The organism is Nocardiopsis sp. N85, from assembly GCF_028882275.1.
In the GTDB taxonomy this organism is placed as follows: domain Bacteria; phylum Actinomycetota; class Actinomycetes; order Streptosporangiales; family Streptosporangiaceae; genus Nocardiopsis; species Nocardiopsis lambiniae.
Genome location: NZ_JARBUT010000001.1, coordinates 458088 through 515553 on the forward strand (window position 1 = coordinate 458088; position 57466 = coordinate 515553).

General features: G+C 71.0%; 50 protein-coding genes and 3 tRNA genes (1 of these 53 running past the window's edge). 35 read left to right on the top strand and 18 right to left on the bottom strand.

All coding sequences use genetic code 11. The annotated features are described in order from the left end of the window. Window positions 1-474, bottom strand: the 5' end (the start) of a protein-coding gene (locus PWG71_RS01860) for a helix-turn-helix domain-containing protein (RefSeq protein WP_274807688.1). Its footprint begins 747 nt before the window's first position; the window shows 474 of its 1221 coding nt (coding positions 1-474); it begins with the start codon at window positions 472-474; the stop codon falls past the left edge of the window. A 182-nt stretch (window positions 475-656) separates the two neighbouring features. Here PWG71_RS01860 and PWG71_RS01865 point away from each other — a divergent pair, with 182 nt between their 5' ends. From PWG71_RS01865 to PWG71_RS01910, 10 genes are all read left to right on the top strand, one after another. Continuing rightward, window positions 657-1052, top strand: coding sequence for a dihydroneopterin aldolase (locus PWG71_RS01865; RefSeq protein WP_274807689.1), 396 nt, complete (start codon window positions 657-659; stop codon window positions 1050-1052). Continuing rightward, window positions 1049-1651, top strand: a complete 603-nt coding sequence (gene folE / locus PWG71_RS01870; protein WP_274807690.1) for a GTP cyclohydrolase I FolE — start codon at window positions 1049-1051, stop codon at window positions 1649-1651. Before PWG71_RS01865 ends, folE begins: the two co-directional genes overlap by 4 nt. Further along, the gene (folK, locus tag PWG71_RS01875) at window positions 1648-2145 is read left to right on the top strand and encodes a 2-amino-4-hydroxy-6-hydroxymethyldihydropteridine diphosphokinase (protein WP_274807691.1); all 498 of its coding nucleotides are present in this window, start codon (window positions 1648-1650) and stop codon (window positions 2143-2145) included. Before folE ends, folK begins: the two co-directional genes overlap by 4 nt. Beyond that, a complete protein-coding gene (locus tag PWG71_RS01880) occupies window positions 2142-3665 on the top strand; it encodes a hypothetical protein (RefSeq protein ID WP_274807692.1) in 1524 nt (507 codons plus the stop codon). Before folK ends, PWG71_RS01880 begins: the two co-directional genes overlap by 4 nt. Then, window positions 3655-4407: an SDR family oxidoreductase gene (locus PWG71_RS01885; RefSeq protein ID WP_274807693.1), complete on the top strand. Its 753-nt coding sequence runs from the start codon at window positions 3655-3657 to the stop codon at window positions 4405-4407. Before PWG71_RS01880 ends, PWG71_RS01885 begins: the two co-directional genes overlap by 11 nt. Window positions 4408-4466: 59 nt before the next feature. After that, window positions 4467-6197, top strand: coding sequence for an arginine--tRNA ligase (gene argS, locus PWG71_RS01890; protein WP_274807694.1), 1731 nt, complete (start codon window positions 4467-4469; stop codon window positions 6195-6197). 178 nt (window positions 6198-6375) lie between these two features. Next, entirely contained in the window at window positions 6376-6693 is a 318-nt protein-coding gene (locus PWG71_RS01895; protein WP_274807695.1) for an antibiotic biosynthesis monooxygenase family protein, read from the top strand. Between the two features lie 178 nt (window positions 6694-6871). After that, window positions 6872-8260, top strand: coding sequence for a glycine--tRNA ligase (locus tag PWG71_RS01900; RefSeq protein ID WP_274807696.1), 1389 nt, complete (start codon window positions 6872-6874; stop codon window positions 8258-8260). Between the two features lie 472 nt (window positions 8261-8732). Continuing rightward, complete coding sequence (locus tag PWG71_RS01905) at window positions 8733-9107, top strand: PadR family transcriptional regulator (RefSeq protein ID WP_274807697.1); 375 nt, start codon at window positions 8733-8735, stop codon at window positions 9105-9107. After that, window positions 9107-10483, top strand: coding sequence for a permease prefix domain 1-containing protein (locus PWG71_RS01910; protein ID WP_274807698.1), 1377 nt, complete (start codon window positions 9107-9109; stop codon window positions 10481-10483). Before PWG71_RS01905 ends, PWG71_RS01910 begins: the two co-directional genes overlap by 1 nt. A 116-nt stretch (window positions 10484-10599) precedes the next feature. On the opposite strand, the gene PWG71_RS01915 is transcribed toward PWG71_RS01910, so the two are convergent. The 3 genes from PWG71_RS01915 to trhA all read right to left on the bottom strand — a co-directional run bounded on the left by PWG71_RS01915 (window position 10600) and on the right by trhA (window position 12991). Further along, on the bottom strand, window positions 10600-11133 hold the full coding sequence (locus PWG71_RS01915) for a CGNR zinc finger domain-containing protein (protein ID WP_274807699.1): 534 nt from the start codon (window positions 11131-11133) through the stop codon (window positions 10600-10602). Next, on the bottom strand, window positions 11123-11896 hold the full coding sequence (locus tag PWG71_RS01920) for a DUF6196 family protein (RefSeq protein WP_274807700.1): 774 nt from the start codon (window positions 11894-11896) through the stop codon (window positions 11123-11125). The genes PWG71_RS01915 and PWG71_RS01920 overlap by 11 nt, the downstream gene beginning before the upstream one ends. Window positions 11897-12280: 384 nt before the next feature. After that, on the bottom strand, window positions 12281-12991 hold the full coding sequence (gene trhA / locus PWG71_RS01925; protein ID WP_274807701.1) for a PAQR family membrane homeostasis protein TrhA: 711 nt from the start codon (window positions 12989-12991) through the stop codon (window positions 12281-12283). Between the two features lie 516 nt (window positions 12992-13507). Between trhA and ppdK the strand changes: the two genes are divergently transcribed. The 4 genes from ppdK to PWG71_RS01945 all read left to right on the top strand — a co-directional run bounded on the left by ppdK (window position 13508) and on the right by PWG71_RS01945 (window position 19991). Beyond that, on the top strand, window positions 13508-16204 hold the full coding sequence (gene ppdK, locus PWG71_RS01930; RefSeq protein WP_274807702.1) for a pyruvate, phosphate dikinase: 2697 nt from the start codon (window positions 13508-13510) through the stop codon (window positions 16202-16204). A gap of 275 nt (window positions 16205-16479) precedes the next feature. After that, on the top strand, window positions 16480-17559 hold the full coding sequence (locus PWG71_RS01935) for a YdcF family protein (protein WP_274807703.1): 1080 nt from the start codon (window positions 16480-16482) through the stop codon (window positions 17557-17559). 51 nt (window positions 17560-17610) lie between these two features. Next, window positions 17611-18864 carry a deoxyguanosinetriphosphate triphosphohydrolase gene (locus PWG71_RS01940; protein ID WP_274807704.1) on the top strand — a complete coding sequence of 418 codons (1254 nt, stop codon included), beginning with the start codon at window positions 17611-17613 and terminating at the stop codon, window positions 18862-18864. 128 nt (window positions 18865-18992) lie between these two features. Then, window positions 18993-19991, top strand: coding sequence for a LacI family DNA-binding transcriptional regulator (locus PWG71_RS01945; protein WP_274807705.1), 999 nt, complete (start codon window positions 18993-18995; stop codon window positions 19989-19991). Here the strand turns inward: PWG71_RS01945 and PWG71_RS01950 are convergent. Then, a complete protein-coding gene (locus PWG71_RS01950) occupies window positions 19982-21535 on the bottom strand; it encodes a substrate-binding and vWA domain-containing protein (RefSeq protein WP_274808109.1) in 1554 nt (517 codons plus the stop codon). The genes PWG71_RS01945 and PWG71_RS01950 overlap by 10 nt on opposite strands. 8 nt (window positions 21536-21543) lie before the next feature. Then, window positions 21544-22719 (bottom strand): hypothetical protein, encoded by a 1176-nt coding sequence (locus PWG71_RS01955; RefSeq protein WP_274807706.1) that lies wholly within the window; start codon window positions 22717-22719, stop codon window positions 21544-21546. Window positions 22720-22883: 164 nt separating this feature from the next. Here PWG71_RS01955 and dnaG point away from each other — a divergent pair, with 164 nt between their 5' ends. The 4 genes from dnaG to PWG71_RS01975 all read left to right on the top strand — a co-directional run bounded on the left by dnaG (window position 22884) and on the right by PWG71_RS01975 (window position 30507). Next, window positions 22884-24779, top strand: coding sequence for a DNA primase (dnaG, locus tag PWG71_RS01960; protein ID WP_274807707.1), 1896 nt, complete (start codon window positions 22884-22886; stop codon window positions 24777-24779). A 104-nt stretch (window positions 24780-24883) separates the two neighbouring features. Beyond that, window positions 24884-25960 carry an RNA polymerase sigma factor RpoD gene (gene rpoD / locus PWG71_RS01965; protein WP_274808110.1) on the top strand — a complete coding sequence of 359 codons (1077 nt, stop codon included), beginning with the start codon at window positions 24884-24886 and terminating at the stop codon, window positions 25958-25960. Window positions 25961-26201: 241 nt separating this feature from the next. After that, window positions 26202-27521: a glycoside hydrolase family 18 protein gene (locus PWG71_RS01970; protein ID WP_274807708.1), complete on the top strand. Its 1320-nt coding sequence runs from the start codon at window positions 26202-26204 to the stop codon at window positions 27519-27521. Between the two features lie 58 nt (window positions 27522-27579). Further along, on the top strand, window positions 27580-30507 hold the full coding sequence (locus PWG71_RS01975; protein WP_274807709.1) for an FAD-binding and (Fe-S)-binding domain-containing protein: 2928 nt from the start codon (window positions 27580-27582) through the stop codon (window positions 30505-30507). Window position 30508: 1 nt separating this feature from the next. Here the strand turns inward: PWG71_RS01975 and PWG71_RS01980 are convergent, their stop codons facing one another. Further along, entirely contained in the window at window positions 30509-31021 is a 513-nt protein-coding gene (locus PWG71_RS01980; protein WP_274807710.1) for a hypothetical protein, read from the bottom strand. Beyond that, on the bottom strand, window positions 31018-31365 hold the full coding sequence (locus PWG71_RS01985; protein ID WP_274807711.1) for a hypothetical protein: 348 nt from the start codon (window positions 31363-31365) through the stop codon (window positions 31018-31020). The genes PWG71_RS01980 and PWG71_RS01985 overlap by 4 nt, the downstream gene beginning before the upstream one ends. A gap of 157 nt (window positions 31366-31522) precedes the next feature. On the opposite strand from PWG71_RS01985, the gene PWG71_RS01990 reads away from it, so the two are divergent. Then, window positions 31523-31598 (top strand) — tRNA-Asn (locus tag PWG71_RS01990). Between the two features lie 83 nt (window positions 31599-31681). Beyond that, window positions 31682-31754: transfer RNA gene (locus PWG71_RS01995), tRNA-Asn, on the top strand. Between the two features lie 116 nt (window positions 31755-31870). Here the strand turns inward: PWG71_RS01995 and PWG71_RS02000 are convergent. Beyond that, window positions 31871-32743, bottom strand: coding sequence for an SAM-dependent methyltransferase (locus PWG71_RS02000; RefSeq protein ID WP_274807712.1), 873 nt, complete (start codon window positions 32741-32743; stop codon window positions 31871-31873). A 522-nt stretch (window positions 32744-33265) separates the two neighbouring features. On the opposite strand from PWG71_RS02000, the gene PWG71_RS02005 reads away from it, so the two are divergent. Together PWG71_RS02005 and PWG71_RS02010 are read left to right on the top strand one after the other, a co-directional pair. Further along, the gene (locus PWG71_RS02005) at window positions 33266-33970 is read left to right on the top strand and encodes a RibD family protein (RefSeq protein ID WP_274807713.1); all 705 of its coding nucleotides are present in this window, start codon (window positions 33266-33268) and stop codon (window positions 33968-33970) included. Next, window positions 33967-34437, top strand: a complete 471-nt coding sequence (locus PWG71_RS02010; protein ID WP_274807714.1) for a dCMP deaminase — start codon at window positions 33967-33969, stop codon at window positions 34435-34437. Before PWG71_RS02005 ends, PWG71_RS02010 begins: the two co-directional genes overlap by 4 nt. A 39-nt stretch (window positions 34438-34476) precedes the next feature. On the opposite strand, the gene PWG71_RS02015 is transcribed toward PWG71_RS02010, so the two are convergent. Together PWG71_RS02015 and PWG71_RS02020 are read right to left on the bottom strand one after the other, a co-directional pair. Then, entirely contained in the window at window positions 34477-36966 is a 2490-nt protein-coding gene (locus tag PWG71_RS02015) for a DEAD/DEAH box helicase (RefSeq protein WP_274808111.1), read from the bottom strand. A gap of 103 nt (window positions 36967-37069) precedes the next feature. Continuing rightward, the gene (locus tag PWG71_RS02020) at window positions 37070-38059 is read right to left on the bottom strand and encodes a malate dehydrogenase (RefSeq protein WP_274807715.1); all 990 of its coding nucleotides are present in this window, start codon (window positions 38057-38059) and stop codon (window positions 37070-37072) included. A gap of 260 nt (window positions 38060-38319) precedes the next feature. On the opposite strand from PWG71_RS02020, the gene PWG71_RS02025 reads away from it, so the two are divergent. Next, window positions 38320-38393, top strand: a tRNA-Ile gene (locus PWG71_RS02025). Between the two features lie 383 nt (window positions 38394-38776). After that, complete coding sequence (locus tag PWG71_RS02030; protein WP_274807716.1) at window positions 38777-40726, top strand: SGNH/GDSL hydrolase family protein; 1950 nt, start codon at window positions 38777-38779, stop codon at window positions 40724-40726. On the opposite strand, the gene PWG71_RS02035 is transcribed toward PWG71_RS02030, so the two are convergent. Both PWG71_RS02035 and PWG71_RS02040 read right to left on the bottom strand, forming a co-directional pair. Continuing rightward, window positions 40695-41315 carry a TetR/AcrR family transcriptional regulator gene (locus PWG71_RS02035; RefSeq protein WP_274807717.1) on the bottom strand — a complete coding sequence of 207 codons (621 nt, stop codon included), beginning with the start codon at window positions 41313-41315 and terminating at the stop codon, window positions 40695-40697. The genes PWG71_RS02030 and PWG71_RS02035 overlap by 32 nt on opposite strands. Window positions 41316-41559: 244 nt before the next feature. Further along, complete coding sequence (locus PWG71_RS02040; RefSeq protein WP_274807718.1) at window positions 41560-42279, bottom strand: glycerophosphodiester phosphodiesterase; 720 nt, start codon at window positions 42277-42279, stop codon at window positions 41560-41562. Between the two features lie 241 nt (window positions 42280-42520). Here PWG71_RS02040 and PWG71_RS02045 point away from each other — a divergent pair, with 241 nt between their 5' ends. Continuing rightward, window positions 42521-43294, top strand: coding sequence for a DeoR/GlpR family DNA-binding transcription regulator (locus tag PWG71_RS02045; protein WP_274807719.1), 774 nt, complete (start codon window positions 42521-42523; stop codon window positions 43292-43294). A gap of 50 nt (window positions 43295-43344) precedes the next feature. On the opposite strand, the gene PWG71_RS02050 is transcribed toward PWG71_RS02045, so the two are convergent. Beyond that, complete coding sequence (locus PWG71_RS02050; protein ID WP_274807720.1) at window positions 43345-43797, bottom strand: VOC family protein; 453 nt, start codon at window positions 43795-43797, stop codon at window positions 43345-43347. Between the two features lie 65 nt (window positions 43798-43862). Further along, the gene (locus PWG71_RS02055) at window positions 43863-45152 is read right to left on the bottom strand and encodes an MFS transporter (protein ID WP_274807721.1); all 1290 of its coding nucleotides are present in this window, start codon (window positions 45150-45152) and stop codon (window positions 43863-43865) included. A 269-nt stretch (window positions 45153-45421) separates the two neighbouring features. Here PWG71_RS02055 and PWG71_RS02060 point away from each other — a divergent pair, with 269 nt between their 5' ends. The 3 genes from PWG71_RS02060 (at window position 45422) to PWG71_RS02070 (ending at window position 48604) form a co-directional block, all read left to right on the top strand. Continuing rightward, complete coding sequence (locus PWG71_RS02060; protein WP_274807722.1) at window positions 45422-47053, top strand: sensor histidine kinase; 1632 nt, start codon at window positions 45422-45424, stop codon at window positions 47051-47053. Between the two features lie 55 nt (window positions 47054-47108). Then, a complete protein-coding gene (locus PWG71_RS02065) occupies window positions 47109-47768 on the top strand; it encodes a response regulator (protein ID WP_274807723.1) in 660 nt (219 codons plus the stop codon). 173 nt (window positions 47769-47941) lie between these two features. After that, window positions 47942-48604 (top strand): HD domain-containing protein, encoded by a 663-nt coding sequence (locus tag PWG71_RS02070; protein WP_274807724.1) that lies wholly within the window; start codon window positions 47942-47944, stop codon window positions 48602-48604. Between the two features lie 9 nt (window positions 48605-48613). On the opposite strand, the gene PWG71_RS02075 is transcribed toward PWG71_RS02070, so the two are convergent. Together PWG71_RS02075 and PWG71_RS02080 are read right to left on the bottom strand one after the other, a co-directional pair. Further along, entirely contained in the window at window positions 48614-48925 is a 312-nt protein-coding gene (locus tag PWG71_RS02075) for a DUF4031 domain-containing protein (RefSeq protein ID WP_274807725.1), read from the bottom strand. After that, complete coding sequence (locus tag PWG71_RS02080) at window positions 48922-49389, bottom strand: Lrp/AsnC family transcriptional regulator (protein ID WP_274807726.1); 468 nt, start codon at window positions 49387-49389, stop codon at window positions 48922-48924. Before PWG71_RS02080 ends, PWG71_RS02075 begins: the two co-directional genes overlap by 4 nt. A 205-nt stretch (window positions 49390-49594) precedes the next feature. Here PWG71_RS02080 and PWG71_RS02085 point away from each other — a divergent pair, with 205 nt between their 5' ends. From PWG71_RS02085 to PWG71_RS02095, 3 genes are all read left to right on the top strand, one after another. Beyond that, the gene (locus tag PWG71_RS02085; RefSeq protein ID WP_274807727.1) at window positions 49595-50503 is read left to right on the top strand and encodes a tryptophan 2,3-dioxygenase; all 909 of its coding nucleotides are present in this window, start codon (window positions 49595-49597) and stop codon (window positions 50501-50503) included. A gap of 72 nt (window positions 50504-50575) precedes the next feature. Further along, window positions 50576-51814, top strand: coding sequence for a kynureninase (kynU, locus tag PWG71_RS02090; RefSeq protein WP_274807728.1), 1239 nt, complete (start codon window positions 50576-50578; stop codon window positions 51812-51814). A gap of 700 nt (window positions 51815-52514) precedes the next feature. Beyond that, complete coding sequence (locus tag PWG71_RS02095; protein WP_274807729.1) at window positions 52515-53402, top strand: hypothetical protein; 888 nt, start codon at window positions 52515-52517, stop codon at window positions 53400-53402. Between the two features lie 350 nt (window positions 53403-53752). Here the strand turns inward: PWG71_RS02095 and PWG71_RS02100 are convergent, their stop codons facing one another. Then, entirely contained in the window at window positions 53753-54751 is a 999-nt protein-coding gene (locus tag PWG71_RS02100) for a thiamine pyrophosphate-dependent enzyme (RefSeq protein WP_274807730.1), read from the bottom strand. Window positions 54752-54885: 134 nt separating this feature from the next. On the opposite strand from PWG71_RS02100, the gene PWG71_RS02105 reads away from it, so the two are divergent. From PWG71_RS02105 to PWG71_RS02120, 4 genes are all read left to right on the top strand, one after another. Beyond that, window positions 54886-55323, top strand: coding sequence for an Lrp/AsnC family transcriptional regulator (locus PWG71_RS02105; RefSeq protein ID WP_274807731.1), 438 nt, complete (start codon window positions 54886-54888; stop codon window positions 55321-55323). A 61-nt stretch (window positions 55324-55384) separates the two neighbouring features. Continuing rightward, complete coding sequence (locus tag PWG71_RS02110; protein ID WP_274807732.1) at window positions 55385-56173, top strand: PhzF family phenazine biosynthesis protein; 789 nt, start codon at window positions 55385-55387, stop codon at window positions 56171-56173. Window positions 56174-56271: 98 nt separating this feature from the next. Beyond that, complete coding sequence (locus PWG71_RS02115; protein WP_274807733.1) at window positions 56272-56700, top strand: hypothetical protein; 429 nt, start codon at window positions 56272-56274, stop codon at window positions 56698-56700. Between the two features lie 20 nt (window positions 56701-56720). Further along, complete coding sequence (locus PWG71_RS02120; RefSeq protein WP_274807734.1) at window positions 56721-57239, top strand: isochorismatase family protein; 519 nt, start codon at window positions 56721-56723, stop codon at window positions 57237-57239. The last annotated feature ends 227 nt before the right edge of the window (window positions 57240-57466 follow it).

The following is a 57466-nucleotide window of genomic DNA, read 5'->3' on the forward strand; positions in this document are numbered from 1 at the left end:
CTGGCGACCGGTGTCGGTGATCACGGCCAGGACGCCCAACACCCCGGGCAGTGCCGATCCGGGACCGTAGAGCCCGTCATCGGCCGCGGCCGCATCCAGGGCGCGGTCGCAGTACTCCAGGGTGCTTTCTCCCACGCGATGGCGCGCGTCCTGGATCACGTCCAGGATCCTGCGCAGGTCGTGGGATCCGATCACCGGGAGCGCCAGAGCGGTCGCGGCCAGGGCTCCGCCACCTGCCAGAACGGTGCGACGGTTCGGGGTGCGCAACCGCTGGTGGAGCAGCGCTTCCAGCTGATCACGGGTGATATGCAGGGCTTGGGCGAGGGCAGTGCGTTGCCCCGGGTGGGGGGTGGTGATCCCGGACTCCCAGCGGGCCACGGTGGACCGGTCCACACCCAAGACCGCGGCCAGACCTTCCTGGGAGTGCCCGGCCGCCTTGCGCTGCCGGGCCAGGGCCTCACGCCTGGACGTCATCGAATCGCTCCACCCGCCGTTGAGAGGAATGCAGTCGCCCCTATCCGACCCCGCCCGGTGTGGTCTGTGCAACACCTGTGCCACAAAAGTGCGTCACCGGTGCTCTGGGCCGGGACGGCTCGACGGGGTTGAGTGGAGTTCACCATCCCGCAGGTTCAACGACGAGCGAAGCGAGGACCCCTGTGCCCCAAGACGCGATCGAGATCCAAGGGCTGCGGTTGCGCTGCCGAATCGGATGCAGCGGCCACGAGCGCCGCGGCCTGAGCGATGTGGTGATCGACCTGTGGATCACCACCGACGCCTCCCTGGCCGGCGACAGCGACCAACTGGCGGACGCGTGGAACTACCGCACCCCCACCAAGGCCGTCATCGCCGCCGTGGAGAACAGCGAGTTCTACACCGTGGAGGCCCTGGCCACCCGCATCGCCCACATCGTGACCGCCGACCACAGCGCCCCCTCGGTGCGGGTACGCGTGACCAAGCCCGGTGCGCTGCGCTACGCCGACACCGTTGGCATCACCCTGACCCGCACCCCCGCGGACTTCACCCCCGACACCCCGGAGGCGGTGTCCCCGTGAGCACCACCGAACTTCCCCTGGGCCCTCTGCCCCTACAAGGGCCGATCACGGACCTGGAACAGGCCGCTGCGGGGGCCGAAGCGATGCTGCATTGCCTCGGGCTGGACACCACCGGGGAATCGACCTGCCGCACCCCTGAGCGCATGGCCGCGGCCTACCACGAACTGCTGCGACCGCGCGAGTTCACCCTGACGACCTTCCCCAACGACGAGGAGTACGACGAACTGCTCGTCCAGCAGGACATCGCCTTCGTCAGCCTGTGCGAACACCACGGTCTGCCCTTCACCGGCACGGCCACGGTCGGCTACCTCCCCGGTGAGCGCATCGTAGGCCTGTCGAAGCTGGCACGGGTGGTGGAAAGATTCTCCCGCCGCTTCCAGGTCCAGGAACGCCTGACCAAGCAGATCGCCATCTACCTGGATGACCACCTCGCGCCCCAGGGGGTCGGAGTCGTCATGCGCGCCGAGCACATGTGCATGACCCTGCGCGGCGTCCAGGCCGCCGGAACCACCACTATCACCTCGTCGCTGCGAGGGCTCCTGCTCAAGGACGGCCACACCCGCACCGAATTCTTCAACCTCGCCGGGGCGCGCCGATGACCCGCGAGATGGTGATCATCGGGATCGGCTCCAACATCGACCCCGAACACCACATCACCTCGGCATTGAACTATCTGCGTTCTCACGGTCTGGATCTGGAGGTATCCCCCTGGTACCGGTCACCGGCCATTGGTTTGCCCGCAGGGGCCGAAGACTTCCTCAATCTGGCCGTGCGACTACGTCGCCCTTGGCCCCGGTCTTTGGGCGACCTCAAACAGCTCTTGGGTGAGATGGAGGTCATGCACTGCCGCACCCGCACCCTGGACGGCCGGTGGACCTCGCGCACCCTGGACCTGGACCTGCTCCTAGCCGGGGACACCATCGCCCCGACTCTGCGGCTGCCTCACCCCGACCTGGTCCGGTACGCGCACGTCGCCGTCCCCGTGGCCGACCTGATCGGTGAACACACCCACCCCGAACTCGGATGCGCCTTCACCGAACTGGCCGCACGCCTGGACACGACCGCCCTGAGGAAAGTCGAGGCGCCGACATGAGATGGCAAGCCACAGCCCTGGCGATCATGTGCGTGCCCTGCCGACGCATCGGCGGCCACTTCCACCCCACCGACGAGCTGGTGCTCGCGTCCCTGGACGGCGAGCGCCCTCATCCCGTACACGAGCTGGCCGCACTACTGCGCTCCGACCGTGCGGGCCAGCTGCGTGACCACGGTGTGGAGCAAATGGTGGTCGCCGTCGACGACCTGGCCGTGGACCGCAGCTGGATGCTTCCCCCCGACGCGCCCCCGGTGGAGCGCTTGTGGCCGCGCCTGCACACGGCCCTTGGCCGGGTGCTGAACGGCTCCGGCCTGCCGTGCCGGATCGTGCGCTGGTCGGACCTGGTCCAAACGGCCGCCTACGAAAGCCGGGTGCGGGAGATCGCCCAGGCCTGCCTGCCCGACGAACCAGAACCGCAGAGCCAGGGTCTGCACCTGGCCATGGGACAGGAGATCGCCCGGCGGCTGCGGTTCGAGCGCATCACCGGCTGTGGTGACACCCCCCAGGTTCTACGCCGCCGCGCCGCCAACCAGGTTGCGAACTACGCCGCCCAAGGCGCCCAGGTGCACACCTGGCAGGTAGGCGCCTACCTGCCCTGGACCGAACAAGAGACGACCCTGATGAGCCTGGTCGAACCCGGTTTCACCAGTCGCGTGGCCGCTCCGACCTACGGCGGGCACGCCCCCGTCACCAGTTGGGACCGGTTCCCCGACGCCTTCTCCGGCCTGGTGGCCGAGCTGCGCCTGTACGACACCGACCAACCCGACACCCCCGGCGCCGTCCGCCCCGGTCTGGCCGAAGCGGTCTTGGACGCCTTGGCCGACCTGATCACCCCCGGCACCCACGAAACAGGTCTGCGCCGGTTGCGGGCCCTGAACCAGGTGCTTTCCGCCGGTGCGCGCAACAGGAACCGGGTGGAAGAGCTGCTGGCCCGGGCCGCGACTGTGGAGCGGGCCCCGAACTGGGTCGTTCAAGAGGTCGTCAAGAAGCTGTACTGCCAGCTCACCTCTCGCTATACCGACGAGGAGGACCGCGCCGAACGGGTTCGTCACCACCGCATCGTGGCCGACCTGACCCGCGCACTACCCGTTGACACCGCCGCGCACGTGGGGTTGGCACTAACCGGATCCCTGACCGTGAACCCCCACGGTGTGTGGCATCCCTTTTTCAGTGACATCGACGTGATGCCGCTGTTCGCCACCACGCTCGCACCTGATCTGGTCGCCCGGATACGCGCGGCCTACAGCACTCCCGAACGACCCGCATGGGTGCACCTCAACGAAGGGGCCAGAGCCGGAGTCGCCGGAATGACCCACGATCCGGCCACGGGCATGTTCGTCGCCGACCGCCTTCACACCCTGACCACCCTGGAACGGGCGAAGCTGGGCCGGTTGGTGTCACCGATGCGGCATGTGGGCGGTGACAGGGAGGTGTTCGATGTTTTCGTCCGCGCTCACGCCGGCCTTACCACCACGGCCCTCTCCATGGCGGCAGGGGAGGGGACGACCGGTGACGGGTGAGCGCCGGTGGGCGTTGATCACCGGCGCCGGGCACCGAATCGGCGCCCACCTGGCCCAAACTCTCGCCTGCCACGGCTACGGGCTCCACCTGCACACCCGCACCCACGACGCCGCGCCCTTGGCCGACCGGCTGGAACGCGACCACCGCACTCCGACCGTGCTGCACCGCGTCGACCTCACCGACCGGACCGCGATCCGCACCTGGGCTCGGGAATTGGCTGCTGCGGATCACCCGCCCTCGCTGATCGTCAACAACGCCTCACCCTTCCCCAGCCCGCACGCCCTAGAAGATCTGGGGGCCCTCGACGAAGGCATCGCCGTGCACCTGATCGCCCCCACTCTGCTGTACCAGGCGCTCCCCGAACCGCAGGGCGGGCACGTCGTGCATCTACTCGACGCCCGTCTGGGCCTGTGGGACGGGCTGCGGCCCGGATATGAGCTGTCCAAACACGCCCTGGCCGCCCACACCCTTGTGGCGGCCCGCCTCCTCGCCCCTCGTATTCGCGTCAACGCTCTGGCGCCAGGCCTGGTCCTGCCCCCGCCCGGCCGAGACCGCACCCACCTGGAACACCTGGCCGCTTCCCGCGCTCCCTTGCGCGCCCCCGCTCGCCTGGACGACCTGACCGCCGCCCTGCTCTTCCTCGACCACGCTCCTTCGGTGACCGGGCAGATCTTGCATGTGGACTCGGGCGAACATCTGGGACCGCCCTGTGACCACGCTCGGCCGATCCGTCTCGCGTGACAGACTGAGAACCACCGGGCACCTACCCGGAATGAACTGCGCGAACAGTAAGGAATGTTGTGACAGGGGATATCGGAGCCGATCTCGGGCAGCGCGTCGTTGCTGCCGCGGCCGCCGCATTCGAGGTGGACATCACCGTCGAGCAGGCCGTCGTGCGCCCCTCCCAGCGAGTGGGCGTCGACTACCAGATCAACGCGGCCATGGCCCTGGCCAAGCGGCTCCGACGGCCCTCCCGCGAGGTCGCCGACCAACTCCTGGCCCACCTGCACCTGGAGCCGATGGCCGCCCGTATCGAAGTGGCCGGACCTGGATTCATCAACGTCACCCTGGACGACGCCTGGTTGGGCGCCCACACCGCCTCACTGGCCGCCGACCCCCACCTGGGCTATCGGCCTCCCGCTGAGCGGCGCCGGGTGATCGTGGACTACTCCTCCCCCAACATGGCCAAGGAGATGCATGTCGGCCACCTGCGGTCCACCATCATCGGCGACGCCCTGGTGCGCCTGCACACCTTCGCCGGTGACGAGGTGGTGCGCCAGAACCACCTCGGTGACTGGGGAACCCCCTTCGGCATGCTCGTCGAGCACCTGGTCGACGAAGGCCTCGACCAGCACGACTTCTCCATCAGCGACCTCAACGACTTCTACAAGGCCGCCCGGGACAAGTTCGACGGCGACGAGGTTTTCGCCGACCGTGCCCGCGCCCGCGTGGTCGCCCTCCAAGCAGGTGACCCCGCCACCCTTGCCTTGTGGGGCCGGCTCCTGACCGAGTCCAAACATCACATCGAAGCCGTCTACGACCTGCTCGGCGTCAAGCTCACCCCCGACGACTACCACGGAGAGAGCACCTACCAGCCGGTGCTCGCAGACATCGCCGACGAACTCACCCGCCGCGGGCTGGCCCGGATCAGCGACGGTGCCCTGTGCGTGTTCCTGGACGGTTTCACCGGCCGTGATGACAAGCCGGTACCGCTCATCGTCCGCAAGAGCGACGGCGGCTATGGCTACGACGCCACCGACCTGGCCACCATCCGTTACCGCGCCCAGAAACTCAAGGGCGACCGACTCATCTACGTGGTCGGCGCACCCCAGTCCCAGCACTTCCAGCTCATCTTCGCCGCCGCCCGGACCGCCGACTGGGTCGGCCCCGCCACCGAGACCGACCACGTCGCCTTCGGCAGCGTCCTGGGAGAGGACGGCAAGATCCTGCGCACTCGCGCCGGCGCCTCCCTCAAACTCACCGACCTACTCCACGAGGGGGTTCAGCGCGCGGCCGCGATCGTGGCCGACCGCGAAGACCTCACCGACGCCGAACGGCAGGAGATCGCCCGCGCGGTCGGGATCGGCGCCGTCAAGTACGCGGACCTGTCCACCGACCGCATCAAGGACTACGTCTTCGACTGGGACCGCATGCTGGCCATGGACGGCAACACCGCCGTCTACCTCCAGTACGCCCTGGCTCGCATCCGCTCCATCCTGCGCCGCGCCGACACGGTCCCGCAGTCCGGTTCTGCGGTCATGCTGACCGAGCCGGCCGAGAGGGACCTGGCGCTGGTGCTGGCCCGGTTCGGCGACACCGTCCACACCGCCCTGGACACCCTTCAACCACACCGCATCGCCACGTACCTGTTCGAGCTGGCCACCGCCTTCAGCGCCTTCTACGAACAGTGCCCCGTTCTCAAGTCCGACGGTGACGTGCGCGCCTCACGGCTGGTGTTGGCCGCCCACACCGCCACCGTCCTGGAACGCGGCTTGGACCTGCTCGGCATCGAGGCACCCCAGCGGCTGTGACCGGTTGCGGGACGGGTGCTCGGACGCCCGTCCCGCACACCGCACCGTTCACCCGGCGTGCGGCTCGTGTAAAGGACCAGGCCCGCAACATCCGCGGGATCCATCCACCCGAGCGTGAAGCTCTGGCGGGTCGCCGGCGGCGGCCGATCCCGCTCGGCGGGTGCGCCACAATGGGCACGTGATCGTCATCACCCGCTACTCCGTGCCCGAGGCCGACACCGAGGCCTTCCGATCCGACGCCGCTGCGGCGGTGGAGGTGCTCTCCCGCCGTCCCGGTTACCGGGGGCACCGGCTCGGCCGCGCCGCCGACGAGCCCACCCTGTGGACCGTGGTCACCGAGTGGGACGGCGCCGGTTTCTATCGCCGCGCCCTGTCGGACTTCGACGTCAAGGTCAACGCGGTGCCGCTGCTCTCGCGTGCCCTGGACGAACCGACCGCGTTCGAGATCATCACGACCGACGCCGATCCGGAAGGCCCGCCTCCTCCCGCTTTCTGACAGATTCCGGCGCGGAGGAGCCGTGCGCGCGGGGCCACCGGGTGCTCTAGCCTGGGTGGATACGGGCGCTCACCGTGGCCACTCCCGGTACCGATGGGCGGCTCCCGTTTCCCTGTACACCGAACGATGTATCGCGCACCGCGATCCACCGACCGCCAGCCGGATGGAGAGTCACCCCATGGCCGCAAAGTCAGAGGCAATGGACGCCCTGGTCAACCTCGCCAAGCGACGGGGTCTGGTCTACCCCTCCAGCGAGATCTACGGTGGGCTGCGCGCCGCCTGGGACTACGGCCCGCTGGGTGTCGAGCTGAAGAACAACGTCAAGCGCCAGTGGTGGCGTTCGATGGTGCAGGAGCGCGACGACATCGTCGGCCTCGACTCCAGCGTCATCCTGGCCCGCGAGGTCTGGGAGGCCTCCGGCCACGTGAGGGAGTTCGTCGACCCGCTCACCGAGTGCCAGTCCTGCCACAAGCGCTTCCGCGCCGACCACCTCGTCGAGGCCTACGAGGAGAAGCACGGCCACGAGCCCGCCGAGGGTCTGGCCGCGATCGCCTGCCCCAACTGCGGTGCGAAGAACTCCTTCACCGAGCCGCGCATGTTCAACGGCCTGCTCCGCACCTACCTGGGCCCGGTCCAGGACGAGAAGGGCCTGGCCTACCTGCGTCCGGAGACCGCCCAGGGCATCTTCATCAACTACAAGAACGTCGAGCAGAGCGCCCGCCGCAAGATCCCCTTCGGCATCGGCCAGATCGGCAAGTCGTTCCGCAACGAGATCACCCCGGGCAACTTCATCTTCCGGACCCGCGAGTTCGAGCAGATGGAGATGGAGTTCTTCTGCAAGCCGGGTTCCGACGAGGAATGGCACCAGTACTGGATCGACACCCGCATGCGGTGGTACCTCGACCTGGGCATCGCCAAGGACGACCTGCGCGTGTACGAGCACCCGCAGGACAAGCTGTCCCACTACTCCAAGCGGACCGTGGACATCGAGTACCGGTTCAACTTCGTCGGCAGTGAGTGGGGCGAGCTGGAGGGCATCGCCAACCGCACCGACTACGACCTCAAGACGCACTCCGAGGCCTCCGGTGTGGACCTGTCCTACTTCGACCAGGAGAACAACGAGCGCTACACCCCGTTCGTCATCGAGCCGGCGGCCGGTGTCGACCGGGCGGTGCTGACGTTCATGCTCGACGCCTACAACGTCGACGAGGCGCCCAACGCCAAGGGCAAGCTGGAGAAGCGCGCCGTGATGCGCCTGGACCCGCGCCTGGCGCCGGTCAAGGCCGCGGTGCTGCCGCTGTCGCGCAACGCCGACCTGTCGCCCAAGGCCCGCGACCTGGCCGCGCGACTGCGCCGCCGCTGGAACGTGGAGTTCGACGACGCGGGCGCCATCGGCCGCCGCTACCGCCGCCAGGACGAGATCGGTACCCCGTTCTGCGTCACGGTCGACTTCGACACCCTTGAGGACGACGCGGTGACCGTGCGCGAGCGCGACACCATGTCCCAGGAGCGGGTGTCGCTGGACCGGGTCGAGACCTACCTGTTCGAGCGCCTGCCCGGCTGCTGACCGATCGCCGCCGACGACCGCCCGTCCCCGAACGAGGGGGCGGGCGGCCGTGTGTCCGGGGGGACGAAGGCCGCCCCGGCCCCGGGGCGGCACACCCGGCCGAGGACCGTGAGGTGGCGGGCGCGCGTCCGTCCCCGGAGCGACGGTTCCGCCCGAGGGGCCTCCCGGGAGATGAGGGGGCGAGACGGCCGGACCCGGGGGGATTGGTCTCCGGCCGCCTCTTCGGCTCCCCCGATCGCACACGACCGGCGGAGCCTGCCCTCAACCTAGCGGTCGGGTACGGGCGTTACGCGGTTGTTTGTTATTGCTTGTCCTACCGCGTAAGCGAATCGTGACGCCGGGATCCGCGATCGCCGACGACGCGTCCCCGGTGTCGTTCCTCGGGCCCGACCCTCCCTCCGACACCCCGTCCTTGCATACCTAGTTCTGCTAGGGTTACGACCCCTAGCAGAACTAGGTATGGGAAGTGCGCATGCACATCGACAAGGATCTGGTCGCCGCGTCGGCCACGCCGCTCGTCCTGGGCATCCTGGCCGAGGGCGAGTCCTACGGTTACGCCATCGTCAAACGCGTCAACGAGCTCTCCGGTGGGCGGATGCAGTGGACGGACGGGATGCTCTACCCCCTGTTGCACCGCCTTGAGCGCAACGGCCACGTCCGGGCGTCCTGGCGTACCTCCGACGCGGGCCGCCGTCGCAAGCACTACGCGATCACGCAGACGGGGATCGAGGCGCTGGCCGAGCGACAGAAGCAGTGGAACGTCGTCGCCGACGCGCTCAAGCAGGTATGGGAGGTCGCCTCGCACCCCCAGGTCCCGGGGATCGCCACGACAGGGGGGATCGCCTGATGGCCGACACCGCGCGCGGGGACGTCCTGGAGGCGCAGATCGATCAGTGGCGCGGCTTCGTGCGCCGCCGCCGGGCCATCTCCGCCCCGGACGTGGAGGAGATGGAGGACCACCTGCGCGAACAGATAGCCGACCTGGAGGAGGGCGGCCTCGACTGCGAGGAGGCCTTCCTCGTCGCGGTCAAGCGCATGGGCGACCTGGACGAGGTGTCGCGGGAGTTCGCGCGCGAGCACTCCCACCGGCTCTGGAAGCAGCTGGTCCTGGTCCCCGAGGCCGATGCGGGCGGCGCGGAGCGCTGGCGCGAGCTCGGGGTGATGATCGGGTTCGCGCTCGCCGCGGGCGTGGCGGTCAAGCTGCTGTTCTCCCTGGTGGACGACGAGACCACGCTGATCCGCAACCTCGCCTTCGTGGTCCTGCCGTTCCTGGCCGGGTGGTTCGCCTGGAAGCGGCGCGTCTCCTGGCGCGTGTGCGCGGTGACGGCGGCCGTCGCGGCGGTGCCGCTGCTGGCGGTCGACCTGTACCCGTTCGCGACCACCGGGGACGTGTTCCCCTCGCCCGGGATGACCGCCGTGCTCGCGTTCACGCACGCGCCGGTCCTGCTGTGGCTGCTCGCGGGCGTCCTGCACGCGGGCGGGCGCTGGCGCTCCCACGAGCGGCGCATGGACTACGTGCGGTTCACCGGCGAGTTCGTCATGTACCTGGTGCTGATCCAGCTGGGGTCCATGGTGCTGCTGGGCCTGACCGCCGCCGTGCTCTCCCTGGTGGGCGTCGACTTCGAGCCGTTCCTGGAGGACTGGCTGCTGCCGTTCGGCCTGCCCGGGGTGCTGCTGGTGGCCGCGTGGCTGGTGGAGGCCAAGAAGAGCGTGGTGGAGAACATCGCGCCGGTGCTGACCCGGGTCTTCACCCCGCTGGCGCTCGTGATGCTGGTGGCCGACCTGGTGGTGCTGCTGGTCAACGGCCCGCTGACCACCGTGGACCGAGAGCTGCTCATCCTGATGGACGCGGTCCTGGTGCTGGTCCTGTTCCTGCTGCTGTACTCGATCTCGGCCCGCGACCCGCTGGCCCCGCCCGGGGTCTTCGACTGGCTCCAGCTGGCGCTGGTCGGGGCGGCGCTCGCGGTGAACGCGGTCGCGCTGACGGCGATGCTGACCCGGATCGCCGAGTTCGGTTTCACCGCCAACAAGACGGCGGCGCTGGGCCTGAACCTGGTGCTGCTGGTGCACCTGGTGTGGTCGGCGTGGCTGCTCGCGGGCTTCGTGCGCGGGCGGCGCCCGTTCGCGCAGGTCGAGCGGTGGCAGACGGCCTACCTGCCGGTCTACGCGGCGTGGACCGCGGTGGTCGTGCTGCTGTTCCCGCCGGTGTTCGGCTTCGCCTGACGAGGGTGTTCCCCGGCTCCGGGGGAGCCCGGCCCCGTTCGGGTCGGGCTCCCCCCCGAAGCCCCCTCGCCCGTGTCGGGTGGGGCGGGTGTCACCGCCCTCCACGGTCACCGCGCCTAGGGCGCGGAGCCCGAGTGTCGCTGGTGGTGAGCGCGGACCCTCGCCCGGTTGCCGCAGACGGAGCCGTCGCACCAGCGGCGGGCCGCCCGGGTCGCCGTGAAGACCTTGAGGCACCCCTGCCCCGCACAGGCCGTGAGGGCGGGACCGGTCACCAGGAGGTCGACCGCCGCGCGCGCCAGGTGGTGCGCGACCGCCGTCGCCGCGGACCCGTTCCCGGTCACGGCGAGCTCGTAGCGGTCGTCCCGCCGGCGCAGGGTGAGGGGGGAGGCGGCGCCGGCCAGCTCCAGGGTCCGGCCGAGCGCGGTCGCGTCGGCGGGCGCGGCGAGTGCCGTGGCGCGCAGGACCGCCTGCACCTCGTCCCGGACCGCGCGAAGGTGACGCAGCCCCTCGGAGTCCACGGCCAGGCCGATGGTCCGGAGGCCGGGCCGTTCCCCGGACCAGGCGCGCCACAGGTCCAGGTGGTCGATCCGGTCGCGACCGGCGGACGAGCGGGTGTTGGCGAACGCGACGGCCACAGGCTCAGCCCGCATGGCTCCTCCCGGCGGAACGGAGCACGGTGCGTCCCGAAGCCCCGTCCGACCACGTGTGGTCCCCGGTGAGCAGCGTCCGCCCGTCGGGGCTTCGGGTGACGCTCATGACGGCCGTACCGGTCCGTACCCGGCCCTCGGTGTCGACCTGGGAGTACGCGGCGGTCAGGCGGTCGTGTTCACGTCGCCCGACGAGGAGCCCGCGAACGACGCCGCCACCGGTGTAGTCCGCCTCGACGGTGCCCCGCCGCTCGCGGAACTCGAAGCGGGTTCCGGAGGAGACCGCGCCGGGCCGCGCGGTCTCCGCCACCTCGAACACGCGCAGGTCGAGGTCGAGTCCGTCCGTGACCGGGGGGCGGCGCAGGTCGTCGATCAAGGATCGGACGGATTCGGCGGCCTCCAGGGGGTAGCCGAGGTAGTCGAAGATTCCGCCGCGGGCGGGGTTGTCGCCGCACACGACGAACACGCCGCTGCCGGTCCGCCGCTTGACGGTCGTCGACAGCCACCCGACGTAGCCGCTGTTGTCGATCCCGGGCGGGAAGGTGCTCAGGGTGAGGCCGAACGGCTCGGGGACCTCTTCCACGGCGGGGAGGAGCGCGCACCACCCGTCGGCGTCCCTGACCGTGGCGACGGCCTTCTCGGGCGGGGCTCCCGTGAAGCGCCGGAAGCACCAGACCCCGGGGAGGTGTTCGATGTCGGTGGCGCGCAGCACCGCCCGGAGGCGGGCCTCGGACTCGACCGGCGATTCATGCGAGATGGAGACCATGCGGCCATCATAGCTAATGGGTTTTCCCATTAGAAGAGAGGGCGTGAGAAAGCCCCCGGGAGTCGTCTCCCCGGGGGCGCGCGGCCGGGCCGCCTAAGGCGTGTTCCGCGGATACTCACCCTGCCGCGCGACGCCCCGGCACGGCTCTCGCCGCGTTCTCATCGGTCGACAGCCACACCGGGATGACTCCGTCTTCGACCACGCGGCGGGCCAACGCCAGGCGTCCGGCGGGTGTGAGACGGGCGTTGGCATGGGTAGTGTGGGCCACGGAGGGCCTCCTGACTTACTTCAGGTGTTGATCTAGACAATCCACACCTATGTCGGAGGCCCTCTCTTGCTGTCAAATCACTGCCGGGCTGTACTCAACCTCTGTGGTCAGTACACCTAGACCGCGGTGTAGCTCACGAACGAGACCGCGATGTAGTGGCAGACGAACGCGGCGATGGTCAACGAGTGGAAGATCTCGTGGAAGCCGAACCACTTCGGCGCCGGGTCGGGCCACTTCAAGCCGTAGACCACCGCGCCGACGCTGTAGAGCACACCGCCGACCAGGATGAGGATCCACGCCGCCGGGTGCGTGCCCTCGACGAGCTGGGGGATGAACAACACCGCCACCCAGCCGATCGCCAGGTACAGCGCCGTGGACAACCAGCGCGGCGCGTTCAGCCACAGCAGTTTGAAGGCGACGCCGGCGATCGCGCCGCCCCAGACGAGGGCGAGCATCGCGGTGCGCAGGGTCCCCTCCAGCACCAGCACGATGAACGGCGTGTAGGTGCCGGCGATGATGAGGTAGATGTTCGAGTGGTCCATGCGGCGCAGTACCTTCTGCGCCCTCGGCGACCAACGCCCCACGTGGTAGATCGCCGACGTGCTGAACAACAGGACCGAGCTGAGCGCGTAGACCGCTCCGGCGATCATGGCGGGCACGGTGGGGGAGAGGGCCACCAGGACGATCCCCGCCGCCAGCGCCAGCGGCGCGGTGCCCAGATGCAGCCAACCGCGCAGGCGGGGTTTGACCGACTGGACGAACTCCTCCGCCGCGGACGCCGCCCGTTCGGGGACCGATCGGGTGTCCTCGCCCTCGCCCTCGTCCACCTGTGCGCCTCCGGTTCCCCGCGCCCTGTCCCTGTCGCCCACCCGTCGCCCTCCGCCACCCTCAACCGAGCCTTCGGCGCTGTTCTCGCCCCGTGGGCCCGGCACGGTGTCGGGCCCTGCCCGCAGCCTAACCTACGGGACCGTAGGTTACTTGTTGGTAGTGGTGTGTCGAGTGGCACAATACCCTTTCTGTTGGGGATGTGGGGTGCGATTGGTCGATTTCCTGTCCTCTCCGGTGTTCTGATCGATCAGAACCCGCTATGGTGCCTTCCGGGTGCCGTGACCAGCGGCGTCCCTCATCCTTGTCCTTCCCCGCGCATCGTTCGAGGTCAAGGGGTACGTGTACCCTTCCTGGACCATTGGTCTAGACCTTTTTGAAGCCCATGAGCTGCGAAAATGTCCTAAAAAGGTGGTTCATGGAAGGGTGAGCGTGCAGGAAGTAGGTAGAGTCGCGCCCATCCGGGCACCAGCGTCGACCCCACAGGGGAGTCGTCGAGCGAACGAGGGAGAACCCCCGTGGCCAAGTACGTCTACAAGTTCACCGAGGGCAACAAGGGCCTGAAGGATCTCCTCGGCGGTAAGGGGGCCAACCTCGCCGAGATGACCAACCTCGGTCTCCCCGTTCCCCCGGGCTTCACCATCACCACCGAGGCCTGCCGGCACTACCTCTCCAACGGCGGCTTCCCCTCGGGCCTGGAGGCCGAGGTCGAGGAGAACCTCAAGGAACTCGAAAAGGCCATGGGTCGCCGACTCGGCCAGCCCGACGACCCGCTTCTGGTGAGCGTGCGCTCGGGCGCCAGATTCTCCATGCCCGGCATGATGGAGACCGTCCTCAACATCGGCCTCAACGACGAGTCCGTCGTCGGTCTGGCCCGCCAGGGCGGCGACGAGCGCTTCGCCTGGGACTCCTACCGTCGCCTCATCCAGATGTTCGGCAGGACCGTCCAGGACATCGACGGCGAGCTGTTCGAGGACGCCATCGACGAGGCCAAGGCGGCCAAGGGCGTCACCGACGACCTCGACCTGGACGCCGACGACTTCCGCGCCCTCGTCGACCGCTTCAAGGCCATCGTCCACGAGCGGACCGGCCGCCCCTTCCCCACCGACCCCCGCGAGCAGATGATCCTGGCGGTCAAGGCGGTCTTCGACTCCTGGAACGCCCCCCGCGCCGTCCTGTACCGCCGCCAGGAGCGCATCCCCGCCGACCTCGGTACCGCCGTCAACGTCTGCTCCATGGTCTTCGGCAACCTCGGCATGGACTCCGGCACCGGCGTGGCCTTCACCCGCGACCCGGCCTCGGGCCAACAGGGCGTCTACGGGGACTACCTCCAGAACGCCCAGGGTGAGGACGTCGTCGCCGGCATCCGCAACACCGTCCCCCTCGCCGACCTGGAGACCATCGACCCCCACAGCTACGAACGGCTCATGGGGATCATGGAGACCCTGGAGAACCACTACCGCGACCTGTGCGACATCGAGTTCACGATCGAGCGCGGCAAGCTGTGGATGCTCCAGACCCGCGTGGGCAAGCGCACCGCCGCCGCCGCGTTCCGCATCGCCGACCAGCTCATCGACCAGGGCATGATCACCCTGGACGAGGCGGTCCAGCGGGTCACCGGAGACCAGCTCGCCCAGCTGATGTTCCCCCGCTTCGACGAGACGGCCGTCGCCGCCGGCGGAGTCCACCTCCTGGGCCGGGGCATGAACGCCTCTCCGGGCGCCGCCGTCGGCAAGGCCGTGTTCGACTCCTACACCGCCGTCAAGTGGTCCCGCAGCGGCGAGCGGGTCATCCTGTGCCGTCGGGAGACCAACCCCGACGACCTTGAGGGCATGATCGCCGCCGAGGGCATCCTCACCAGCCGCGGAGGCAAGACCTCGCACGCCGCCGTGGTCGCCCGCGGCATGGGCAAGACCTGTGTGTGCGGCGCCGAGGAACTCGACGTCGACACCAAGAACCGGCGACTGACCGCGCCCGGCGGCGAGGTCATCGAAGAGGGCGACGTCATCTCCATCGACGGCACCAGCGGCAAGGTGTTCCTCGGTGAGGTGCCCGTCGTGGACTCCCCGGTGGTCCGCTACTTCGAGGGCGAGATCGACCCGGCCTCCGACGAGGCGGACGACCTGGTGCGCGCCGTCGACCGGCTCATGCACTACGTGGACGCCGCCCGACGCATGCGGGTGCGGGCCAACGCCGACACCCCCGAGGACGCCGCCCGCGCCCGCCGCATGGGCGCCCAGGGCATCGGCCTGTGCCGCACCGAGCACATGTTCCTCGGCGACCGCCGCCAGTTGGTCGAACGCCTCATCCTGGCCGACACCGAGGACGAGCAGACCGAGGCCCTGGGCGCCCTGCTGCCGCTCCAGCGCGCCGACTTCAACGGCATCCTGGAGGCCATGGACGGTCTGCCCGTCACGGTGCGCCTGCTCGACCCGCCGCTGCACGAGTTCCTGCCCGACATCACCGAGCTGTCGGTGCGCGTGGCCGTCGCCGAGGCCCGTGGCGAGAGCCACGAGAACGACCTGCGGGTCCTCCAGGCCGTCCACAAGCTGCACGAGCAGAACCCGATGCTGGGTCTGCGCGGTGTGCGCCTGGGACTGGTCGTCCCCGGCCTGTTCACCATGCAGGTCCGGGCCATCGCCCAAGCGGCCGTCGACCGGATCCGTGCCGGCGGTCGGCCCCGCCCGGAGATCATGATCCCGCTGGTGGGCACCGTCCAGGAGCTGGAGATCATCCGCGACGACGCGCTGCGGGTGCTGCGGGAGGTCGGCGAGGAGCACGGCCTGGAGCTGGACTTCCCGGTCGGGACCATGATCGAGCTGCCCCGGGCGGCCCTGACCGCCGGTCAGATCGCCGAGCACGCCGAGTTCTTCTCCTTCGGGACCAACGACCTCACCCAGACGGTGTGGGGGTTCTCCCGGGACGACGTGGAGGCCTCCTTCTTCTCCGCCTACCTGGAGAAGGGCGTGTTCGGGGTGTCGCCGTTCGAATCCCTGGACGTGGACGGCGTGGGCCGGTTGATCCGGATCGCCGTCGAGGAGGGGCGGACCGCCCGTCCCGGCATCAAGCTGGGTGTGTGCGGCGAGCACGGCGGCGACCCGGCCTCGGTGCACTTCTTCCACAAGGTCGGCCTGGACTACGTGTCCTGCTCACCGTTCCGGGTTCCGGTCGCCCGGCTGGAGGCCGGACGCGCCGCCGGCGACCAGACGGGCTGAGCCCGGCCGGTGCCGCCGCCCGACCTTCGAAGGTCGGGCGGCGGCACGCCTGCGCGCCTCTACACTCTTTCCCTGGGACGGACACCCTCACGAAAAACTTCTGTGACCTTTTCGTGATATATTCTTGATTGCCGGTATGATCCCCGTACTTCCTCTCCGCGCACGCCTCACCGGCGGTTCCAGGACTCCGTCATCGAGAACCGGCGGCGCCCGAGGGTCGTCCCACGAAGGGTGATCTACACCGGTCCGAAGAGAGCTAGTGCGGAGGTGCGCCGGTGCGAACGGTGAACGGCGGGCGTGGCGACGAGACGTGGGAGGACCCCGCGCCCGACGCCGCGTCCTCGATTCCGGCCTCGTCCGAGGACGACGCCACCCGTGTCATGTCCCGGGACGACCTCCCGACCGTGACGCGGCGCGGCGACACCGACGAGACCACCGTCCTGTCGCGCGGACCCCTTCCCGGCGGGATCGTCCCCGACGACGACCCCGCCGGCACCCGGGCGTTCGACCGGAACGATCCGGCCTTCGACGGCCTGTTCACGGACCCCGCCACCAGCGGATCCGCCACCCCCGGGCCCCCGGGCGGCCCGGACTCCACCCGCCGCTTCGTCCACGACCGGCCCCGCGCCGCCGACGCCGTCCGTCCGACCGGCCGGCCCTCCACCGACGACCCCGGCCCCCCGCGCCGTCCACGTCCTCCGCGCGGACGGCGCCCCGCGCCCCGGCCCCGCGGGCGCCGCCGTATCCGCCTGCGCTGGATCATCACCCTGATCCTGGTCACCGCCCTGGCCCTGCCCCCCGCCACCTGGGGATGGGTCTGGTACACCGCCCGACAGGACGACCGCGTCGCCACCGACGCCATCGTCGTGCTGGGCGCCAGCCAGTACAACGGCGTCCCCTCACCCGTCTTCGAGGCCCGTCTGCGCCACGCCCAGGTCCTCTACCTCGACGGGGTGGCCCCCATGATCGTCACCGTCGGCGGCAAACAGCCCGGCGACAACTTCACCGAGGCCGCCGCCGGCCGTAACTGGCTCGTCGAGGTGGGGATCCCCGCCGACCGGATCATCGCGGTGGAGGAGGGCAGCGACACCCTCCAGAGCATCCGGGCCGTCTCCCTCGTCTTCGACGACAACGGCTGGGACGACGCCACCCTCGTCTCCGACCCCTGGCACAGCCTGCGGTCCAAGGTCATGGCCTCCGACCACGGCATCGACTCGGGCACCTCGCCGTCGCGCTCGGGGCCCGCCGTCATCGAACGCCGCACCCAGCTCTGGTACATCACCAGGGAGACCGCCTCGCTCTGGTACTACTGGATTTTCAACGACAGCAGCGACATCCGCGTCAATGCGGCCTGAACAGGGCCGATGGCGCGTTCCGTCCCTGTCGGGAAGTAGGCTCGCAGACCTATGGACAGCACCGCGGGCGCCGAGAGCGCCGTCTCCGGCTACACCCTGCACGACACCGAACGATGGGCGCGGGAGAAACGCAAGAACCGGGCCCGCGGTCCCTTCGAACGCGACCGCGCCCGGGTCCTGCACAGCTCCGCCCTGCGCCGCCTCGCCGCCAAGACCCAGGTGGTCCGGCCCGGCGTCAGCGACTTCCCCCGCACCCGCCTCACCCACTCCCTGGAGTGCGCCCAGATCGGCCGCGAACTGGGCAACTCCCTGGGCTGCGACCCCGACCTCGTCGAGGCCGCCTGCCTCTCCCACGACCTGGGCCACCCGCCCTTCGGCCACAACGGGGAACGGGCCCTGGACGAGTCCGCCGCCGACTGCGGCGGCTTCGAGGGCAACGCCCAGAGCCTGCGCCTGCTCGTCCGCCTGGAGGGCAAGGTCATCGACCCCGAGGGGCGCAGCGCCGGGCTCAACCTCACCCGCGCCACCCTCGACGCCACCGTCAAGTACCCCTGGCGCCGGGGCGAGGGCGGCGACACCCACAAGTTCAACTGCTACCCCGACGACGTCGAGGTCTTCGAGTGGCTGCGCCGAGGAGCCCCCGTCGGCCACACCTGCTTCGAGGCCCAGGTGATGGACTGGGCCGACGACGTCGCCTACTCCGTCCACGACGTCGAGGACGCACTGCACGCCGGCCTCGTCGGCATGTCCGCGCTGCGCAGCCCCGTCGAACGCGATGAGGTCGTGCGCATCGCCTCCGCCCGCTACTGCGACGCCGACCCCGCCGAACTCGAACAGGTCTACACCGACCTGCTCGCCGCGCCCGTCTGGCCCGCCGAGTTCACCGGCGACCTCGCCTCCCTGGCCGCCCTCAAGAACCTCACCAGCCAACTCATCGGCCGGTTCTGCCGGGCCGCCGAACACGCCACCCGCGCCGCCCACGGCCCCGGCCGCCTCACCCGCTACGGCGCCTCCCTCATCGTGCCCCGCCGCACCCTGCTCGAATGCGCCCTGCTCAAGTCCGTCGCCGCGCACTTCGTCATGGGCCGGGAGGAGGCCCTGGCCTACCAGGCCCGCGAACGCCTGCTCATCACCGAACTCGTCGGCGCCCTCTGGAAGAACGCGCCCGAGGCCCTGGACCCCCAGTTCCGCGACGCCTTCACGATCGCCTCCGACGACGCGACCGCCCTGCGCGCCGTCATCGACCAGGTGGCCTCGCTGACCGACACCTCCGCCATCGCCCTGCACGAGCGCCTGACCACCTGAACCGGACCCGGCAAGGGCCCTTGACGCGGTCACCGGACACTGCGCACACTGCTCTGCACGGCCGATCGCGGGCACCCGTCTCCGGGGCGCCCCGACGCGACGGCGACCGGAGGAGAGTGCGCAGCCCCTTGCCCGTACGCAGCGGTACCCCCGGCATGGTCGACGTCGCGCGTCTGGCCGGGGTCTCCCACCAGACGGTCTCCCGTGTGGTCAACGGTCATCCCGGCGTCCGGCCCGAGACCGCCGCCCGGGTCCGCGCCGCCATCACCAGCCTCGGATACCGGCGCAACGCCACCGCCCGCGCCCTGGTCACCCACCGCAGCGGTCTCATCGGCGCCTTCACGACCTCCGACATCGACACCGATCGCCTCCTGTCCGGGATCGAGGCGGCCGTGCGCGCCGCCGGCCGCACCCTCCTGATCACCGTGGTCGACCCCGACGATCCCACCGGGGTCGACCGGCTCCTGGACCGGGCCGTCGACGGCCACCTGGCCGTCGCCCCGACGTCCTCCCTGCTCGCCACCCTGGGCGCCCTGCCCGCACCGCCGCCGACGGTCATCGTCGAAGGCCCCTCACACCCCCTGGGCCCCTCGGTGGGCGCCGACCACCGAGGCGCCGCCCGCGCGCTCACCCATCACCTGCTCGACCGGGGCCACCGCACCGTGCACCACGTCACCGGACCGCCCGGATCGCACACCGCCGCCGAACGCGCCGCCGGCTGGCGCGCCGCCCTGGCCGAGGCCGGGATCGACGCCCCGGAACCCGTACCGGGCGGCACCGGCCCCGACACCGGCCACGCCGCCGGCCGCGCCCTGGCCGATCGGCACGCGGCCGGGGAACCGATCACCGCCGTCCTGGCCGCCGACGACACCCTCGCCCCCGGACTGTTCCACGCCCTCGCCGACGCGGGCCTGCACGTCCCCGACCGGATCGCGGTCGCCGGGATCGGCGACCGCCCCGAATCGACGCACCTCGCCCCCGCCCTCACCACCGTCGACACCGGCCCCCGCGCCGTGGGGGAGCGGGCCGCCCGCGTCCTCCTGGACATGGTGGAGGGCCGTGAGGGGACGGACACCACCGTTCCCGCCACGGCCCCGCGGACACGCGCCAGCACCGGTCACTGGTAACCGCGGATCTCCCGGAACACCTCCTCCAGGCTCTGCTCACGGGCGTCGAACACCCGCCCGCCGGTCAGTTCCGACAACCGCGCCATCTCGCCCTCGTCGGACTCCCCGAACAGCACCGTGAACACCGGAACCCGCGCCGCCTCCGGTGACAGCGTCCCCAGGTTCTCCGTGAACGGGGTCGGGCCCATGCCGCTGGTCACCACACCGTCGGTCATCAGCACGATCGACGTCAGATGGTCGTCCTTCGGGGCCTCTTCGACCAACTCGTAGGCCGCCCACACCGCGTCGTAGGCCGCCGTGTCCCCCTGCGCCTCCAGCGCGTTCACGGACTCCGACAGCTCCCGCAGCGAGTCGTCGATCGAACCCGGCTCCACCACGAACGTCTCCGGTTCGCCCGGTTCGGTGGAGAACGGCAGCAGCGTGATCTCCTCGCGCTCCTGGAAGGCCTGCATCCGCCGCTCCAACGACCCCCCGTCGACCCCGGTCAGCGCGCTCAGCGCGAGCTGCAACTCCGACAGCCGATCGCCCTTCATCGACCCCGACACGTCCAGCACGTACACCGTGCGCGCCGGCCGGCGCAGCTCGCTGAAGTAGTCGGAGACCAGGCCGTCCACCACGTCGCGGTGCGCGGGGAAGGGCAGCTCCACCAACGACGGCGACTCCGCGACGGCCGCCTCGGCCACGACCGGACGGCGCAGCGTCCGCTCCGCGATGTCGCGTTGGACGTCCTCCGTCAACAGGTCGGCCGTCAACAGGTCGTATCCCCGCGCCGCCTGCTCCGAGGGATCGGTCAACAGGGTCAACGGGTAATCGGCGGTGATCACACCGTCCGCCGGATGGATCAGCCGCAGCCCCGCGTCGTCCCGGTTCAACGACAGCAGCACCGACTCGTAGTTGATGAGCGCGTCCACCGGCCGTTCGTCGGCGGAGCGCGCGGTGAAGGCGTCCGCCAACCACCCCGACGACCCCGCCGTCAGCTCCTGGCCCTTGAAGAACTCCGCCAACTCCGGACCGACCCGCTCCACGTCCTCGTCGGTCAGGGCGCTCCCGCTGTCGGCCAACGCCGACGCCACCCCGATCAACGCGGAGAAGCCCGAGTTCGAGGCGCCGGGGTTGGTCATCCCGTAGGTGAACTCCGCGTCCCGCACCGCGTCGGCCACGTCCGACCACGTCACCTCGGTGCCCTCGGCCCACCCCAGGTCGTCGGCGCGCGACCCGCGCACCCCGAGCACCACGGGGGAGAGCATGATCGAGGTCTCCGTGCGCACCCGCTCACGACCGTCGTCGTGCAGGTGGAGGTACCGGTTGGAGGCGAACCAGACCGCGTCGAAATCCCCGCCGTCGCCCGACGCGATCCGCGCCAGGCCGTCCAGGGTCCCGGTGTACTCCATCTCCACCGTCACCCCGGTCCGTTCCGCCGCCTCCGTCAGCAACGGCTCCATGTCGACCAGCTCGCTGCCCGCCAGCACCCGCAGGGTCGCCCGCTCCTCGGTCCCATCGCAACCGGACACCGCCAGGGCCACCGCCAACGCGGTGGCGCACATCGCCCGCCTCACTCCGAGCCACCCCCGGTCATGTCGCGCGCCGGTCGGCGCTCCTCGGCCGCCGGCGGGCGCATGCCGTTGTCGGTGTAGGCGTCCTCGATGCCGCTCAGCAGGGCCTCCAAGGCCTCATGGGTGGGGGTGTTCACCACGTCGTCGACCCGGATGCGCACCGGCAGGTCGTGCTCGGCGACCAGTTCCTCGAAGGCGCTCCCGCCCTCGGCGCGGAATCCGTGCAGGGTCGCCGACGACCGCAACCCGGGATCGTCCGCCAACAGGGCGCCGATCGCGTCGCCCCTCTCGTTCAGGGGGACCAGGGTGTGCGCCGAGTACACGGTCGGTTCGGGGTAGAGCAGGACCACGTCGTCGGGCGGCACCGGGCCGTTCACCACGGCGTGCACGTACTGCGCCTCGTAGGCCCACAGCAGTGGCGTGTGCCCGGGTCCCAGGTCCCGGAACTGCTCGAAGGGCTGTTGGGAGGACTCGGGCGGTTGCCCCTGGGCCAGGAACAGCCCGGCCAGCCGGTCGACGATCTCCTGGTCCGGCCCGCCCGGAGGGACCACCTCCTCGTCGTTGAGCAGGTAGGACAGCACGGCCGCGTACATCCCGGCCGAGTTGGACGTACGCGGGTCGGTGGTGCGCACCAGCACCTCGTTGCGGTTTCCCGAGCCCACCGAGTCCCCGGGCAGGTCCCGCCAGCGGGTGCGCTCCTCGGTCAGCTCCAGGTACGCGGCCAGATCGAACGACCAGGTGCCGTCCTCGGCCCGGCGGGCGACCCCGGCCTCGCGCAGCGCCTCCGCCAGGGGTTCGTAGGAGAGCACCACCATCGGTGTGCTGAACATCCGGTACTCGGTGGAGATCCCGTGGACCTCCTGGATGTGATCGGCGACGATGTCCGAACCGGGGGAGACGAAATCGGCCTCGTCCACGTCCTGGGCCATCAACCGCGACCCGCGCGGTCGCACGTTCACCTCGTAGCCGAGTTCGGCGAAACGGGCCACGACCCGCTCGTCCCGGAAGAAGTCGACCTTCTCGGAACCGACGACACCGTCGACCACCACGAGGCCGCCGCCCCAGCGGTCGACCAGCGCGGCCCCGATGGCGATGATCAGGGCCACCACGACCGCGCAGGCGGCGCCGAGCAACAGCCGCTGTCGTGGTCCGGGTGGGAGGGGGATGGGGCTCACCGTGAGACTCCTCCTCGGCGCGCGAAAAAGGGGGGATCTCCCACGCTTCCCCTTGAGGGCGACCCCCGCCCCAAGGGAAGGTGGACCCCCGGTGACCGCCACGGGAACCCCCGCCCCGTGGACGACGACCGGACCGTCCCCCCGGGAGAACTACCCTGAGAACCGTGGCAGGCCGGATCAAAGACGAAGACATCGCCCTGGTGCGAGAGCGCACCCCCATCGCGGACGTGATCGGCGAGTACCTCCAGCTCCGCAACGCCGGAGGCGGCTCGCTGAAGGGTCTGTGCCCCTTCCACGACGAGAAGTCCCCCTCCTTCAACGTCACCCCCGCCAAGAACCTCTACTATTGTTTCGGTTGTGGTGAGGGCGGGGACGCCATCTCCTTCGTGCAGAAGATCGAGGGGTTGGCGTTCGCCGAGGCGGTCGAGTCCCTGGCCCGCCAGCTCGGCGTGACGCTGCGCTACGAGGAGAGCGGCGGCCGCTCCACCCGACGCGACGAGGGAAAACGGCAGCGCATGCTGGACGCGCACCGGGCCGCCGCCGAGTTCTACGCCGAGCGGTTGCTCTCCCCGGGGGCGGTGGAGGCCCGCCGCTTCCTGACCGAGCGCGGGTTCACACGGGCCCACGCCGAGCACTTCGGCCTGGGCTACGCCCCCGCCGGGTGGGAGAACCTCACCTCCCACCTGCGCCGCAAGGGCTTCACCGATGCCGAGCTCATCGCCGGGGGACTGGCCAGCCAGGGACGGCGCGGAGCCTACGACCGGTTCCGCAACCGGTTGCTGTGGCCGGTGCGCGAGGTCACCGGGGAGGTGGTCGGGTTCGGCGCCCGCAAGTTGGATCCGAGCGAGGACGGCCCCAAGTACCTCAACTCCCCCGAGAGTCCCATCTTCCACAAGAGCCGCCTGTTGTACGGCTTGGACCTGGCCAAACGGGATATCTCCCAGAAGGGTCAGGCGGTCATCGTCGAGGGCTACACCGACGTCATGGCCTGCCACCTGGCCGGGGTGACCACCGCCGTGGCCACCTGCGGCACCTCGTTCGGCGAGGACCACCTCAAGATCCTGCGCCGCCTGCTGCTCGGCCGCACCAACCAGGACGGACGGGTGATCTTCACCTTCGACGGCGACGCCGCCGGACAGAAGGCCGCGGTGCGCGCCTTCGCCGAGGAGCACGGGTTCGCCTCCGAGACGTTCGTCGCGGTACAGCCCGACGGCCTGGACCCGTGCGACCTGCGCCTCCAACGGGGCGACCAGGCCGTGGTCGACCTGGTCGACCACCCGGTGCCGCTGTACGAGTTCATGGTCCGCAAGGTCATCGAGGGCTACGACCTGTCCGCCCCCGAGGGGCGCATCGCCGCCCTGGACGCCGCCGCTCCGGTGGTGGCGAGTATCCGCAACCACGGTGTGCGCAAGCTCTACGGCACCAACCTGGACCGCTGGCTGGGCATCCTCGACGAGTCGTTCGTGCTCGACCGGGTCAACCGGCACATACGGCGGGGAAGCGGCCAGGGGGGGCAGGGCGGCCGTCCGGCCCCGGTCGGACCGGGGCCCACCCCCACACCCGATGCCCGGGAGGCCCCCTACGACCTGCGCGACCCCTCGGTGCAGCGGGAGCGACAGGCGCTGAAGATCGCCGTCCAGTTCCCCGCGCTGGCCGTCGGCTTCGACGCGTTCACCGCCGACGACTTCACCGTTCCCCAGCACAGGGCGATGCTCACGCTCATCGCCGGGCTCGGCGGGGTCTCCGCCGTCCGGGACCCCGCGTCCTGGGCCGGGCACCTGCGCGACGCCGCGCCCACCGAGGCGCAGCGCGATTTCCTGACCCGTTTGGCGGTGGAACAACTGGAGTTCTATGGAGAACTCGACGGACATTCCGCCCGACAAATACTGGGCACAGTCAGAACTCATTCCATCAACCGGCGCGAGTCAAACCTGAGATCGGAGTTGTCCCGCCTGGGCGGCACCGATCAGGTCGAGGAGCAACAGCGGTTGCTGACCGAGCTCATGGCCCTCCAACAGCAGAAACGCGCCCTTCAAGAGGAGTTCGCCGGAGGCATGTAGCACGAAGGTGACAATAATGCTCCTCCCTATGGCGGCGTGTGGAAGTGCACAATGGTGGAGTGGCTCCCACGGTTGTGACCAATGAAATTCCGCCCATTCGTCAGGTGGTGCGGCTGCTCCCCGACGCCGGTCGGGGCACGGTCAGTCGCGGCGAGGTGGCCTCGGCGCTGGAGCGCCTGGACGCGCCCCCCGACCTCCTGGACGAGGCGGTCGCCCTCCTGGCCCGCGTCGGTGTGGAGGTGTCCGATCCCGAGGACGCCCCCCTGGTCCCCGACGGGGGACGGCGTTCGGGCTCGGACCTGGTCCGGCTCTACCTGCGCGAGATCGGCCGGGTCCCCCTGCTCACCGCCGAGGAGGAGGTGGAACTGGCCAAGGCGATCGAGGCGGGTCTGTACGCGCGCAGATGCGAACCGGTCGAAGGGGTGCGTTCGAGGCAGGAACTCGACACGCTCATGGAACAGGGCGAAAAGGCCAAGCGGGCACTCATAGAGGCGAACCTCCGGTTGGTGGTGTCGATCGCCAAACGCTATATGGGACGCGGTCTGCTTTTTCTCGACCTCATCCAGGAAGGCAACCTCGGACTCATTCGAGCGGTGGAGAAGTTCGATTACGCCAAGGGGTTCAAATTCTCCACCTATGCCACGTGGTGGATTCGTCAGGCGATCACCCGGGCGATCGCCGACCAGGCCCGCACGATCCGCATTCCGGTGCACATGGTCGAGACCATCAACAAACTCGTCCGGGTCCAACACCAACTGCATCAGCAACTGGGCCGCGAACCCAACATCGAGGAGATCTCCTCGGCCGCCGGTTTCGGCGGAGAACGCGTCCTGGAGATCCAGCGGATGGCCCGTGAACCCGTCTCGTTGCAGACGCCCATCGGCGAGGAGGAGTCCGACTTCGGGGACTTCATCGAGGACTCCGACGCGGTCGTTCCCGTGGAGGCGGCGGCCTTCACCCTCCTCCAGGAGCACCTGCGTCACATCCTGGGCGACCTGTCCGAGCGCGAACAGCGCATCCTGCGACTGCGCTTCGGCATGGCCGACGGGTACCCCCGCACCCTGGAGGAGGTCGGCCGCGAATTCGGGGTGACACGCGAGCGCATCCGCCAGATCGAGGCCAAGACCCTGGCCAAACTCCGCCACCCCTCGCGCGCCGGCACCCTGCGGGACTTCCTCTGAGCGGTGTCCCGACCCGCGTCCCGCTCCGGCCCCCTCGCGGCCCTGGACGGGCCGCCCGCGGCCTCGGACGTCGTTTCCGCAGGACGGCCCCTCCGTCGGCCTCCGGTGACCCCGGGGGTGCCGACCATCGCTCCAACGGATGGGGCGATACAGGGGTTCCCCGCGCCGACCGAACGGCCTGATGTGGCCGCGATGGCGCGACCGGGCGGGTTTCGTGACCCGGAGGCCCTACGGTCGAAGGGTGAACGCCACACCACCGACGAGCACCGGTGCCACCTTCTCCGGCCGACGTCCGCTGCTCGCCCTGGGCGCGGTCCTCACCGCGGGAGTACTGATCACGGGGGTCTTCGTGGCAGCGTCCGGGAACCGACCCCAGCGGATCGGCTACTTCGCCGACTGGAACGTGGCCAACCGCGACTTCACCATCAAGAACCTGGCGGACAGCGGTGCCCCCGCCCGTCTGGACCGGCTCATGTGGGCCTTCGGCGACGTCTCCTCCGAGGGTCGATGCCACGTCCCCGGCGGCCACGACCAGGCCTGGGAGCTGTACCAGCGCCGCTACGACGCGGACGAGAGCGTCAGTGGTGAGCCGGACGACTACAGGCAGGAGCTCGCCGGCAGCCTCCACCAGCTGCGGCTGCTCCAACAGGAGCACCCGGACCTGAGGGCCAGCCTGTCCCTGGGCGGATGGAACTGGTCGCGCCACTTCTCCACGGCGGCCCGCACCGAGGAGTCCCGCCGGGAGTTCGTGGCCTCCTGCGTCGACCTGTGGCTGCGCGGCGACCTGCCGGTGCGCGAGGACGAACCCCAGGGCGGGGAGGGCGCCGCCGCGGGCGTCTTCGACGGCATCGACCTGGACTGGGAGTGGCCCGGCGGCGGTGGTCGCCCCGACAACGTCGAACACCCCGACGACGCGGCCAACTTCACCCTGCTGGTCGTGGAGTTCCGCCGCCAACTGGACGCCCTGGCGGCCGAGACCGGCAGGGACTACACGCTCTCGGCGTCGCTGTCGGGCTCCCCGGACCAGGCGGCCGCCTACGAGGTGGAGATCTTCGAGCACCTCGACTTCGCCACCGTGCAGGGCTACGACTTCTCCGGACCCTGGAACACCGAGACCGCCTACCACTCCAACCTCTACCCGCCCGCACAGGACCCCGACGCCAACAGCGTCGACGCGGCCGTGTCCCGGTTCGTCGACCTGGGCGCCCCGTCCGAGAAGCTCGTCCTGGGCATCCCGGCCTTCGGGCGCGGCTGGCAGGGCGTGGACGACGTCGACCACGGCCTGGGCCGCCCCGCCCTGCCCGCGGACGACGCCTATGACGGCCCCACCATGGCCTTCTCCGACCTGGAGGCCCTGGACGGCGAACGCTTCCTGGACGAGGAGGCGGGCGCGTTCTCGGTGCGGGTCGGCGACCAGTGGTGGACCTACGACGACCCCGACGTCATCGCGATCAAGGGCGACTACGTGCTGGGCCGAGGGCTGGGCGGCCTCATGGTGTGGAACCTCGACATGGATCCCACCGGCGACCTGGTGCGCGCCATGGACGACTCCCTCGACTGAGCGGGCACGCGGCGCGGCGTGGTTGCGCGCTCGTTCGGGCGGGTCCACCCTGGGCGCCATGGCCGACCCGCATCGCACTCCGCCCGCAACCGCCGACCCGCACCGCGCCCCCGACATCGACGCCCTGCGCCGGGACCTCACGGAGGCGGTCCACGGCACCGTCGCCTTCGATCCCGGCACCCGGGCCCTGTACACCTCCGACGCCTCCAACTACCGCGTGGTCCCGCTCGCGGTGGTCCTGCCCGCCACGATCGAGGACTGCGCGGCGGCCGTCCGCGTCTGCGCCGACCACGGCGTCCCCGTCACCCCCCGCGGCGGCGGCACCTCCATCGCGGGCAACGCCATCGGCCCCGGCGTGGTCATCGACACCTCCCGCCACCTGTGCGCCATCGAGCACGTCGACCCCGTCGCCCGCACCGCCACCGTCCAACCCGGCGTCGTCCTGGACGACCTGCGGGCGGCCACCGCCGACCACGGTCTGACCTTCGCCCCCGATCCCTCCACCCACAGCCGGTGCACGATCGGCGGCATGGTCGGCAACAACGCCTGCGGATCCCACTCGGTGGCCTGGGGCACCACCGCCGACAACATCGTCTCCCTGGAGGTACTGCTCGCCGACGGCACCCGGATGACCGTCGGTTCCGCCCACACCGCCGAGGAGTGCGAGGCCCTGGGCCGCCGCCCCGGACGGGAGGGGGAGGTCCACCGCGCGTTGGCCCGCCTCGTCGACGCGCACCGCGCCGAACTGCGCACCGCCATGCCGGAGTTCCGCCGCCGGGTCTCCGGCTACTCACTGGACCGACTGCTGCCGGAGAAGGGCCGCAACGTCGCCGCCGCCCTCGTCGGCACCGAGGGCACGTGCGCGTTCGTCCTGCGCGCCACGGTCCGCCTGGTGGAGACGCCGCCGGCGCGGGCGCTGGCCGTCCTGGGTTACCCCGACGCCCCGGCCGCCGCCGACGCCGTCCCCGATCTGCTCGGACACGCCCCGCTCACCGTCGAGGGCATCAACGACCGCATGGTCGCCGCACTGGACGGTCGGCCGGGCGGGACCCGGGTGGCCCTGCCGGCGGGCGGTGCGTGGCTGCTGGTGGAGATGGCCGGGACCGACCCCGGCGAAGCGGTGTCGGCCGCCCGGCGGATGCTCGACGCCCTGCCTCCGGCCTCGCGGCCCGCCGACTCCCTCGTGGTGTCCGACCCCGCCCACCGGCGTGCCCTGTGGCGCATCCGCGAGGAGGGGGCCGGACTCACCCAGCGCACCCCGGCCGGCGAGGACGCATGGTCGGGATGGGAGGACGCCGCGGTGCCCCCGGAGAACCTCGGCGCCTACCTGCGCGACTTCGACGACCTCATGGAACGGCACGGCCGCTTCGGGGTGGTCTACGGCCACTTCGGTGACGGCTGCCTGCACGTGCGCATCGACTTCGAGCTCACCACCGAGGTCGGCCGCGTCGCCTACCGCGGGTTCCTGGAGGAGGCCGCCGATCTGGTCGTGCGGCACGGTGGCTCCCTGTCGGGGGAGCACGGCGACGGCCGGGCCCGTTCGGCGCTGCTCTCCCGCATGTACCCGCCCGGGCTGGTGCGGGCCTTCGGGGAGTTCAAGCGGATCTTCGACCCCGAGGGGCTCATGAACCCCGGGGTCATCGTCGACCCCCGCCCCGTGGACGCCGACGTCCGGTTGGCGGCCCGCCCCCTGCCCCTGCTGGACGAGGCGACCCTGGCCTATCGGGAGGACCGGGGAGACCCGGCCCGGGCGCTGCGCCGCTGTTCGGGGGTGGGCAAGTGCCGCCGCCACGACGGGCCGGGCGTCATGTGCCCCAGCTACCAGGTCACCCGCGAGGAACGGCACTCCACCCGGGGGCGGGCCCACCTGCTGTTCGAGATGGCCGCGGGCGAGGTCATCACGGACGGCTGGGACTCGGAGGAGGTGCGCGAGAGCCTGGACCTGTGCCTGTCGTGCAAGGGGTGTCTGAGCGACTGCCCGGTCAACGTGGACATGGCCGCCTACAAGGCGGAGTTCCTGCACCGGCACTACCGGGGACGGGCGCGGCCGGCGGCGCACTACTCGATGGGTTGGCTGCCGGTGTGGGCCCGCCTGGCCGCGCTGGCGCCGGCCGAGGTCGACCGGACACTGCGTCTGCCGGGCGTCTCCCGCCTGGCCAAACGGGTCGCGGGGGTGGCCGCCCGCCGCGACCTCCCCGAGTTCGCCCGCACCACGTTCACCCGTGCCTTCCGGCGGCGCGTCGCCCGGGGCCGGGCCCGATCGGACGGGCCGCGCGTGGTGCTGTGGCCCGACACCTTCGGCGAGCACATGGACCCGCGGATCCCGGCGGCGGCGGTGCGGGTGCTGGAGGACGCCGGGTTCACGGTGGTCCTGCCCCGGGGGCCGGTGTGCTGCGGGTTGACCTGGGTCTCCACCGGCCAGCTCGGGGTGGCCCGCACCGTGATGCGCCGTGCCCTGCGGGCCCTGCTCCCGCTGGTGGACGCGGGGCTGCCGGTGGTGGGGCTCGAACCGAGCTGTACCGCGGCGCTCCGCCACGACCTGGTGGAACTGGTGCCGGGACCGGAGAGCGAACGGGTCGCCGCCTCGGTGCGCACCCTGGCGGGGTTCCTGCTGGAGCGCGCCCCGAACTGGCGGCCGCCCCGGGTGCCGGCGGCGGCCCTGGCCCAGGTGCACTGCCATCAGCACGCGGTACTGGGTTTCGACGCCGACCGCGAACTCATCGCCCGGGCGGGGGTGGAGGGCGAGGTCCTGGACTCGGGGTGCTGCGGGCTGGCCGGTGACTTCGGATTCACCGAAGGGCACTACGAGGTCTCCACGGCCATCGGCGAACGCGACCTGCTGCCCCGGGTGCGCGCCGCCGACGCCGACACCCTGGTGCTCGCCGACGGCTACAGCTGCCGTACGCAGGTCCTCCAGGGCACCGGGCGTCGCCCGCTGCACCTGGCCGAACTCCTCGCCAGGGGGCTGGACGCCCGGCAGGCGTGAGTCAGACGCCCATCTGGTCGTGGAGCAGCTCCAGGGCCCGGGACACCGCGTCGGACAGGCGGGGGTCCAGTTCGTCGACGCCTTCGCCCAGGTGGATCCGCCAGGAGATCTCGGTCCCACCGGGATCTCGGCGGGCCACCAGGCGAAAGCCCGTGGTGGAATCCGGTCGGGGGAAGGGCACGAAGCGATTGACCAGAATGGTGGCGGTGACCCGTTCGGAGACGGCCTCGGCCAATCGGCGGTAGTCGACCGCCGCCGGTCCCGAACGCAACGCCACCGTCCGCTCCCCGGCGCCCTCCTCGATGAAGGTCAGCGCCTCGGTCGACCACCGGGCCCGGTCGATGTCCCGCCACGGCACGGCACGGCCGTCGGGCAGGTACAGCGCGTCGGTGGTGGCCACCAGCGCCGCCTCGTCCCCGGCCGGGGCGGCGACGGGCGCGTGCGCCAGCACGCGCTCGCCCCTCCCCAGCCGGGAACGCACGGAGGCCGGCGCACGCCGGCCCAGTGGGCTCATGGGCGACCTGTGGTGCCGTTGTGCCCGCCCGCCCCGTTGCGCCGCGCGTCGGCACCGTCGCCGTTGACGGTCTCCCACTCGACGAGGTCGATCTCCTCGTCGGTGGGCCGGGCGAGGAAGTCGCGCACGGAGCTGATGGGCATCTTGGAGACGGTCTTGTCGTACACGGTGCGGCCCGCGTTGCTCACCTGGGCCCCCACCAGGCCGGCGACCTCCTGGACGACGGGGCTGTCGGCGACCTTGCGGGCGGAGCGGGTGATCTGTTCGTAGCGGGCCCTGCCCGCCTTGGCGCCCAGGACGTAGCCGATGGCCAGTCCGGCGGCGAACGTGATCCGGTAGCGCATGGGTACCTCTTCATGCCTCGGAGACGGGTCGTGTTCCGTGTCTCGCACGTTACCCTGTCGCGGTGGTGCCCACACGGGCGACACCGGTCACGAGCACTCCGGAAGAGCGCTAGTCTATTGGTGTCGCCACAGCCCACCGGGCCCGGCGCGAACATGATCCCGCGTAGCTCAATTGGCAGAGCAGCCGGCTGTTAACCGGCAGGTTATTGGTTCGAGTCCAATCGCGGGAGCCAGGGAAAAACCGGTCGCGGTCCTCCGGGTCCGGACGCTAGGATGTTCCCGAAGCCGAGGCCCGGCGGGCCCGGCGCGAACGCGATCCCGCGTAGCTCAATTGGCAGAGCAGCCGGCTGTTAACCGGCAGGTTATTGGTTCGAGTCCAATCGCGGGAGCAGATCAGGACGAGGGTTCCTCCCCATCGGGGAGGGGCCCTTTCGTCGTGTGGGGGGTGGGGGCGTTCGAGGGCCCGCGGCTCCGGGCCGGGGGCCCGGGCGCGCGGAGGGCCGGGTCAGACCCGGGCGAGGGCGCCCACCAGCAGGCGGCGGTTGCGCTGGGGCATCTGGTAGCTGCCCGGCACCGGCGGGGCGACCGGCAGGGTCCGCCAGCGCTGCACCTCGATGAGTCCGGGACTGAGGACCTCCCAGTCGGCCAGGAGGGCGAGGATCTCCTCGCGCGAGCGCCAGTAGCCCGAGTTCAGGCGGGTGCGGAACACCCGCTGCAACTGCTCGGCGCGGTTGGCGTCCTTGGGGTAGACCGCCGACTCGGGGCGGTGGTAGTGGCTGACCACGGCGTGGCTGCCCGCGGGCAGCAGCCCGCGCAGGGCGGTCAGGTGCTCGGTCGGGTTGTCGACGGTGCCCACGTGCGAGAGGGTGCCGGCCAGGAGCAGGCCCACGGGCCGGTCCGGGTCGAGGAAGCCGCCGATGGCGGGGTCGGTGCTCAGGGCGTGGGGCCGGGTGAGGTGGCCCTCCACGGCGATGGTCCGGTCGTCGCGCACCAGGGCCCGGTGATGGGCCAGCACCATGAGGTCGTCGGTGACGTAGACGACCTTCGCCGCCGGCGCGATCTCGTGGGGGTCCCCGGGGGCGGGCAGACCCGCGCCGAGCTGGACGAACTGGTCGATTCCGAGGTCCTCGGAGAGGTGGCGCACCGCACGCTGGAGGAACGCCCGCTCGCCCATGACCAGGTCCTGGAAACCGGGGGCGACCTGTTCGGCTTCGAGGGCGAGGTCGCGGTCCACCTCGAAGTGGTCCTTGCCCTTGAGGTGGAAGGAGTGCAGCCGGGCCAGACTCGGCCGGGCCAGATCGACGACGGGTGGGGGGTTGGCGTGCTCCCGCCGGGTCCCCGCCTGCCTCAGGAAATCGGGGGAGGTGAATCGCGACATCGCCGTCCTCTTGTCTGAGGTGGGGAAGTATGGCCGACATCAGGATTCTATTCATCGTTGGCCGGGTTGTTAACCGAGTACGGGACACAGGTCGTAAAAATCGGCGGCCTCGGTGCCCTTCACGTGGTGCGCGGGGTGGGTTAAGGCCACCTTGGGGTGGCTAGGAGTTATATGTGCAATGTCCAATTATGAGAGGAATCTGATGCGCCTTCCCGGGTGCGGGAACCCCTACTGCGAAGCGTCTTTCGGCCATCGGTGTCGCTCCGTGGGACTCATGTGACGCACGGGGTGCGTCGTCGCCTCGCCCGTGTCCCCGCACTCGTGGGATGCCCTCGAACACGGGAATTGGTCCGTCCCCCATATCTCTGTCGAAGTGGAGATAAATGCGAGAGCGTGTCCGCTGCCTGCGACAATCCCGTTCCCGTCATCGATAATGGCACCGGTCGGGCAAAGGCGACGACCCCGGGAAATGCCGGAGCGACCTCGCGCCGCCCCCCGTACGATCGCCGCTAGCCTGGGGGCATGGACCGTCCCTACACCATCCTCAGTTGCGCCATGTCGGTCGACGGGCGCATCGACGACACCGGTCCCGATCGGCTGCGCCTGTCCAACGAGGCCGACTTCGCCGAGGTCGACGAGCTGCGCGCGCGGTGCGACGCCATCCTCGTCGGCGCGGGCACCCTGCGCACCGACGACCCCCGTCTGCTCGTGCGCTCCGAACGGCTGCGCGCCCGCCGACGCGAGGAGGGGCGGACCGAGAACCTGCTCAAGGCCGTGATCACCCGGGTCGGGGACATCGACCTCGGAGCGCGGTTCTTCACCACCGGGGACGCCGGGGCGGTCGTCTACACCGGAGGACCGGGGGTGGACGTGGTCCGCGACCGGATGGCGGGCCGCCCCACCGGGCCGCCGCCGGTGGACGTCGTCGACGCCGGCGACCCGCCCACCGTGAAGGCGATCCAGACCGACCTGGCCGCCCGGGGCGTGCGGCGCCTGCTGGTGGAGGGCGGCGGACACGTCCACACCATGTTCCTCACCGCGGGACGGGTCGACGAGATCCGGCTCGCCATCGCCCCGTTCTTCGTGGGCGAGGCCGACGCCCCGTCCTTCGTCCACCCGGGGGTCTTCCCCCGTACCCCGGCCTCGCCCATGCGCCTGGTGGAGACACGGACGATCGGCGACATGGCGATCCTGCGCTACCGCCTGGACGCGGACGACCCGGCATGACCACCGGTCCCGTTCCCGCCCCGGGGGAGGCCGACGCCCATTGGCTGCGGCGCGCCATCGACCTGTCCCGCCGGTGCCCGCCCTCCACCACCGCCTTCTCGGTCGGCGCGGTCGTGGTGGCCGCCGACGGCACGGTGCTCGGGGAGGGCCACTCACGTCGCGACGACCCCCACGATCACGCCGAGGAGGTCGCCCTGCGCGAGGTGGACCCCGACGACCTCCGGCTCGCCGGCGCCACCCTGTACTCGTCGCTGGAACCGTGCAGTTCCCGTGCCTCGCGGCCGCGCTCCTGCTCGGCGCTCATCCTCACCACCCCGATCCCGCGGGTGGTGCTCGCCTGGCGCGAACCCGCCGTGTTCGTGGACTGCGACGGGGCCGAACGGCTGCGCGCCGTCGGTCGCACCGTGGTGGAGCGCCCCGACCTCGCGGACGGGGTCCGCGAGGTCAACGCCCACCTGCTCGGCTGAGCCGACCCACCGGGGTCGGCCCCCACCGGGGTCGGCCCGTCAGAGCCGGTCCACGTCCACGACGCGCACCACGGCGCGGCCTTCGGCGTCGGAGGCCGCCAGGTCCACTTCGGCGGAGATGCCCCAGTCGTGATCGCCGGCCGGGTCGGCGAGGATCTGCCGCACCCGCCACAGCCCGTCCTCCTCCTCGATGAGGAGCATCTTCGGGCCGCGCGCGTCAGGGCCGATGCCCATCGTGTCGTGCTCGGCGAAGTACTCCTCCACGGCGTCCTCCCAGGCCTCGGAGTCCCACTCGCCCGCGTCCTCCAGCGCGCCCAGATCGCGGTAGCGACGGCGGGCCGCCAGCTCCACCCGACGGAACAGCTCGTTGCGCACCAGCACCCGGAAGGCACGGGCGTTGGCGGTGACCGGGCGGATCCGCTCCTCGGTCTCCTTCTCGTCCGGCGTGTCCTCCTGCGGGTTGGTGAGCCGCTCCCACTCGTCGAGAAGGCTGGAGTCGACCTGACGGACCAGCTCGCCCATCCACGCGATGATGTCGCGCAGCTCCTCGGTCTTGGAGTCGTCGGGCACCGTCTGGTCCAGGGCCTTGTAGGCGCCCGCCAGGTAGCGCAGCACCAGCCCCTCCGAGCGCGCCAGCTCGTAGAAGCCGACGTACTCGACGAAGTTCATCGCCCGCTCGTACATGTCGCGGGCCACGCTCTTGGGCCGCAACGGGTGGTCGCCCACCCAGGGGTGGCCGCGCCGGTAGGTGTCGTAGGCGTGGGAGAGCAGTTCCTCCAGCGGTCTGGGGTAGTCGACGTCCTCCAGGAGCTCCATGCGCTCCTCGTACTCGATGCCCTCTCCCTTCATCCGCTGGACGGCCTCCCCGCGCGCCTTGTTGAGCTGCGCGCCGAGGATCTGTCGGGGATCGTCCAGGGTGGACTCCACGATGCTGAGCACGTCCAGGGCGTAGGACGGCGACTCGCGGTCCAGCAGCTCCAGCGAGGCCAGCGCGAAGGTCGACAACGGCTGATTGAGCGCGAAGTCGGATTGCAGGTCCACGGTGAGCCGGGCGGTGCGGCCCTGCTCGTCGGGGTCGGGCAGGGCCTCCACGATGCCGCCGTCCAACAGGGAGCGGTAGATGGCGATCGCCTCGTGGATGTGCCTGCGCTGGGTCCTGCGGTCGTCGTGGTTCTCGGTCAACAGGTGCTTCATCGCGGTGAAGCAGTTGCCGGGGCGGGCGATGACGCTCAGGAGCATCGCGTTGCTCACCCGGAACCGGGAGGTCAGCGGCTCGGGGTCGGCCTCGATGAGCTTCTCGAACGTGGCCTTGTCCCACGACACGAAGCCCTCGGGCGCCTTCTTGCGCACGACCTTGCGCCGCTTCTTGGGGTCCTCGCCCGCCTTGGTCAGCGCCTTCTCGTTCTCGATCACGTGCTCGGGGGCCAACGCCACCACGTTGCCGACGGTGTCGAACCCGGCGCGCCCCGCCCGCCCGGCGATCTGGTGGAACTCGCGGGCCCGCAACCGGCGCACCCGCACCCCGTCGTACTTGCTCAGCGCGGTGAACATCACGGTGCGGATGGGCACGTTGACGCCCACCCCCAGGGTGTCGGTGCCGCAGATGACCTTGAGCAGGCCGCGCTGGGCCAGCCGCTCGACCAGCCGGCGGTACTTGGGCAGCATCCCGGCGTGGTGCACGCCGATGCCGTGGCGCACGTACCGGGACAGGTTGCGGCCGAACTTCGTGGTGAACCGGAAGTCGCCGATCTCCCCGGCGATCGCCGCCTTCTCCTCTTTGGTGCACATGTTGATACTGGTCAGCGATTGAGCGCGCTCGATCGCCTGCGCCTGGGTGAAGTGGACGATGTACACGGGCGCGTCGCCGCCCTGGAGCAGTTCCTCCAGGGTCTCGTGCAGCGGGGTGACCCGGTAGTCGTAGTAGAGGGGGACGGGGCGCTCGGCCGAGAAGACCACGGCGGTGGACCGTCCGGTGCGCTTCTCCAGGTCCTCCTCGAACCGGCTGACGTCGCCCAGGGTCGCCGACATGAGCAGGAACTGCGCCTGGGGCATCTCCAGGAGCGGCACCTGCCAGGCCCAGCCGCGGTCCGGTTCGGCGTAGAAGTGGAACTCGTCCATGACGACCGTGTTGATGTCGGCCTTACCACCCTCGGCCAGGGCGATCTGGGCCAGCACCTCGGCGGTGCAGCACACGATGGGCGCGTCCGCGTTGACACTGGCGTCACCGGTCATCATGCCGACGTTCTCGGTGCCGAAGATCTTGCACAGGTCGAAGAACTTCTCCGAGACCAGGGCCTTGATGGGCGCGGTGTAGAACGCGCACTCGTCGCGGGCCAGCGCGGCGAAGAGCGCGCCGGTGGCGACCATGCTCTTCCCGGAGCCGGTCGGGGTGTTGAGGATGACGTTCGACCCGGAGACGACCTCGATGAGGGCCTCCTCCTGGTGCGGGTAGAGGGTGAGACCCCGCTCCTCGGCCCAGGCGGCGAACGCCTCGAAGAGGGAATCGGGTTCGGGTTCGGCCGGAAGCACATCGATGAGACTCACGGTCTCTATACTGCCCGTTCCCGTCGCCCGCCCGGAACGGCGACGGCGGACGCGCCGAGGGCGCGCCCGCCGTGGGTGGACCCGGGTCCTAGATCAGGCCGAGCTGCTTGACGGTGTCGCGCTCCTCGACGAGCTCCTGGACGGAGGCGTCGATGCGCCCGCGGGAGAACTCGTCGATCTCCAGACCCTGGACGATCTCCCACCTGCCGTCGCGGGACACGACGGGGAAGGAGGAGATGAGGCCCTCGGGCACGCCGTAGGAGCCGTCGGACGGGATGGCGGCGGAGGTCCAGTCGCCCTCGGGGGTGCCGTTGACCCAGTCGTGGACGTGGTCGATGGCGGCGTTGGCGGCGGAGGCGGCCGAGGAGGCGCCCCGGGCCTCGATGATCGCGGCGCCGCGCTTGGCGACGGTCGGGATGAAGTCGTTCGCCAGCCACTCCTGGTCGTTCACGGCCTTGGCCGCGCTGACGCCGTCGACCTCGGCGTTGAACAGGTCGGGGTACTGGGTGGCGGAGTGGTTGCCCCAGATCGTGAGCTTCTTGATGTCGGTGATCGACACGTCGAGCTTCTTGGCGAGCTGGGTGAGCGCGCGGTTGTGGTCGAGCCGGGTCATGGCGGTGAAGCGCTCGGCCGGGACGTCCGGGGCGTGGCTCTGGGCGATGAGTGCGTTGGTGTTGGCGGGGTTGCCCACCACCAGTACGCGGATGTCGTCGGCGGCGCCGGCGTTGATGGCCTCGCCCTGGGGCTTGAAGATGCCGCCGTTGGCCTGGAGGAGGTCACCGCGCTCCATGCCCTTGCCGCGGGGGCGGGCGCCGACGAGCAGGGCCACGTTGGCGCCCTCGAAGGCCTGACGCGGGTCGTCGAAGATGTCGATGCCCTGAAGCAGCGGGAAGGCGCAGTCGTCGAGCTCCATCGCGGTGCCCTCGGCGGCCTTGACGGCCTGCGGGATCTCCAGCAGACGCAGCTTCACCGGGGTGTCGGCGCCCAGCAGCTGACCGGAGGCGATCCTGAACAGCAGGGCGTAGCCGATCTGGCCGGCGGCGCCGGTGACGGTGACGTTGACGGGTGCTTTGGACATGGCGTGAACTCTCCTGACGACGATGTGCGACCCGCGATGTTACCAACGGGTAGGGAACGGCGCCGGTGCCGGGCGCCGGGGTCGCTCCGGTCGCGCGCCGCACCACACCACCCTAGTCCGCCCCGTGCCACGCACCGTGACCCAGGTGCGGTCAAGACGGCCCGCGCCGTCACGGCGCCCGGCATCCCTTGCGCGGTAACGGATTCGCGACTCGGAAACGTCGGACACACCCTGTTAGGATGACGTTCGCCGATGACGGCGGGCCGGTAGCTCAGCTGGTTAGAGCAGGGGACTCATAATCCCTGGGTCGCGGGTTCGAGTCCTGCCCGGCCTACCCCGCCTCACCTGCGTGAACGTCGATTTCCTGTGGCCCCGCCCCGGGATTTCGACACCCGGGGCGACAACTTATGCGCGGGTTCAACGTGAAAGGCGCGGAAACCTTGAGACCGTTTCCGCGTCCTTTGTCCTTTTCCTGGTAGGGCGTCACGCTCCCGTTCGCCGCGTCGCGACACGGTCCGTCGGCGGCGCTCCGGGGGCTCGGGGATCGCGTGAAGTCACCCTGCCCGGGGACGCCGCTCGTCTAGACTCGGCCTCCGGTCCGGCTCCGGCCCCGGTCTCCTCCAGCCGTGGTGTCCCACCTCTCAGAACCACCCTGCAACCGGCATCGTCGGACGGATCGTTAGTACGGGTGTATCCGACGGACCGGAGAGGCGTGTGATGGGGGAGCGAGAGCGCGGGTCCCACCGCGCCCCGCGACGGCGCGGCCGGACCACCTGGGCGGGGGCGCTGACGCGCACCGCGGCCGCGATCCTGGTGGGGGTGGTGCTCGTGACCGTTCTGCACGCCGTGATCTCCCGGGACGTGGACGCCCGACCCGCCGACCCGGATCCGCAGACGCCCGCCGCTCCACCCGGACGCCCCTTCACGAGCCTCGTCGACCGGATCGGCGTCTCCCGGGACACCGCGCAGGCCGACGTCGACCTGGACGGCGCGGGCCACAGCCTCTCCGCCCAGGCCCTGGCCACCGCGGGGTGGACCCCCGGCCGGGAGATCACCCTCCTGGGCACCACCCTGGAACTCCCCGACTACGCCCCCGGCCGTCCCGACCACCTCGTCGCCGACGGCCAGGAGGTGCGGCTCGACGGCCGGTACGGGTCGCTGACGTTCCTGCTCACCGCCACCGGCGCGGGGGGCGCCCCGGTCACCGGGACCGGGCGGGTCGTCTACACCGACGGGACCGGGACGGCGCTCCCGCTCACGGCTCCCGACTGGGTGGCCGGCCCGGCCGGCGGGGCCTCCCTCGTCCTGCCCTACGCCAACTCGCGGGAGGAGGGCGGTCCCAGCGGCACGCTGGGCTCGGTGCGCCTGTACGCGCGGTCGGTGCCCGTCGACCCCACCCGGGAGATCTCCCACGTCGTACTGCCCCGCGTGGAGGCCGGGAACCTGCACGTCTTCTCCGTGGGCGGACGAGCCGCCGACGAGGGATGGACCGGTACCTGGACCCGGGCCACCTCCGGTTACCTGGAGGTCGGCCCCTGGCAGGACCAGACGCTCCGGCTGCCGGTGCGCACCACCACCGGCGGCCACCGCGTCCGCATCCGTCTGGACAACACCTTCGCCGCCGGGCCGGTCACCATCGGCTCCGCCTCCCTCGCCCTGCGCGACGGCGGCGGGGCGGGGACCCTCGGCTCGGCCGTCCCGCTCACCTTCGACGGCCGGCCCGACGTGTCCATCCCGGCCGGGGGACAGGTCTTCAGCGATCCCGTCGACATGCTCCTGCCCCCGCAGACCGACGTCCTGGTCGGCCTGTACCTGCCCGACCCGGTGGTCGCCGCTCCGGTGCACTACGCGGCCGGGGACACCGGTTACCTCAGCGAACCGGGCGGCGGGGACCAGACCCTCGACACCACCGGGTTCCCGTTCACCGGCCGTCTCTACCAGTGGCCCTTCCTCACCGGTGTCGAGGTCCTCGACGGCCCCGGAGCGATCGTCACCCTCGGGGACTCCATCACCGACGGGGCCCGTTCCACCCGGGACGGCCACACCCGCTGGCCGGACGTGCTCAGCGCGCGTCTGCACGCGCGGACCGACCTGCCCCACCTCGGGGTGCTCAACGCCGGCATCGCCGGCAATCACGTGGTCCGCGACGCCTACCCGGGGGAGGGGGTCTCGATCAACGCCTCCGGGGTCTCCCTGCTGCACCGGGCCCCCCGGGACGTGTTCGGGCAGAGTGGCGTGACGACGGTCGTCATCTTCGCCGGCATCAACGACCTGCGCTGGGGCACCCCGCCGGAACAGGTCATCGCGGGGCTGGAGGAACTCGCCGTCCAGAGCCGGGACCGGGGGCTGCGCGTGTTCGTGGCGACGCTCGGCCCGTGCGCCGGCGAGGCGCGCTGCACCCCCCGGGTGGACGCCGCCCGCCGAACCGTCAACGACCACCTGCTCTCCCGCGGCTCGGAGGCCTCCTCGCCGTTCGACGGAGTATGGGACTTCGACGCGGTCCTGCGCGACCCGGAGGACCCCGCCCGGCTCCTGCCCGCCTACGACTCCGGCGACCACATCCATCCCGGGGACGCGGGCCTGCGCGCCCTGGCCGAGTCGGTGGACCTGGACCTGCTGACCGGTCGGCCCCGCGTCAGCGGGGACACCCCAGATGATGGTGGATGACCAGGTCCACGTAGACGGCGCCCAGGTCGTCCAGGCTCAGCCCGCCCTCGGGCCGGTACCAGTGCAGCAGTGAGTCGAAGGTGTCGAGCACCTCGTCGGTGGCCCTGCCCGGGTCGGTCACGTGGAACACGCCTTCGAGCACGCCGTCGGCGACGATCCCCCGGATGTGCTCGCGATAGGCGCGGTTGAGCGCCACGATCTCTCGGTGCCGCGTCGGATGGACGGCGCGCAGCACCGGAAGGATCTCGTGCGCCAGCGCCGTGGCGGTGCGGTGCCGCCATCCCGTCTCCACGTGCCGTACGACCAGCGCCGACATGCGTTCGATCGCGCGGGACTCGGGATCGTCGGCGGCCAGTTGGCCTTGGACGCGCTCCCGGGTCGACCGCAGGACCACGGCGTGGATCAGGTCGAAACGGGTCGGGAAGGCGCGTCTGAGGGCGGCGGTGTCGGCCCCGGTCCGTGCCGCGATCCGTCGGGTCAGATCGGACATGGGCAGCCCTCGGGACCCGTGCTCGGCGAACAACCGCGCGGCACAGTCCAGGACGGGGGCCGTGGCGCGGAGTGCGTGAGGGGAGGTGTCGGCCGTCAAGTGCAGTGTCTCGTCGCTCGGGCGCGCGTCGCCGAGGGGACGCCGACGCGCTTCGGGATTCCTTGTGTGAATCGCTTTCGAGGATATCCGTGATCGCGCGAAGAAAGGGGGGAACGGCGGAACTCGATGGTGAATGGCGAGGTTTTGTGTCCCATGTGGACCATGCGAGGAATGTCGCGTCGACGTGCCGTCCGTGCCGCCGTCGCCGTGGGGGACGTACGGCACGGACGGCCTTCGGTGCGGCTCAGACCTGCCCGGTCGGCTGGACTCCCCCCTGGATCCGTCCGGTCGTGAGCGGGACCAGATCGTCCACCCGTTCGGTGGCGATCGCGTCCACCCCCATTCCCACCAGTCGCGCCATCTCCGAGAAATCGTTCACCGTCCACGCGGCGACCGAATATCCGAAACGGTGCATTTCCCCGATCGAATCGCGGGTGAGAAGGGTGTGGTGCGTCCCCAGGAACACCGGCCGCAGACCGCGCAGTGTCGACTCCGCGGGCGGGGTCGGCTGGTCCCAGGCGAGCATGAGGCGGGCGTCGGGGTTCTGGGCGCGCAGGGCGGCCAGGGTCTCGGTGGAACCGGTGTGGAGCACGCGCGCGGTCCCCCGGTCGCGCAACAGCGCGTCGGCGGCCAGGGCGGCCTCCGGGGAGCAGGAGTCGAGGAGGAGGGGAGGCCCCTCGTCGTCCCGGAACTCCGCGACGACCTCCATCAGGGTCGGGATGCGCCGTTCCACGTCGTCGCGGGCTCCGGCGAGTTCGGCGAGGGTCAGATCGGCCACCGGCCGCGGCGGGGACCCCGGGGTCGCCACGGTGCGTTCGTCGACCAGGACGGGGTACCCGTCCGAGGTCAGGTGGACGTCGATCTTGACCAGGTCGGCCCCGGCGCGCCAGGCTGAGCGCAGGGCCGGGAGCGTGTTCCCGGGGAAACGTGCGGTGTCTCCGCGCAGTGCGATGGACAACGTCATGGTGTCAAGGGTGGCAAAGACCACCGGCGTACGTGGGGTAAACAGGAAAAACGCCGAAACCGGTCGGGCGGGACGCCCCCGAGGAGCGGGGCGCGCCGGTGTGTCCTGCGTGTTCCCCCGCGATTGCGAGCGGACTCACGTCGCCGGACAGCCGTCCGGGGTGCCGTGAACTGGGAAACTTTGTTACATGACGTCGTGACCGCACGGCGTCCCGGCCAGGCCCCCGACTGTGAGGCGAACGATGATTCCGGACCAGCGACGAGAGCACATCCTCAAGCTCCTTCAAGAGCGTCACGTGCTGAGTATCAACGAGCTCACCTCGATGCTGTCCGTGTCCCACATGACCGTCCGGCGCGATATCCAGGCGCTGGAGAACGACGGCAAGGTCCTGTCGGTGACCGGAGGCGTCCGGCTCGCGGCGCGGCTCAAGAGCGAGCCCTCCTACCTGGCCAAGGCCCAGCTGGAGGTGCCCGCCAAGCGGTCCATCGCGCGGGCCGCGGCCGAGCTGGTGCGTGAGAACTTCACCATCTACCTCGACGCGGGCACGACCACCCTCCAGATGGTGCCGCTGCTCACCGACAAGGTCGGGCTCACCGTCATCACCAGTGACTTCAACGTCGTCGGCCACCTGATGGAGTATCCGGGGATCGAGCTCATCCACACCGGCGGAGTGGTCTCGCACTCCGACCACTCCTCGGTGGGCCGGTTCACCGCCGAGTTCCTCAAGCAGGTCAACGTGGACCTGGCGTTCATCGCCAGCAGTTCCTGGGACGTCGACCGCGGTTCGACCACCCCGTCGGAGGCCAAGGTGATCGCCAAGCAGGAACTGCTGCGCATCGCCTCCAAGAGCGTGCTCACGGTGGACAGCACCAAGTACGGGAAGTTCGGCACGTTCCGGGTGGCCAGCCTGGAGGAGTTCGACCTCATCGTCACCGACGACCGGTTGCCGCGTTCCGCCGTGGACGAGCTGGCCGAGCGCGACGTGCGCCTGAAGCTGGTGGAGTGCGAGGGCTGACGCCCGTCACGGCCCCGCCCGACGGGCGGGGCCGCCTCCGGCCCGGTTCCTCAGGCCTCCTCGTCGTCCGGTTCGGCGTGGGAGAACAGGGCCAGTTCGGTGCCGTCGGGGTCGTAGAAGAGCAGGGTGGACCCGTCCTCTCCGTGCACGATCGGCATGTGGTCCACGTCCTTCTCGGCGAACCGCTCCTCCCAGGCCTCCAGCTCGCCCAGGTTGGCGACGGCGAGGGTGAGCCGGTCCAGGCCGCAGTGCCTGCGGTCGAACCGGTTCTTGAAGTGGTCCTTGTGCTGGATCAGGGCCAGCAGCAGTCCCGACGCGGGGTGCAGGCACTCGGTCCGCAGGGTCCCGTCGTGGTCCCGACGGTGGCGGACCTTGAAACCGAGCAGGTCACGGTAGAAGGCCACGCTCTCGTCGCGGTCGCGCACCGACAGGGTGATGCGGGCGAGGCCGGTCAACTGGGGCACGTCGTCCTCTTTCGAACGGCGGGTATGGAGGGCGGTCATGAGTCCGAGCACGATGTACGAGCCTAAGGTCGGGGAGAAGCGCGTGACCGCCTCTTAACGCGTGTTTAACGCCGGATGTTCCCGGTATCACTCCAGGTCTCTCCTGTGCTCGGTGCCGTCTCGCCGACCCGCTCCTCTTCGTACCCGGGACGCCGGTCGTACCAACGGGTCCGCATGATCAGTACCGACACCGCCAGGGAGACCAGTCCGCCCACCGTGGCCAGGGCGAACGCGCCCTGATGGCCGTGCGCGTCGGCGAGGGAACCCGCGACCGCCGAACCCAGGGCCTGACCCAGGATGAGGCTGCTCAGCACGACGGCCATCGACTGTGACAGCCGACTGGGCGGGGCCGCCCGCTCCACCAGCGCGAACAGGCTGACCAGGTGCGGTCCGACCGCCGCGCCCAACACGAACACCGTCACGGCCAGGACGAGGGCGTCGTGCGCCAGGTACAACGGCAGGGAGAACGCGAACAGCGCACCCGCCGCGATCCGGGTGCGGGTGGTGAGCGCGACGCCCACCGGCAGGGACGCCATCAACAGTCCGGCGACGGCGCTGCTGGCGCCCATCACCGCGTACATCAGTCCCGACAGGTCCCCGTATCCCGAGGCGGTGGCGAACGCCGTCACCCCGGTCGACATGCCGCCGAAGAACAACCCCTGGCAGAACATGGGCACCGCCAGCACCACGAGGGCGGGCACGGCGATCCGCTCGCCTCGGCCGCGCGCCGGCGCGGCCCCGGGCGGCGCGGTGGGATGCAGGGCGAACACGGTCCCGAAGACGCCGATGAGGACGGAGGCGCTCAGCACGCTCGCGGTGGGGGAGACCAGCACGGTGAGGATCCCCACCAGAGCCGGGCCCAGGACGAAGGCGGTCTCGTCGAGGACGCCCTCCACCGACATGGCGGCGGCCAGTGAACGCTCCCGCTCCGCGCCCCGGTCGCCCCGGTCGCGGATGAGCACCACCCAGCGGGTCCGCGCCATGGGCGCGATCTGGGGCAGGCACATGCCCGCCAGGGCGGCCAGCGCGGCCAGCGCCGGAAGGTCGTATCCGGCGAGGACGGCGGCCACGAGCAGGGCGATGAGGACGGCGTCGGCCAGCGACATGACCAGGACGGGGAGGCGTTGCCCGTGCCGGTCGGCGAAGCGGGCGATGACGGGGCCGCCGACGGCCCCACCCAGCGCGAAGGCGCCGCTCACCGCGCCTGCCGCGGCCACGCTGCCGGTCGTCCCGGTGACGAGGGTGAGCAGGCCGATGAGGGACATCGAGAGTGGCAACCGGGCCAGGAACGTGGCCGAGAGCAGTGGCCATCCGGCCAGGTCGTGCATCCGGCGCAGTGTCTCCAGTGGCGACATGCGTCCGCCCCTTTCGTGGTACCCGTCCCGCGCGCTCGTCGTCGGCGCTTTCCGGGTTCCGGCACGACGCGACGAGGGGGACCACGGAAGGGGACCGCAATTCATCCCATGATAGGCCCCTCGCGGGGGGCGGGTTCCGAGAACCGGAGGAGAGGACCGGGCGGCCGGGGCGTGGAGGCGGAACGGGGCGGGATCCGTCGAGAGGCGGAGCGCCACCCTGACTTTCGTCGGTATCGGGACCCCGGTCGGGGTCGATAGCTTTCGGTTCCATGGAACCCATCCGAACCCGGGCCGTCCGCGCGCGTCGCGCCCTGGCGCGCGCGCTGCGACCGCTGCCCGGACCGCCCACCCGGAGCGCAGCCCTGGGCGACGCGGCCCTGGGCCTGTCCATGGCGCTGCTGTGCGTCGGGGAGATGGTCCTGCGCGCCCTGACCGGGGGGCTCGCCCCGGGCGAGGCCCTCGGATGGGGCGTCGGTTCCGTCGTGATGGTCGTCGTGGTGGTCGGGCTCGCCCGCCCCTACCCCCTGGTCGCCCTGGTCGTGGTCGTGATCGCCTCGTTCCAGGTCTACGGCGCGGGACCGCTGCTCCTGTGCGTCGCCTACCTCACGGGTCGGCGCATGCCCACCGTGCGTCCCGCCCTCGTCCTGGCCGGGGTGGCCCTGGTGGTGGGGGCGGTGCCCCTGATCGGGGGCGCCGTCGACCCCGGCCTGTGGTCCATGGCGCTCGCCGGCCTGGTCCTCACGGTGGCCCTGCCCTGGCTGATCGGCGTGTACCGACGCCAGCACGTGGAACTGTCCACCGCCGGGTGGGAGCACGCCCGGCAACTGCGCCGCGAGCACCGGCTCGTCGCCGACCAGACCCGGATCCGGGAGCGCTCGCGGATCGCCCAGGACATGCACGACTCCCTCGGCCACGAACTCAGTCTCATCGCGTTGCGGGCCGGTGCCCTGGAGGTCGATCCCGAACTGGGGGAGCGGCACCGGGAGGCGGTCGCCGAACTGCGCGCCACGGCGGTCACCGCCACCACGCACCTGCGGGAGATCATCGGCGTGCTGCGCACCGACGCCGAACCCGATCCCATCGCCCCCACCGGGGAGGACGTCACCGACCTGGTCCAGCGCGCCCGCGACTCCGGGATGCGGATCACCCTGGTCCGTGACGGCGACACGGCCCACCTGCCGCCCATGGTGGGCCGGGCGGTCCATCGGGTCCTCCAGGAGTCGCTCACCAACGCCACCCGCCACGCCCCGGGCGCGGAGGTGGCCGTCTCCATCGCCACCGACGGGGAACACCTGGAGGTGCGCGCCGTCAACCCCGTCCCCGGGACGGAGGGGGCGGACCCGGGTGCCGGTATCGGCGGCCGACGCGGCCTCATCGGGTTGCGCGAGCGGGTCCGTCTGGTCGGCGGGGTCTTCGCCGCCGGGCCCACCGGCGACGGCGCCTGGGAGGTGTGCGCCGTCCTGCCGGTGCGCGGCGGCGCGGCGCTCCCGGACGAGGAGGAGGGCGGGGAGGAGACCGCCATCGACCGGCTCCAGCGGGAGGCCCGACGCCGCTTCCGCGGCGGCTGGTCGGCGTTGATCGCGGCCCCCGCCGTGATGGTCGCGGTACTGGTGTTCTTCGTCTCCTGGACGATCATCACCGAGATGGAGGAGAGCACCCTCACCCCCGAGGAGTTCGACCGGTTGCGCCCGGGCACCCCGCAGAGCCGGGTCGAGAGGGCGCTGCCCCCGCTCTCGGTGCCGTTCGACGCCCGGGACCTGGCCGAGGACGCGGTTCCCGAGGGTGCCGTGTGCAACTACTACCGCAGCGGTTCCGGGCTCTTCGACGAGGAGACGGTCTTCTATCAGCTGTGCTTCACCGAGGGACGGTTGTCCAGCAAGAGAGAGGCCCCGATACGGTGAGCCCTCCCGGTTCCCACCATCCGCGACGACCACCGACGCCGAGGAGGCCACGGACGTGATCAGGGTGCTGATCGCCGACGACGAGGCGATGATCCGCGCCGGGGTGCGGGCCATCGTGCAGAGCGATCCGGGGATCGAGGTGGTCGCCGAGGCCTCCGACGGCCGTGAGGCGGTGGACCTGGCGGTCTCCCACCGACCGGACGTGGCCCTGGTCGACATCCGCATGCCCCGGATGGACGGGTTGGCCGCCGTGGCGGAGATGCGACGCTCGGCCCCGGCCACGGCGGTGGTCGTCCTCACCACCTTCGGCGAGGACGGCTACATCTCCCGGGCGCTGGCCGAGGGGGCCTCCGGGTTCCTGCTCAAGGCGGGCGATCCGCGCGAGCTGATCACCGGTGTGCGGGCGGTCGCCGACGGCGGGGCCTACCTGTCACCCCGGGTCGCCCGTCGGGTGATCGATCGGTTCGGGGGAGGCCGTCCGGCCCGTGAGGCCGCCGCGGTGGTCCGGATCGAACAGCTCACCCAGCGGGAACGGGACGTGCTGGCCCTGGTCGGTGCGGGGATGTCCAACGCCGACATCGCCGACCGCCTCTCCCTGGTCGAGGGCACGGTCAAGAGCTACGTCAGCGCCATCCTCAACCGTCTGGGACTGCGCAACCGGGTCCAGGCGGCGATCCTCGCCTACGAGGCGGGCCTGACCGCCGACGGGAGCTGACCCGGTGGGACCCCGGGCCGCCGACACCCCCACGGGAGTCGAACCGCGCGGCACGGGTAGGCAAGACCGGGAGGGGCCGCGCGCGCGTGCGCCGACCTCGTCCCCGGCCACCTCGACCGGGGACGGACGGGCCGCGTGCGCGCGTGCGAGGAGACACGGATGAAGGGGAACGGATGCTCGACGAGGAAGAGGGGGTCCTGCTCCGTGCCTCCTGGGAGCACCTGGCGGGGACCTCTCCCGAGGCCAGGGCCGTGGGCGACGAACTCCTCCTGCGGTGGGGCGAGCCCCATCGGCGCTATCACACCCTCGCCCACCTGTGGTCGACACTGCGCGCGGTCGAGGTCCTGACCGACGAGGCGGACTCGGCCGACACGGTCCGCTACGCCGTCTGGTTCCACGACGCGGTCTACGAGACCGAACCCGGGCGGGACGAGGACGAGAGCGCCGAGCTGGCCCGCGGCCTGCTCCTCATGATGGGCCTGCCGAAGGAGCGCATCGAGGAGGTGGCCCGGCTGGTGCTGCTGACCAAGACCCACGATCCCGACGACGGCGACGCCGACGGACAGGTGCTCTCCGACGCCGATCTGTCGATCCTGGCGGCCCCGCCGGACGAGTACCTGGCCTACGCCACCGCGGTCCGCGCGGAGTACCGCCGCTACCCCGACGAGGAGTTCCGGGTCGGTCGCATCCGGGTGCTGCGCACCATGCTGCACGCCCCGCACACGTTCCACACCGAGTTCGGGCGGATCCACTGGGAGGCCAGGGCGCGGGTCAACATGCTCGCCGAGCTGGACCGTCTGACCCGGGGGGAGCGGGTCGCCCCGCCACCGTTCTGACCCGGCCCGCTACACCCCTCGGACCGCTCCGTCGCCGCCGCGCCCGGCCGTCCCACGGTCACGGCGGCGTGGCCGCCGCAGACCCGAGGCCCTCAACCGGGCCACCAGCTCGCGTCCGCTCACGTGCTCCGCGCCCAGTTCCAGGGCCCGGGTGTGCAGGTGCTCGGGCACGTCGTAGTGATCGCGGTCGAAGGCCCGTTCGGGCACCCCGAGCGTCCGGGCGAAGTCGTGCAGTTCCGCGTAGGAGCTGTCGCTGACCAGGTGCGCGAACGACCATCCGCGCGGTCCGGGCCAGATCGGGCTGTCGATGAGCACGCTCATGGGGTCCTCGGGGCGTCGACCGGGCGCCAGGGCACCGGGCTGGACAGGATCATCGTGCTGGAGGGGCGACCGTGGGCGGCCAGGGTGTCGATGACCTCCTCGAAGTGCTCCATGGAGCGCACCGCGATGAGCAGGACGCAACAATCGTCCCCGGTCACCCGGTGGACCTGGAGGATCTCGGGGAGACGCAGCGACCCCGGTTCGCGCAGCAGGCAGTGCGCCCCGAAACACTGCATGCGCACCAGCGCGGTCACGGGCAGCCCGGCGGCGGCCGGGTCCACGTGCGCGTGGTAGCCGGTGATCACACCGCGGTCGGTGAGCCGACGCACCCGGTCGGCCACGGCGGGCGCCGACAGGTTGACGCGCCGGGACAGTTCGTTGAAGGACAGGCGGCCGTCCCGCTGGAGCTCGGAGAGAATCCGCTGGTCGACGCCGTCCAACGCCGTCGGCGGTCGTGAAGCCATACTTTGCGATCCCAAGGTCTGAAGGCCTGACATGTTATGAATACCAGGTCTTCGACCCCTGCGGTAGGTCACTGTCCATTCCCTTTCCGGGTGTTCTGTTCGATCATGTGTGCTCACGTACACGGTGTTGTGACGGGGGACCTCGCGAACGGCCTCGTGTGCGTGTACGACACGTTCCGCGCGGTACCACGAGGGGTTGTTTCCCATGCTCACCACGACGTCCGCCCAGCAGTGCCCGTACATCGCCGCCGATGTCGAGGGCACCGACGCCGAGGCGCGGGCCCGGCGGGCGGAGGGCAACGGAGGCGAGCCCACCCTGGCCTTCGACCGCAACACCCCCTACGTCGACTACGCCGGGATCGACACCCTGCTGCGCTTGCAGAACCCGCGCACGGACGAACCCGCCGAGACGACGTTCATCATCGCCACCCAGGTCATGGAACTGCTGTTCGTCCTGGTCCAAGAGCGCTGGGAGGCCGCCCGCGACGCCCTTGAGGCCGACGACGTGCCCGGCGCGCTGGCCTGGCTGCGTCGGTCCGCCGCCGCCCAGGACGTCCTCAACGACTCCTGGAGGCTGCTCGGGGACATGACCCCCACCGAGTTCAGCCGTTTCCGCGACTCCTTCGGCGAGGCGTCGGGGTTCCAGTCCTACGGGTACCGCAAGCTCGAATTCGTGCTGGGGAACAAGTCCGCCGCCATGATCCGCCCGCACAAGGGCATGAGCGGTGTCGCGGACGACCTCCGGGGACTCCTGGAGCGGCCGAGCCTGTACGACGCGGCGCTGCGCCTGCTGCACCGGCGCGGCCTGCCCGTTCCCGGCGAGGCCGTCGAGCGCGACTGGACCCTGGAGTACGAGCCCGACGGGCGCGTCGAGTCGGTCTGGGCGGCGGTCTACGCCGACGATCGTCCCGGCAACGACCTGTTCCTGCTGGCCGAGGCGCTGATGGACGTCGCCGAGCGCGTGACGCGCTGGCGCCACCTGCACCTCATGGCGGTCAAGCGCACCATGGGCGGCAAGCCCGGCAGCGGTGGTTCCAACGGCCTCACCTGGCTGGCCCGCAACGTGGAGAAGGACGTCTTCCCCGAGCTGTGGTCGCTGCGCGGCATCCTCTAGGCAACCCCGGGCGGCCGCGGGCCGCCGGACGCGACCGACATCGAATCACCGTGAGCAGGGAGCAGGACACCGATGACACCCACCACCCGTGAGGAGTGCGTCGCCCTCGACGCCGCCGACCCCCTCGCACCGCTGCGCGACGAGTTCGTCCTCCCCGAGGGCGTGATCTACCTGGACGGGAACTCCCTCGGCGCGCTGCCGCGCGGTACCCCGGGCCGGGTGGCCGACATGATCGAACGCGAATGGGGGCAGGACCTCATCCGCAGCTGGAACGACGCCGGTTGGTGGGACAAGCCCCGCACCCTGGGCGCCAAGGTCGCGCCCCTGGTCGGAGCCGACGCCGACGAGGTGATCGTCGGCGACGGGACCTCCGCGAACCTGTTCAAGTGCGTCATCGCGGCGCTGGGTCTGTCCGACCGCTCCGTCGTGCTCGGCGAGACGGGCAACTTCCCCACGGACCTGTACGTCGCCGAGGGCGCGGTCGCCCTCGCCGGCGCCGTCCAGCGCCGGGTGGATCCCGACGGTCCGGAGCTGGAGCGGGCCCTGTCCGCCGGAGACGTGGCCGTGGTGCTGCTCAGCCACGTGGACTACCGCACCGGAACGCTGCGCGACATGCCCGCCGTCACCCGGCTGGCCCACGAGCACGGTGCCCTGGTGATCTGGGATCTGTGCCACAGCGTCGGCGCGGTACCGGTCGAGCTGTCCGACAGCGGGGCCGATTTCGCGGTCGGCTGCACCTACAAGTACCTCAACGCCGGGCCCGGCGCCCCCGCGTTCCTGTACGCGGCCCGCCGGCACCACGCCACGGCGAGCCAGCCGCTCAGCGGCTGGCACGGGCACGCCCGACCGTTCGACTTCACCGGCGACTACGAGCCGGCCCCGGGGGTGTCGCGCTTCCTCAGCGGGTCGCAGCCGCTGGTCGCCGACGCCGCGCTGGAGGCGAGCCTGGACGTGTGGGCCAAGGCCGACCTGTCGCTCGTGCGCGCCAAGAGCCTCAGCATGACCGATCTGTTCCTGGCCCGCGCCGCCGAGGTGGGGATCTCCTCGGTCACCCCGAACGAGCACGCCCGCCGCGGCAGCCAGGTGGCCCTGGTGGAACCGGAGGAGGGCGCCGGATACCCGATCGTGCGCGCGCTCATCGAGCGGGGCGTCATCGGCGACTTCCGCGCCCCGGACGTCATGCGGTTCGGATTCACCCCGCTGTACCTGCGCCACGTGGACGTCTGGGACGCCACGGAGGTGCTGCACGAGGTGGTCCGGTCGGGGGAGTGGCGTGACGATCGCTTCGCCCGACGCGGTGGGGTGACCTGATCCTCGATCCCCGACCCCCGGGAGGCCGTGCCTCCCGGGGGTCCTCCGTGTCCGGGCTCCGGAATGCCCGGCACACGGGTGACCGCTGCGAAGGACCCGGATTGCCTTGCCTTGACCACGGTGATCCGTTTCGCGTCCGCTCCGGTGGACGGCGCCCGCCGTGACCTACCGGCGCGTACCCGGTCCCCGGACGCCGTTCTCCCGCTTTTCGAGGGCCGGGAAAAGGCCGTGACGCGAACCACGGAAAGGGCCCGCCCGCCGTCCTCGGTCGGTTCCGGAACCCCTGCCACGCGGGGGTTCTCGTGTTATGAGGGGCGATCGGACATTGATTCACATCGTACTCACCCGGACACACAACGTTATTTTACCTGGAATCCTTGCGTACTTTGCCCAAGCGTGAGTTAGTGTCCTTCGTGATCGCTTCGTTATGGGTATCCATGCGAAACGATGCCGAGCCCTTGACCGGCCTGTGAGCCGCGAGGGAATCGAGACCCCTTCCGGGAATCAAGGCCGCCCGCATCCATGAGCCGGCCCCACGGACCGCCGAAGTCCATCGGCGCTTTCCGATTCCCGCCCACCGATTTCGAAGGTGGGACACCCCTGTCATGACGCCCTGTTCCAGACGTGCATCGGTACGGCTGTGAGCTGCTGCGACGTGCCCTGGTCTTCTCGGCCCCGTCGTCTACCTGGCTAATACTTCATGAGCAACGACACTCCCATTCAGTACGGCAAAGTCACCGCGACCTACTTCTGGGACGATGGTTCCGGTATCAACGGTGACACGGGTGCTCCCGCAAGCGGAGAGCCCATGCAGAAGGGCCTTTTCTCCAGCCCGAGCTGGCCTTTGGGCACCGAGGGCTACGTCGTTTACGAGGGTCAGAAGGCCGAGTTCTTCATCGGTGACCGCGGCCCCGGCGTCCCCTCCCATGACTGTGACGTCCTCCTGGACATGGACGGCAAGACCTTCGCCGAATTGACCGGCGAGAGCTGGAACGACCAGAGTTACACCGTGAGCGGTGGCAACGGTCACCTCTACGACGTCGAGTACTTCATCACGGAGTGGGGCGACGGCAACGGGACCGAAGGCGCCCCGCACCCCTTCCAGCAGCCCGGGAACACGTGCGACGACGCCGTCTCGCCGATCCCCGAGGAAGTCCTCCAGAAGAAGGAGGACGAGGAGAAGGCCGAGAAGGAGAAGAAGGACCAGGAGAAGGCCGAGCAGAAGGCCGAAGAGGAGAAGAAGGAGCAGGAGAAGAAGGAGAAGGAGGAGCAGGAGGCGAAGGAGGCCGAGGAGGAGGCCGCCGCCGAGCAGGGCGACGACGACTCCGGCGTGACCGCCGAGACGGCCGCCAACGACCTCTCCGGTGTCCAGCTCACCGGTGCCGGCGACGGCGTCCTGGGCGGGACCGGCCTGCTGGCCCTGGCCATCATCCCGGCCATTCTCATCGCCCTGTTCTTCGCCTGGACCCGTCGTCCCTCCGGCGCCCACGCCGGATCCTCCGGTGAGGGCCGCGGCCTGGCCGCCGAGAGCAACGGCCGTCACAGCCTGGGCTCCCTGTTCGATCGCCTGCGCGGCCGTCGGAACTAGACGAGCCCGGCCCATCGGGTCCCCGTGAGTACGGGGAGCCCGAGAAGCCAGGTGTCACCGCGAGGGGACATGGCTCCCCGGGGCACGTGAACCCGATAGGCCGAGAAGGGCCGTGGTCGTGAGACCACGGCCCTTCGTCGCGCCCGGAGGCGGGCGGGGCGCGCCGATCGCCGTTGACCGGCGCGCCCCGCCCGTCCCGCGGAGACGGTCGTGCCGTCCCCGAACCGATGCCGCGTCCGTGGGCCGGAACCCGAATCCGCGTGATCCGGCGGCACCGTTGCCGCCCGCGGGGATCGGGGCCGGTCCCGGGCCCGACACGGTGGTCCCGTGCGCCCCGGCGTCGGGGCCGTTCAGGGTGCCGGCACCCACCGCCGGGGTGCCGACGACGCCCCTTCGCCCGCCAGACGGTCCCGGAGCAGGGTGGCGACCCGTTCGGCCCGCACCTCGAAATCGGCCAACGCCCGCTCGGTCTCCCCGGGATCGCCCAGCAGTCCCTCGCGGCGCACCAGCGCCTCCGAACGCAGCAGGGGATCGTGCTCGGGTCGGCGCCCTTCCCCGCTCGGGTGGCACAGCGGGGCGGCGGTGTCGGTGATCACCTCCACCAGTGCGGGTCCGCCCCCGGAACGGGCCTCGGCCAGGGCCCGGGAGACCACGGAGTACACCGCGGCCGCGTCGCCCCCGTCCACCCGGTGGCCCTTCAGGTCGTGGCCGACGGATCCCATCGGGCCGGCCATCGGGTCGACGGCCCATCGTGCCTGACGCACCAGGAACACCACGGGCGCGTTCCACACGGCGGCGAACCCGTAGGCGTCGCGGGCGTCTCCCGTTCCGGTGATCCCGTCGCCGACCAGGGCCAACGCCGCCATGTTCCGTCCCTGACGGCGGGCGGAGTAGGTCACCTCGACCGCCTTGGAGGCGTTGGTGGCCGGAGGCGTGCACTGCGGCGCGCACCGGTACCGGTGGGGGTCGTAACCGCCGCGCCGGTCGGTGCGGAAGGGTGTCAGGGCCTTGAGCGGATCGACCCCGTGCGAGGACACCGCCACGGCGTCCCGGTAGGTGGGGAAGAGCCAGTCCCCTTCGGACAGGGCCAGCACGCCGCCGACCTGGGCGGCCTCCTGCCCGGCCGAGGACGGGTAGGAGGACAGCAGGCCGTGGCCCGCGAGTTCGTCGGCCGCCCGGTCGAAGCGACGGGCGATGACCATCGCGCGGTGGAGGCGGATCAGGGTGGAGGCGTCGGGGAGGGCGAACGAGGGATGCTCGACACGCCGCCCGTACCGGTCCACCAGACGTACGGGCTCCACCGACGGCGGGCCCGGAGCCGGACGATTTCGCTCATCGGTGTACTCCATGTCTTGAATATGAGGCGAATCACCCCATATTGTCGATGGCCCCACGCCGATACTGGACGAACTGCTCGGTAAAGCCAGGGAGCGACCCCCAAGGTCTCATCCGACCGTGACCTGAGCCGTATGAGGTAAGACACATGGCCGTGCCGTTGGACGACACCGACCGCCGCATCATCTCCCTGCTCCGCGACGACGGGCGCATGTCCATCCGGGCGGTCGCCGAACAGGCGCACATCTCCCGGGCCAACGCCTACTCCCGCCTGGAACGGCTCAGGGACGAGGGCGTCATCCGCGGCTTCACCGCCGTCATCGACCCGGAGAAGTACGGGATCGGTCTGTCGGCCTACGTGTCGGTGCGCATCCAGCAGCACTCCTGGGAGAGGTTCCGCGAATACCTGCGCGACATCCCCGAGGTCGACCACGCCGCACTCGTCTCCGGGGACGTCGACCTGCTGCTCCTGGTCCGGGTCGCCGACGCCGCCGCCCTGCGCACCTTCGTCCTGGAACGCCTCCAGCGCATCCCCGAGGTCAAGAGCACCCAGACCATGTTCATCCTCGACGAGCCGCCCCTGTGAGGGGCCACTCGTCCGGCGATTGGACCTTCCCCCGCGCATCCCGCACCACCAGGATGAACGCATGCCCGAGTACCGCGTGATCGACGCCTTCACCGACCGGCCGCTGGCCGGCAACCCCGCCGCCGTCCTGGTCCTTCCGGACGCCTACCCCGACGCCTGGGCGCAGGGTGTCGCGGCCGAGTTCAACCTCTCCGAGACGGCCTTCGCCCGCCCCGTCGAGGACCCCGACGCCGATTACGAACTGCGCTGGTTCACCCCCACCGTCGAGATCGACCTGTGCGGGCACGCCACCCTGGCCACCGCCCACGCCCTGGTCGAGCTCGGTGTCGCGGGCCCCTACAGGTTCGCCACCCGCAGCGGCGTGCTCACCGTGACCGAACGCGACGGGCGGCTGTGGATGGATTTCCCCGCCGAACCCCCGGTCCCGGTCGAGGCGCCCGAGGGCCTGGCCGAGGCGCTCGGGGCCGAACCCCTGTGGGTCGGTCTGGGCGGTGCGAACGACCTGCTCGTGGAGGTCGCCGACGAGGCCACCGTGCGCGCGCTGACGCCCGACATCGCGGCCATCGCCCGGATGCCGTACCACCTGGTCATCCCCACCGCCCCGGCCGACGCGAGGGTCGACTTCGTCTCCCGCGTGTTCGCCCCGAACGTGGGCATCGCCGAGGACCCGGTCACCGGCAGAGCCCACACCGTGCTCGCGCCGTTCTGGGCCGAGCGCCTGGGCCGCGCCGAACTGACCGCGCACCAGGCCTCCGAGCGCGGCGGTGACCTGCTGCTGGAGCACCGCGGCGACCGGGTGCTCATCGGCGGTCACGCGGTATCGGTGGCCCGGGGGGAGCTGAACCTCTAACGTGGACGGAACGGGAGGGGTGCGCGGTGGGCGCGCACCCCTCCCGTTCCCGTCTCCGGACCCCTGGGGTCCGAGGAACCGACACGGAAGGAGGGCCCATGGAGCAGTGGGTCACCAAGGAGGACGTCTTCGCCGCCAGGGAACGCCTGGAGGCCGACCACGAGGGCTGGGAACGGCCGGTCGCCTTCGCGGTCGGGCGGCTGCGCGGCGGAGACCTCCGCTTCCCCTGGGTCAACCGCCCCGGCGCCCTGCACGCCCTGCCCGCGATCGTCCTCGCCCGCGCCCTGGGGCACGTTCGCGGCACGGCCGCCCACGACCTGCCCGTCGACCGCCTCCGCGAGGCCGTGGAGGCGCTGTCCCCCGCCGAGGCGTGCACCGGGTTCGATCATCCGAACCTGTTCGCCTGGCGGGACCTGCTGGCCGAGCTGGAGGACACGGACCGGTTCGTCGCGGTGTTCGTGGCCGACCTGACGGACCCGGCGGTGGACGACCGCGACGTCGCCTTCCGCCGTGCGATCGGAGGGTGATCCATGACACCATGGCGGTCATGTCATTCGTACTGGTGTTCGTAGACGTGCAGCACAACTTCCTCGAAGGGAAGTGGGCGGTCCCCGACGCGGAGACCCTGCGCGCCGAACTGTCCGCCCTGCTCGACCGGGCCCGCGCCGTGGGGGTCCCGGTGGTGCACGTCCTCAACGACGGCCCCGAGGGTGAGATCGACGAGCCGTTCAGCGAGGGATGGCTGCCGACCTTTCCCGCAAGGCCCGACGAGCCCGTGTTCCGCAAGACCGAACCGGACGCCTTCACCTCTCCCGGGCTGGCCGAGGCGCTCGCCGTCACGGGGGCCCGCACCCTGATCCTGGCCGGGTTCCAGAGCGAGTTCTGCATCTCCGCGACGGGCCGCCGTGCCCTCGCCGAGGGCTACGAGGTGATCCTCGCCGCGGGCGCCCACGGCACCTACCCGGGGGAGACCGGGACCGCCGCGGATCGGGCCGCCGCCGTCGAACGGGAACTGGAGTCGGACGGAATCGAGGTTTCCCCCGCGCGGGACCTCGACTTCCGGTAGAAAGAACCCGTGGCACCTCCCCACCCCTCCCGGGGAGGTGGCCGCACGGCCCTGGTGCGCCCCCTTGGCGCCGAGGGCCGTGTCCCACCCCGAAGGGCCGGTCCCGGAGTCGCCCGGGCCCGGCCCTTCACATCTCTACCGGCCCGGCCCGGCGGGGTCGGGAGAGGAGGGGCCCTCCGCGTCGTCCACAGGGCTTCGGCGGGTTCCGCCGCCAAGCCCTAACCTGA

Coding starts and splice junctions, on each gene's coding strand:
- PWG71_RS02045 (WP_274807719.1), top strand. CDS start 42,521: ATGATTCCGGACCAGCGACGAGAGCACATCCTCAAGCTCCTTCAAGAG.
- PWG71_RS02080 (WP_274807726.1), bottom strand. CDS start 49,389: ATGGCTTCACGACCGCCGACGGCGTTGGACGGCGTCGACCAGCGGATT.
- PWG71_RS02100 (WP_274807730.1), bottom strand. CDS start 54,751: ATGGAGTACACCGATGAGCGAAATCGTCCGGCTCCGGGCCCGCCGTCG.
- PWG71_RS02040 (WP_274807718.1), bottom strand. CDS start 42,279: ATGACGTTGTCCATCGCACTGCGCGGAGACACCGCACGTTTCCCCGGG.
- PWG71_RS02070 (WP_274807724.1), top strand. CDS start 47,942: ATGCTCGACGAGGAAGAGGGGGTCCTGCTCCGTGCCTCCTGGGAGCAC.
- PWG71_RS01920 (WP_274807700.1), bottom strand. CDS start 11,896: ATGGTCTCCATCTCGCATGAATCGCCGGTCGAGTCCGAGGCCCGCCTC.
- PWG71_RS02115 (WP_274807733.1), top strand. CDS start 56,272: ATGGAGCAGTGGGTCACCAAGGAGGACGTCTTCGCCGCCAGGGAACGC.
- PWG71_RS02110 (WP_274807732.1), top strand. CDS start 55,385: ATGCCCGAGTACCGCGTGATCGACGCCTTCACCGACCGGCCGCTGGCC.
- PWG71_RS01975 (WP_274807709.1), top strand. CDS start 27,580: ATGGCCGACCCGCATCGCACTCCGCCCGCAACCGCCGACCCGCACCGC.
- PWG71_RS01950 (WP_274808109.1), bottom strand. CDS start 21,535: ATGTGCGCCACCGCGTTGGCGGTGGCCCTGGCGGTGTCCGGTTGCGAT.
- PWG71_RS02120 (WP_274807734.1), top strand. CDS start 56,721: ATGTCATTCGTACTGGTGTTCGTAGACGTGCAGCACAACTTCCTCGAA.
- PWG71_RS02030 (WP_274807716.1), top strand. CDS start 38,777: ATGGGGGAGCGAGAGCGCGGGTCCCACCGCGCCCCGCGACGGCGCGGC.
- PWG71_RS01915 (WP_274807699.1), bottom strand. CDS start 11,133: ATGCGGGCTGAGCCTGTGGCCGTCGCGTTCGCCAACACCCGCTCGTCC.
- PWG71_RS02055 (WP_274807721.1), bottom strand. CDS start 45,152: ATGTCGCCACTGGAGACACTGCGCCGGATGCACGACCTGGCCGGATGG.
- PWG71_RS01880 (WP_274807692.1), top strand. CDS start 2,142: ATGAGATGGCAAGCCACAGCCCTGGCGATCATGTGCGTGCCCTGCCGA.
- PWG71_RS02010 (WP_274807714.1), top strand. CDS start 33,967: ATGACCACCGGTCCCGTTCCCGCCCCGGGGGAGGCCGACGCCCATTGG.
- PWG71_RS02085 (WP_274807727.1), top strand. CDS start 49,595: ATGCTCACCACGACGTCCGCCCAGCAGTGCCCGTACATCGCCGCCGAT.
- PWG71_RS02105 (WP_274807731.1), top strand. CDS start 54,886: ATGGCCGTGCCGTTGGACGACACCGACCGCCGCATCATCTCCCTGCTC.
- PWG71_RS02075 (WP_274807725.1), bottom strand. CDS start 48,925: ATGAGCGTGCTCATCGACAGCCCGATCTGGCCCGGACCGCGCGGATGG.
- kynU (WP_274807728.1), top strand. CDS start 50,576: ATGACACCCACCACCCGTGAGGAGTGCGTCGCCCTCGACGCCGCCGAC.
- folK (WP_274807691.1), top strand. CDS start 1,648: ATGACCCGCGAGATGGTGATCATCGGGATCGGCTCCAACATCGACCCC.
- PWG71_RS01940 (WP_274807704.1), top strand. CDS start 17,611: ATGGACAGCACCGCGGGCGCCGAGAGCGCCGTCTCCGGCTACACCCTG.
- PWG71_RS02020 (WP_274807715.1), bottom strand. CDS start 38,059: ATGTCCAAAGCACCCGTCAACGTCACCGTCACCGGCGCCGCCGGCCAG.
- PWG71_RS01980 (WP_274807710.1), bottom strand. CDS start 31,021: ATGAGCCCACTGGGCCGGCGTGCGCCGGCCTCCGTGCGTTCCCGGCTG.
- PWG71_RS02050 (WP_274807720.1), bottom strand. CDS start 43,797: ATGACCGCCCTCCATACCCGCCGTTCGAAAGAGGACGACGTGCCCCAG.
- PWG71_RS02000 (WP_274807712.1), bottom strand. CDS start 32,743: ATGTCGCGATTCACCTCCCCCGATTTCCTGAGGCAGGCGGGGACCCGG.
- PWG71_RS02095 (WP_274807729.1), top strand. CDS start 52,515: ATGAGCAACGACACTCCCATTCAGTACGGCAAAGTCACCGCGACCTAC.
- PWG71_RS01900 (WP_274807696.1), top strand. CDS start 6,872: ATGGCCGCAAAGTCAGAGGCAATGGACGCCCTGGTCAACCTCGCCAAG.
- PWG71_RS02060 (WP_274807722.1), top strand. CDS start 45,422: ATGGAACCCATCCGAACCCGGGCCGTCCGCGCGCGTCGCGCCCTGGCG.
- PWG71_RS01905 (WP_274807697.1), top strand. CDS start 8,733: ATGCACATCGACAAGGATCTGGTCGCCGCGTCGGCCACGCCGCTCGTC.
- PWG71_RS01985 (WP_274807711.1), bottom strand. CDS start 31,365: ATGCGCTACCGGATCACGTTCGCCGCCGGACTGGCCATCGGCTACGTC.
- PWG71_RS02005 (WP_274807713.1), top strand. CDS start 33,266: ATGGACCGTCCCTACACCATCCTCAGTTGCGCCATGTCGGTCGACGGG.
- PWG71_RS01910 (WP_274807698.1), top strand. CDS start 9,107: ATGGCCGACACCGCGCGCGGGGACGTCCTGGAGGCGCAGATCGATCAG.